This window comes from Mucilaginibacter sp. SMC90, assembly GCF_022811725.1.
Taxonomy (GTDB): Bacteria; Bacteroidota; Bacteroidia; order Sphingobacteriales; family Sphingobacteriaceae; genus Mucilaginibacter.
The window spans coordinates 1,614,802-1,672,472 of the sequence record NZ_CP094527.1; the positions used below are offsets into that span (position 1 = coordinate 1,614,802).

General features: G+C 41.3%; 53 protein-coding genes (1 of these 53 running past the window's edge). 26 read left to right on the forward strand and 27 right to left on the reverse strand.

All coding sequences use genetic code 11. The features are described 5' to 3' along the window. Positions 1-38 precede the first annotated feature (38 nt). Complete coding sequence (locus tag MTO98_RS07025; protein ID WP_243485893.1) at positions 39-2,531, reverse strand: M1 family metallopeptidase; 2,493 nt, start codon at positions 2,529-2,531, stop codon at positions 39-41. A 305-nt stretch (positions 2,532-2,836) separates the two neighbouring features. On the opposite strand from MTO98_RS07025, the gene MTO98_RS07030 reads away from it, so the two are divergent. Next, positions 2,837-7,396 carry a DUF3320 domain-containing protein gene (locus MTO98_RS07030; RefSeq protein ID WP_243485894.1) on the forward strand — a complete coding sequence of 1,520 codons (4,560 nt, stop codon included), beginning with the start codon at positions 2,837-2,839 and terminating at the stop codon, positions 7,394-7,396. Between the two features lie 276 nt (positions 7,397-7,672). Beyond that, positions 7,673-8,446 carry a hypothetical protein gene (locus MTO98_RS07035; protein ID WP_243485895.1) on the forward strand — a complete coding sequence of 258 codons (774 nt, stop codon included), beginning with the start codon at positions 7,673-7,675 and terminating at the stop codon, positions 8,444-8,446. Positions 8,447-8,596: 150 nt separating this feature from the next. Here the strand turns inward: MTO98_RS07035 and MTO98_RS07040 are convergent, their stop codons facing one another. Continuing rightward, positions 8,597-9,130: a hypothetical protein gene (locus tag MTO98_RS07040; RefSeq protein WP_243485896.1), complete on the reverse strand. Its 534-nt coding sequence runs from the start codon at positions 9,128-9,130 to the stop codon at positions 8,597-8,599. A gap of 68 nt (positions 9,131-9,198) precedes the next feature. Between MTO98_RS07040 and MTO98_RS07045 the strand changes: the two genes are divergently transcribed. From MTO98_RS07045 to MTO98_RS07055, 3 genes are read left to right on the forward strand one after another with little or no spacing between them, the layout of a single operon-like run. After that, positions 9,199-10,434: a hypothetical protein gene (locus MTO98_RS07045; RefSeq protein ID WP_243485897.1), complete on the forward strand. Its 1,236-nt coding sequence runs from the start codon at positions 9,199-9,201 to the stop codon at positions 10,432-10,434. Further along, complete coding sequence (locus tag MTO98_RS07050) at positions 10,431-11,258, forward strand: hypothetical protein (protein WP_243485898.1); 828 nt, start codon at positions 10,431-10,433, stop codon at positions 11,256-11,258. The genes MTO98_RS07045 and MTO98_RS07050 overlap by 4 nt, the downstream gene beginning before the upstream one ends. Beyond that, complete coding sequence (locus MTO98_RS07055) at positions 11,251-11,913, forward strand: hypothetical protein (RefSeq protein WP_243485899.1); 663 nt, start codon at positions 11,251-11,253, stop codon at positions 11,911-11,913. Before MTO98_RS07050 ends, MTO98_RS07055 begins: the two co-directional genes overlap by 8 nt. A 148-nt stretch (positions 11,914-12,061) precedes the next feature. Here MTO98_RS07055 and MTO98_RS07060 read toward each other — a convergent pair whose 3' ends face one another. The 18 genes from MTO98_RS07060 to MTO98_RS07145 form a co-directional block, all read right to left on the reverse strand. Next, positions 12,062-12,562 carry a hypothetical protein gene (locus MTO98_RS07060; RefSeq protein WP_243485900.1) on the reverse strand — a complete coding sequence of 167 codons (501 nt, stop codon included), beginning with the start codon at positions 12,560-12,562 and terminating at the stop codon, positions 12,062-12,064. A gap of 97 nt (positions 12,563-12,659) precedes the next feature. Further along, positions 12,660-13,043 carry a hypothetical protein gene (locus MTO98_RS07065; protein ID WP_243485901.1) on the reverse strand — a complete coding sequence of 128 codons (384 nt, stop codon included), beginning with the start codon at positions 13,041-13,043 and terminating at the stop codon, positions 12,660-12,662. Between the two features lie 404 nt (positions 13,044-13,447). After that, a protein-coding gene (locus tag MTO98_RS07070) for an IS3 family transposase (RefSeq protein WP_371825378.1) occupies positions 13,448-14,700 on the reverse strand; the annotation gives its coding sequence in 2 pieces (ribosomal slippage) (positions 13,448-14,358 and positions 14,358-14,700; 1,254 coding nt in all). 400 nt (positions 14,701-15,100) lie between these two features. Continuing rightward, the gene (locus MTO98_RS07075; protein ID WP_243485902.1) at positions 15,101-16,504 is read right to left on the reverse strand and encodes an alpha-L-fucosidase; all 1,404 of its coding nucleotides are present in this window, start codon (positions 16,502-16,504) and stop codon (positions 15,101-15,103) included. Positions 16,505-16,575: 71 nt separating this feature from the next. Next, positions 16,576-18,198, reverse strand: coding sequence for a RagB/SusD family nutrient uptake outer membrane protein (locus tag MTO98_RS07080; RefSeq protein ID WP_243485903.1), 1,623 nt, complete (start codon positions 18,196-18,198; stop codon positions 16,576-16,578). A 29-nt stretch (positions 18,199-18,227) separates the two neighbouring features. Continuing rightward, positions 18,228-21,581 carry a TonB-dependent receptor gene (locus MTO98_RS07085; protein ID WP_243485904.1) on the reverse strand — a complete coding sequence of 1,118 codons (3,354 nt, stop codon included), beginning with the start codon at positions 21,579-21,581 and terminating at the stop codon, positions 18,228-18,230. A 192-nt stretch (positions 21,582-21,773) separates the two neighbouring features. Next, on the reverse strand, positions 21,774-22,940 hold the full coding sequence (locus MTO98_RS07090; protein WP_243485905.1) for a FecR family protein: 1,167 nt from the start codon (positions 22,938-22,940) through the stop codon (positions 21,774-21,776). Between the two features lie 59 nt (positions 22,941-22,999). Beyond that, positions 23,000-23,611: an RNA polymerase sigma factor gene (locus tag MTO98_RS07095; RefSeq protein WP_243485906.1), complete on the reverse strand. Its 612-nt coding sequence runs from the start codon at positions 23,609-23,611 to the stop codon at positions 23,000-23,002. Positions 23,612-23,735: 124 nt separating this feature from the next. Next, positions 23,736-25,532 carry an alpha-L-fucosidase gene (locus MTO98_RS07100; RefSeq protein ID WP_243485907.1) on the reverse strand — a complete coding sequence of 599 codons (1,797 nt, stop codon included), beginning with the start codon at positions 25,530-25,532 and terminating at the stop codon, positions 23,736-23,738. Between the two features lie 570 nt (positions 25,533-26,102). After that, positions 26,103-26,390: a hypothetical protein gene (locus MTO98_RS07105; protein ID WP_243485908.1), complete on the reverse strand. Its 288-nt coding sequence runs from the start codon at positions 26,388-26,390 to the stop codon at positions 26,103-26,105. A 1-nt stretch (position 26,391) separates the two neighbouring features. Beyond that, entirely contained in the window at positions 26,392-26,997 is a 606-nt protein-coding gene (locus MTO98_RS07110; RefSeq protein WP_243485909.1) for a sigma-70 family RNA polymerase sigma factor, read from the reverse strand. A gap of 109 nt (positions 26,998-27,106) precedes the next feature. Then, positions 27,107-27,541, reverse strand: a complete 435-nt coding sequence (locus tag MTO98_RS07115) for a thioredoxin fold domain-containing protein (protein WP_243485910.1) — start codon at positions 27,539-27,541, stop codon at positions 27,107-27,109. 62 nt (positions 27,542-27,603) lie between these two features. Next, positions 27,604-28,062, reverse strand: a complete 459-nt coding sequence (locus MTO98_RS07120) for a DinB family protein (protein WP_243485911.1) — start codon at positions 28,060-28,062, stop codon at positions 27,604-27,606. A 71-nt stretch (positions 28,063-28,133) separates the two neighbouring features. Further along, the gene (locus tag MTO98_RS07125; protein WP_243485912.1) at positions 28,134-28,808 is read right to left on the reverse strand and encodes a peroxiredoxin-like family protein; all 675 of its coding nucleotides are present in this window, start codon (positions 28,806-28,808) and stop codon (positions 28,134-28,136) included. Positions 28,809-28,879: 71 nt separating this feature from the next. Then, positions 28,880-30,184 (reverse strand): spondin domain-containing protein, encoded by a 1,305-nt coding sequence (locus tag MTO98_RS07130; RefSeq protein WP_243485913.1) that lies wholly within the window; start codon positions 30,182-30,184, stop codon positions 28,880-28,882. Between the two features lie 393 nt (positions 30,185-30,577). Then, positions 30,578-31,171, reverse strand: a complete 594-nt coding sequence (locus MTO98_RS07135) for a Crp/Fnr family transcriptional regulator (RefSeq protein ID WP_243485914.1) — start codon at positions 31,169-31,171, stop codon at positions 30,578-30,580. Positions 31,172-31,293: 122 nt separating this feature from the next. After that, entirely contained in the window at positions 31,294-31,815 is a 522-nt protein-coding gene (locus MTO98_RS07140; RefSeq protein WP_243485915.1) for an FUSC family protein, read from the reverse strand. 45 nt (positions 31,816-31,860) lie between these two features. After that, positions 31,861-32,610 carry an MBL fold metallo-hydrolase gene (locus MTO98_RS07145; RefSeq protein WP_243485916.1) on the reverse strand — a complete coding sequence of 250 codons (750 nt, stop codon included), beginning with the start codon at positions 32,608-32,610 and terminating at the stop codon, positions 31,861-31,863. A 258-nt stretch (positions 32,611-32,868) separates the two neighbouring features. Between MTO98_RS07145 and MTO98_RS07150 the strand changes: the two genes are divergently transcribed. The 4 genes from MTO98_RS07150 to MTO98_RS07165 all read left to right on the forward strand — a co-directional run bounded on the left by MTO98_RS07150 (position 32,869) and on the right by MTO98_RS07165 (position 37,762). Beyond that, positions 32,869-33,438, forward strand: coding sequence for a Crp/Fnr family transcriptional regulator (locus MTO98_RS07150; protein WP_243485917.1), 570 nt, complete (start codon positions 32,869-32,871; stop codon positions 33,436-33,438). Between the two features lie 176 nt (positions 33,439-33,614). Next, positions 33,615-34,640: an alkene reductase gene (locus MTO98_RS07155; protein ID WP_243485918.1), complete on the forward strand. Its 1,026-nt coding sequence runs from the start codon at positions 33,615-33,617 to the stop codon at positions 34,638-34,640. A gap of 70 nt (positions 34,641-34,710) precedes the next feature. Then, positions 34,711-35,574, forward strand: a complete 864-nt coding sequence (locus tag MTO98_RS07160) for a DUF808 domain-containing protein (protein WP_243485919.1) — start codon at positions 34,711-34,713, stop codon at positions 35,572-35,574. 304 nt (positions 35,575-35,878) lie between these two features. Beyond that, positions 35,879-37,762, forward strand: a complete 1,884-nt coding sequence (locus MTO98_RS07165; RefSeq protein ID WP_243485920.1) for a PAS domain S-box protein — start codon at positions 35,879-35,881, stop codon at positions 37,760-37,762. 236 nt (positions 37,763-37,998) lie between these two features. On the opposite strand, the gene MTO98_RS34405 is transcribed toward MTO98_RS07165, so the two are convergent. Next, the gene (locus tag MTO98_RS34405; RefSeq protein WP_371825408.1) at positions 37,999-38,232 is read right to left on the reverse strand and encodes a DUF72 domain-containing protein; all 234 of its coding nucleotides are present in this window, start codon (positions 38,230-38,232) and stop codon (positions 37,999-38,001) included. 155 nt (positions 38,233-38,387) lie between these two features. Then, positions 38,388-38,966: a hypothetical protein gene (locus MTO98_RS07170; RefSeq protein WP_243485921.1), complete on the reverse strand. Its 579-nt coding sequence runs from the start codon at positions 38,964-38,966 to the stop codon at positions 38,388-38,390. Between the two features lie 322 nt (positions 38,967-39,288). On the opposite strand from MTO98_RS07170, the gene MTO98_RS07175 reads away from it, so the two are divergent. Continuing rightward, the gene (locus tag MTO98_RS07175; RefSeq protein WP_243485922.1) at positions 39,289-39,732 is read left to right on the forward strand and encodes a VOC family protein; all 444 of its coding nucleotides are present in this window, start codon (positions 39,289-39,291) and stop codon (positions 39,730-39,732) included. A gap of 162 nt (positions 39,733-39,894) precedes the next feature. Here MTO98_RS07175 and MTO98_RS34240 read toward each other — a convergent pair whose 3' ends face one another. Further along, the gene (locus MTO98_RS34240) at positions 39,895-40,029 is read right to left on the reverse strand and encodes a hypothetical protein (protein WP_256464364.1); all 135 of its coding nucleotides are present in this window, start codon (positions 40,027-40,029) and stop codon (positions 39,895-39,897) included. A 153-nt stretch (positions 40,030-40,182) separates the two neighbouring features. Here MTO98_RS34240 and MTO98_RS07180 point away from each other — a divergent pair, with 153 nt between their 5' ends. The 12 genes from MTO98_RS07180 (at position 40,183) to MTO98_RS07235 (ending at position 51,881) form a co-directional block, all read left to right on the forward strand. Then, positions 40,183-40,566 (forward strand): PleD family two-component system response regulator, encoded by a 384-nt coding sequence (locus MTO98_RS07180; RefSeq protein WP_243485923.1) that lies wholly within the window; start codon positions 40,183-40,185, stop codon positions 40,564-40,566. A gap of 191 nt (positions 40,567-40,757) precedes the next feature. Continuing rightward, the gene (locus MTO98_RS07185) at positions 40,758-41,039 is read left to right on the forward strand and encodes a hypothetical protein (RefSeq protein ID WP_243485924.1); all 282 of its coding nucleotides are present in this window, start codon (positions 40,758-40,760) and stop codon (positions 41,037-41,039) included. Positions 41,040-41,106: 67 nt separating this feature from the next. Continuing rightward, complete coding sequence (locus MTO98_RS07190; RefSeq protein WP_243485925.1) at positions 41,107-41,283, forward strand: hypothetical protein; 177 nt, start codon at positions 41,107-41,109, stop codon at positions 41,281-41,283. Positions 41,284-41,353: 70 nt separating this feature from the next. Beyond that, positions 41,354-41,836, forward strand: a complete 483-nt coding sequence (locus MTO98_RS07195) for a hypothetical protein (protein ID WP_243485926.1) — start codon at positions 41,354-41,356, stop codon at positions 41,834-41,836. Positions 41,837-42,660: 824 nt separating this feature from the next. After that, a complete protein-coding gene (locus tag MTO98_RS07200; RefSeq protein WP_243485927.1) occupies positions 42,661-42,882 on the forward strand; it encodes a hypothetical protein in 222 nt (73 codons plus the stop codon). A gap of 89 nt (positions 42,883-42,971) precedes the next feature. Beyond that, positions 42,972-44,954, forward strand: coding sequence for a prenyltransferase/squalene oxidase repeat-containing protein (locus MTO98_RS07205; protein ID WP_243485928.1), 1,983 nt, complete (start codon positions 42,972-42,974; stop codon positions 44,952-44,954). Then, positions 44,951-46,207 carry a hypothetical protein gene (locus MTO98_RS07210; protein WP_243485929.1) on the forward strand — a complete coding sequence of 419 codons (1,257 nt, stop codon included), beginning with the start codon at positions 44,951-44,953 and terminating at the stop codon, positions 46,205-46,207. The genes MTO98_RS07205 and MTO98_RS07210 overlap by 4 nt, the downstream gene beginning before the upstream one ends. Continuing rightward, the gene (locus tag MTO98_RS07215) at positions 46,204-47,610 is read left to right on the forward strand and encodes a radical SAM/SPASM domain-containing protein (RefSeq protein WP_243485930.1); all 1,407 of its coding nucleotides are present in this window, start codon (positions 46,204-46,206) and stop codon (positions 47,608-47,610) included. The genes MTO98_RS07210 and MTO98_RS07215 overlap by 4 nt, the downstream gene beginning before the upstream one ends. A 9-nt stretch (positions 47,611-47,619) precedes the next feature. Continuing rightward, entirely contained in the window at positions 47,620-48,213 is a 594-nt protein-coding gene (locus tag MTO98_RS07220; RefSeq protein WP_243485931.1) for a hypothetical protein, read from the forward strand. A gap of 1 nt (position 48,214) precedes the next feature. Further along, positions 48,215-49,075 carry a hypothetical protein gene (locus tag MTO98_RS07225; protein ID WP_243485932.1) on the forward strand — a complete coding sequence of 287 codons (861 nt, stop codon included), beginning with the start codon at positions 48,215-48,217 and terminating at the stop codon, positions 49,073-49,075. Positions 49,076-49,089: 14 nt separating this feature from the next. Next, complete coding sequence (locus tag MTO98_RS07230; protein WP_243485933.1) at positions 49,090-51,459, forward strand: ABC transporter permease; 2,370 nt, start codon at positions 49,090-49,092, stop codon at positions 51,457-51,459. A 257-nt stretch (positions 51,460-51,716) separates the two neighbouring features. Next, positions 51,717-51,881, forward strand: coding sequence for a hypothetical protein (locus MTO98_RS07235; protein ID WP_243485934.1), 165 nt, complete (start codon positions 51,717-51,719; stop codon positions 51,879-51,881). A 195-nt stretch (positions 51,882-52,076) separates the two neighbouring features. Here MTO98_RS07235 and MTO98_RS07240 read toward each other — a convergent pair whose 3' ends face one another. After that, positions 52,077-52,343 carry a hypothetical protein gene (locus tag MTO98_RS07240; RefSeq protein ID WP_243485935.1) on the reverse strand — a complete coding sequence of 89 codons (267 nt, stop codon included), beginning with the start codon at positions 52,341-52,343 and terminating at the stop codon, positions 52,077-52,079. Positions 52,344-52,808: 465 nt separating this feature from the next. Between MTO98_RS07240 and MTO98_RS07245 the strand changes: the two genes are divergently transcribed. From MTO98_RS07245 to MTO98_RS34410, 3 genes are all read left to right on the forward strand, one after another. After that, on the forward strand, positions 52,809-53,915 hold the full coding sequence (locus MTO98_RS07245) for an ATP-binding protein (protein WP_243485936.1): 1,107 nt from the start codon (positions 52,809-52,811) through the stop codon (positions 53,913-53,915). A 617-nt stretch (positions 53,916-54,532) separates the two neighbouring features. Continuing rightward, entirely contained in the window at positions 54,533-54,730 is a 198-nt protein-coding gene (locus tag MTO98_RS07250; protein WP_243485937.1) for a hypothetical protein, read from the forward strand. Next, a complete protein-coding gene (locus MTO98_RS34410) occupies positions 54,670-54,798 on the forward strand; it encodes a hypothetical protein (RefSeq protein ID WP_371825409.1) in 129 nt (42 codons plus the stop codon). Before MTO98_RS07250 ends, MTO98_RS34410 begins: the two co-directional genes overlap by 61 nt. A gap of 60 nt (positions 54,799-54,858) precedes the next feature. Here the strand turns inward: MTO98_RS34410 and MTO98_RS07255 are convergent, their stop codons facing one another. The 3 genes from MTO98_RS07255 to MTO98_RS07265 all read right to left on the reverse strand — a co-directional run bounded on the left by MTO98_RS07255 (position 54,859) and on the right by MTO98_RS07265 (position 57,504). Next, positions 54,859-55,971: an FAD-dependent monooxygenase gene (locus MTO98_RS07255; RefSeq protein ID WP_243485938.1), complete on the reverse strand. Its 1,113-nt coding sequence runs from the start codon at positions 55,969-55,971 to the stop codon at positions 54,859-54,861. Positions 55,972-56,046: 75 nt separating this feature from the next. Continuing rightward, positions 56,047-56,904: an AraC family transcriptional regulator gene (locus MTO98_RS07260; RefSeq protein WP_243485939.1), complete on the reverse strand. Its 858-nt coding sequence runs from the start codon at positions 56,902-56,904 to the stop codon at positions 56,047-56,049. A gap of 216 nt (positions 56,905-57,120) precedes the next feature. Then, positions 57,121-57,504, reverse strand: coding sequence for a helix-turn-helix domain-containing protein (locus tag MTO98_RS07265; RefSeq protein ID WP_243485940.1), 384 nt, complete (start codon positions 57,502-57,504; stop codon positions 57,121-57,123). Between the two features lie 123 nt (positions 57,505-57,627). On the opposite strand from MTO98_RS07265, the gene MTO98_RS07270 reads away from it, so the two are divergent. Next, on the forward strand, positions 57,628-57,671 hold the start of the coding sequence (locus tag MTO98_RS07270; protein WP_243485941.1) for an SDR family oxidoreductase. The gene runs 751 nt beyond the window's last position; 44 of the gene's 795 nt are visible here — the first part of the coding sequence; the start codon lies at positions 57,628-57,630; the stop codon falls past the right edge of the window.

Sequence of the window (57,671 nt, forward strand, 5' to 3'; positions counted from 1 at the left end):
GCTGCCCCGGCATATGTTATAAAGAAAAACTTTATCTTCTAAGCCTTGGCTTCGTTAATTTCTTTTATAGCATCTTCAACAGCGGTTACGGATAATGTATCGTTAAGCTTTTTCCGGTCTTCCTCAATTTGTTGTAAAGCAGTGATCAGCTTCGGGGCGATACCATATTTTTTAAAGCTGATGGCAAGTTCTTTGATGGCATTGATACCTTCCTGAACATGTTGCTTATTTTCAAGCCTGCTTATCATTTTTGTAAGCGGTCCGCGCACTAAATCAAATTTTGCCTGTACCGAACTTTTTTTGAATGCACTGATCACATAAGGCCATTCTTCGTCCGAACCACTGGTAGCATATGCCGTGATGACAGCATAACCCAGCTGCCCTTTGGCATCAGCTTCTAAACGCCTGGCGGCTTGATAGGCATCCGCTGGGGTTACCGCGTTGAGTGCAATAAGTGCTGCTCCTTTAACTGTGTATGATGGGCTGCCAAGCGACGCTTGGTAGATACTAAGGTAATCTTTCGATTTTGTTTTCCCCAAAACGCTGATAGCAGCAGCGCGCACAGGGTAGTTTGGATCATTAAGGGCCAGACCGGTTAAAATTGGCAGGGCCACTTTCGTTATTTCCGCACTGTCCATTTTAAGCGACTTGATGGCTTTCAAACGAAGGCCGTGATATTTGTCTTTCAATGCAGAAATGACGATATCCATACCTTGTTTTGACGTTTGCTGATCAATGGCGGCAGTCAAAGCTTCCAGCCTGTCAAGGTAAAGAGGGGCATGGTGGTATTGGTAATTAAATTCGCTGAGGTTTTTATGGTCAGCTTTTTTGCTAAGCAAAACTTTATCGGCATCAATATTAACCAGCTCCGGTTTGGCAGCACAGTCAAAACTTAGTGTGTCAGTTTTTTGCGTTAGCCAAACCTGTTTCCTTATAGCTTTTCCCTGAACGTACAGATCTACTGCAACCGGGACCTTGAAGATCTGCCCATCCTGCTTCTGGCTGATCATAACCTTTTGCTGATGGCTGGTTTCATCCCAACGGTAGGAGATATCAAGCACAGGGTGCCCTGCACCATAGTACCATTGATTAAAAAACCAGTTCAGGTCCTTTCCGGATACCTCTTCCATGGCCAGTCTCAAATCATGCACTTCGCCGTTTTTAAAAGCATGGTTTTTTAGGTAATTTCCTAATCCTTTAAAAAAAGCATCGTCGCCAAGGTAATTGCGCAGCATATTTAGCACTAAGCCGCCTTTGTCGTAAATATTGGCTCCGTTAATGCCGTCCTCATCTGCATAAACAAAGGCGACAAGGGGCTGTTTGTAAGCGGTACCATTATTAAGATAGGCTTGCAATTCGTCGTATCTTTTGGCATCCCCATCGTCTTTGCCATATTTTTTTTCGTTCCAGTATTTCTCGCCAAAAACGGCAAATGATTCATTTAATGTTTCGTTGCTCCAGCTTTCGCAGGTCACAAGGTCACCAAACCACTGGTGGAAAAGTTCATGTGCAATGGTTGTACCACCTGAACCGTTGGGGTCGTCAACCAGGTCCCATGGAGTTTTTTGTACGTACTCGCCATGCAGGGTGGCTGAACTGTTTTCCATGGCACCAAGCGGGTAATCCCGGACAACCACCTGTGCGTATTTTTCCCACGGAAAATCTACGCCGAGTGTTTTTGAATAAAGCTCCATCATCTCGGGCGTTTGTCCGAAGATCTGTTTGGCATACGGCGCATAGGTAGGCTCCAGGTAATACGAAACTTCTTTATTCCGCCACTTATCTTTGTAAACTTTAAAATCGCCTATTGCCATCATAAATAAATAAGGGCAATGCGGCAGCGACTGTTTCCAGGTATCGGTACGGGTGCCATCGGCGTTGTTTTTTTGGCTTACAAGTAAACCGTTTGATAGTGTGGTGTATTTGGCAGGTACCGTCATGCTTATTTGCTCGGTGGTTTTTTGATCCGGCTTATCAATGGTCGGGAACCAGCATGATGAGCTTTCTGCTTCTCCCTGCGTCCAGATTTGGGTAGGCTTGCCGTTTTCTTTACCCTGCGGATTTACAAAGTATAAGCCTTTACCGTCAAGTTTAAATCCCGGCTTATCATGTAATTCATTTGGTTTTGCGGTGTATTCAATAAACAGCGTGTAACGTTCCTTTTCGGTGTAAGTTTTATTGAGGTGGATAACTAATTGAAGGCTGTCTTCATAGTTGTATTTTAGAGGCATCACTTTTCCCTGCTCCACAATGCCAACAGTTTTAATATCCATTCCCTTGGCATCAAGGCGAACGGAGTCGGTAGGATAAAAATGAGGTTTCAGGAGAACCCATTCCTTTCCATTTAATTGTGAATGTTGATAATCAAATTTCACATCAAGCCGGGTATCTATCAAATCATTGATTTTGGGGGCAGATGCGTGATAATAAGGCTGATTGGCAGGGTGGTGATTGAGCTGCGCGTTTGCAATACCACTGAAACCGGCTACCGTCAACAAGCTACCTAATAAGGAAGTATAAAATTTATTCATTTAGTAAATCGTTTTATCAAATATAAGCTTCTTTAGCCATAGATGTTATCCGAAAATGAAAAAGTAATATATTCCTCCGGTTTTCAGGCCGGTCGAACTCTTTGGAATAGTATAACGATGCCTTTATTACTACCAATGTTGCGTGAAAGCGGACTATTGCACAAACCTATCCGGGGTAATTAATGTAGTTGTAGTTTTGAATAAACACTGATCATAAAGGTTGCTAATAGGTCTCCGTGTTAAATGGACCGTTTCTCCATTTGTTCCGGTTCAGAAATCAGCAGGGTTTTTGTTAGCTTTGGATTATGCAGGAAACTATACAGTCCCGGTTAGAGTCTTCAAGAAAAGAACTGCTGGACCTGGGGCTTAGAAACCCATTACTTAATTACAAGATAACAAAAGGTAAAGGTGTACATATTGTTGACGAAAAAGCGGAATTCATTTATGATATCCTGGTAAGGCAACAAAAGGCTATGACCTTTTTGGCGCTAAAAGAGGGTGACAGTTTCCCCGTAGGGGAAGCAAAATACCAGGATACTAAATTGCAAACAGACGAGGACGAGCAAAAACTGCAAAGCCGTTTGTTGAATACCTATTATTTTGCCCGTACCAGTATCGAGGAACAGGGGGTTAACCTCCTGTATATTGCATTGGGGATGCTGCGCTGGTACGATGCTGCAGATACCGAGACACTGCGTTCTGCACCATTGGTACTGGTACCTGTAAGTTTAGAACGTTCCAGTGCGCAGGAAAGGTTCAGGCTGAGGTATACGGGGAGTGAGATAGGTGCTAACCTGTCCCTGCAGGCAAAAATGAAGAGCGACTTTAACCTTACCATCCCGGATATGCCGGAAACGGAAGAATTTGTTTTTGGTGATTATATCAAAGATGTAAAGTCTCACATTGCCAAACAAATCAACTGGTCAATTGATACCGATGCGGTGGAACTGGGGTTCTTCTCTTTTGGGAAATTTTTGATATATAATGATTTGGATACCGACAATTGGCCGGCCGCAATAAAACCGGAAGTTCATCCAAATGTATCTGCCCTTCTGGAAAATGGTTTTCATGAAGATGTTCTGGAAGAAGAACACGATTTAGATGCAGACACGAAAGCCAACGATCTGTTTCGTGTTGTAGATGCCGACAGTTCGCAGCTTATGGCGATGCTGGCGGTACAGGATGGCGGAAACCTGGTTATACAGGGCCCGCCGGGAACGGGCAAATCGCAAACGATAACTAATATCATTGCCAATGCCGTTGGGCAGGGCAAAAAAGTTTTGTTTGTTGCCGAAAAGATGGCAGCGCTTGATGTGGTTAAACGTCGTTTAGATCATATCGACCTTGGAATGGCCTGCCTGGAACTTCACAGCCATAAAACCAATAAGCGCGACGTATTGCAGGAGATAAGACGGGTAATGGAACTGGGGAAACCCCAAACTGCAAAACTTGAACTGGAGATACAGATGCTCGAGATTTACCGGGCAGAGTTAAATGATTATTGCCGGGTGATTAATCACCAGATTGCAGGAAGCGGTTTAAGCGCACAGCAGGTGATGGGCTTTTTGATACAGATTGACGAAAAAGCCAAAAAAGGGAACCTCGTTAACCTGCCGATTGAAAATATCAGCAGCTGGAATGAGGAAAAGATGAGGCTTGCGGAAGAGTGGGCCGACCGTATCCAGGCAAGGATAAAGGACATTGGTGCACCAAGCGATCTGGTTTTTTACCATAGCAAACTAATGCTGGTATTACCACACGACAAAGGAACAATTTTACAGCGGATGGAAGCCGCACTTCGTGCCGTATCTGAATATTTGGTGTTGTTAAAAGATATTCACGAAAAAACAGGTTTTCCTTTGCCTGCAAATGCAACAGCGTTACCAGAACTGGAACGTTTGTTAAACGTGGCTATGCGGGCACCTGATCTGAGCGCGTTAAATATAGATGACCCAACCTGGCAAACAAAAGCCGAAGATATCAGAGAACTGATTGCAACCGGCGAAGAACTGGAAAGCTTATACCGAAATTATAAAGATACATTCGTAGCGGAAGCGTGGTCGCAGGATATCCTGGAGATCAGGCGCAATATTGTTACCTACGGAGATAAATGGTACCGTAACTTAAATGGAGGGTACCGCAATAGTAAGCAACAATTAGCAGCCTTGCTTAAGATAACCCTACCTGCTGAAGCCAGTGAAAAGCTGAAACTGGTAGATGCCATCTCCGAGGCACGGAGGTTGGAAAACACGCTTAAGCAGTACGATACCTTTGCACTGAATTTATTTGGCGGCCGGTGGCTAAAACAGCGGTCCGACTGGCGGTCGTTACAGGCTGCAGCAATTTATCTTGCCGAAATAAAAGATCCCGTTTTATTAAGTTATCTATTAAAACATGAAGCCACATCCGTAGCGGCCGGCTACCTGTCTGCAGTGCAAAACGAGGCGAGGATGGTAAATGAGCTGAACAGCCAGGCATTAAAAGCTTTGGAGATCGATGCTTTTCCAACTGCATATACAGAGCAGGAAAATATATGGAAACATTGGATCGGGCATTTTGCAGAATTGCAACTGGCTATTGACTGGAACCAACTGTGCGCACAGGCCGATAAAGAGGGATTTGCATTCCTGGCGCAGGCGGCCGTTTCCTGGCAGGAAGCTAAGGATCTGTTAAAGATAAGTTTGCAAAAAACATGGTATGAATACCTGGTTGGGGAGGCTTTTAGAAAAAGCCCGGAAATATCAAGGTTTGAGCGGGCAAGCCATGAGGAGGTTATCGCCAAATTTAAAAAGCTGGACCAGGTAAATTTATATTACAACCGCGCAAGGGTAGCCCTTAAACATTGGGAAGAGTTACCTAAAGGAAGCGCCGGTGGGCAGGTGAATATCCTGAAAACCGAATTTAATAAAAAAGCCAGGCATATGCCTATCCGTAAGCTGGTAGAAGAGGCTGGTAAGGCCATGCAGGCCATTAAACCGGTATGGATGATGAGCCCCATGTCGATAGCTAATTTCCTGCCACCGGGGGCTATTGATTTTGACCTGGTGATATTTGATGAGGCCAGCCAGGTACGTCCGGTGGATGCCATTGGTGCCATTGCCCGCGGGAAACAGCTGGTGGTAGTAGGGGATACCCGCCAGTTGCCGCCAACCAGCTTTTTTGATAAGCTGAACACCGATATTGAAGAAGAAGAGAATGTAACAGCAGATATGCAAAGTATTTTAGGTATGTGTGATGGGCAGGGTGCGCCCACGCGGATGCTGAAATGGCATTACCGTAGTCAGCATGAATCGCTTATTACACTATCTAATCGTGAATTTTATGAAGATAAGCTGGTGATTTTCCCCAGCCCGGGCTCAAGACAAAACTTGGGTTTGCGCTTTCATCATTTGCCCGATGCTGTTTATGACAGGGGCAAAACAAGAATGAATTTGCTGGAGGCGCAGACGGTAGCTAAGGCTGTTATTGAACATGCTGCAAAATATCCGGTACAGAGTCTTGGCGTTGTGGCTTTTAGCACAGCTCAGGCTCAGGCAATACAAGCAGCGCTGGAAATTGAGCGTAAGGCCAGTCCTGCTACAGAAAGCTTTTTTAACGGCAAGCCCGAAGAGCCTTTTTTTATCAAAAACCTGGAGAATGTTCAGGGTGACGAACGGGATGTGGTAATGATCAGCATTGGTTATGGTCGTACAGAAGACGGTAAGGTACCCATGAATTTTGGTCCGCTAAACAATGAAGGCGGAGAGCGCAGGTTGAATGTACTGATCACCCGTGCTAAAATGCGATGCGAAGTATTCACCAATATTACCTCGGAAGATATCAAAGTAAACGATTCGTCGCGTTTCGGTATAAGGGCGCTAAAAAGCTTCTTGTATTTTGCACAGTACGCCAAATTTGAAAAACCAGATACAATAGTGTCCCCGGAGATAAGGCCATTTGAGGAAGAGGTTGCAATGCAGCTCACCAAAGCCGGGCATATTGTTCGCAGTAAGGTAGGTTCGCCTGGCTTCTACCTGGATCTGGCTATTGTCGACCCTGAAAACCCCGGCCGTTATATAATTGGGCTGATATTCGATGGTAAATCCTATGACAGTGCTGCATCTGCTACTGACCGAGATCGTCTGCGTTCGCAGGTACTGGAGCTTTTTGGCTGGAAACTATATCACGTTTGGAGTGTTGATTGGTACCGAAATCCGGCCCGCGAATTGGCGCGGCTGTTAACTGCGATTGAGCAGGCAAAGCAAGTGGCCGTGACCATAGATAGAGAAAATGAAGCCTGGCAGCAAGAGGTAAGCAGGGAGCAGGTTACGGATACTGTGCCTACTCCTGAATATAGATTGGCTGATATTCATATCGAACATATTCGTGCAGAATTCCAACTATATACTTTCGAAGAGCTCGGAAATTGGATAGCTGAAGTTGTGCAAACAGAAAGTCCGGTACATTTTGATGAGGTAGCTAAACGAATTGCTGATGCAGCAGGAATAGCTAAAGTAGGTTCTCGCATCCGCTATACATTGACACAAGCTTTGGAGCGGGCTAAAAATGAACATAAAGTGATTGCCCGGGGAGAATTTTTATGGACGCCGGAAATGCAGTCAGCTATCGTGCGCGACCGAAGTAAATTGCCGGCGGCGTACCGGAAACTAACTTTAGTTTCGCCCGAAGAAATTTACGAAGCTATCAGGCAAGTGGTTGAAGATGCCATCATGATTACCGAACAGGAAGCCATCCCTTTAATTGCTAAATTATTAGGATTTTTAAGGGTAACAGATGAAATAAGGCAGCAACTTTCAGAAGCTATAGGTAAAACAATACAGGACGGGATACTAACCTTTGAGGGAATTAACTTAAAAACTGCTTAAGAAAAATTAGGTTATTTGATGGTTTACCAACCAATGCCCGTGCGTGGAAAATTATTGGGAATGAAGTATTGGTGCCATAAACAACAATGGGGTATAGCTGTTGTATAACAATTATATGCAACAACTACGCTCCTTTGAATTTAAACAGTCACCATTATTTTTGACGATGATCACATCAATTTTAATTACGATAACAAAACCATCAGCTACCTAAAAAGCGAATTAAGAGGCTTTTATAGTTTCAACCACTTCCGGGATGCGACAAGTACGGTATCCATGTGTTTTGAGTTTAACGATGGTAAAAAGATCGACCTTTCGGATTACCTGGCAACCGGTAAGTTTATCCGGGAAAAAAATGAGCAGTTAAAGCAATTTTTAACCATGGCCGAACGTGAACTCGGCTTTTCGGCTATCAGTATCAACAAAACCCGCAAGTTCGGTAAGATCGGCTCAACCTGGTTTGCCAAGGCAGTTATACTAATCCTGTTACCAGCGCTTGGCTTCGCGCAAGGTGTGCCAAAAGCTTATGAAGCATTCTCTTACAAGGGTATCTTAAATGGGCATTCCGTACAACTCAGTTTAGCTGATGGCTACATAGGTGCCAGTTATATTATATCGAAAAATATCAAATTTCAACCGGAAAGCAATTCACCCGACGAACAGCATCACCTGAAATTTATCACCAATAAAAACAATAGCTATTTCATTTTGAACAATATGCAGGAAGCCTATGGTAACAGGCCCGGCACAATTACCGGTAAATATTACATTAATAACAAAGCGGTCACGATAAAATTAAATGCTCGGAAACTGTTTAAAAATGCAAAATATTCATTGTCGGTGGTTTCAACCAATATCGGGCTAAATCCCTCTTATCGCTACATCAACAGCAATGAAGATTTCTTTTATGTAGAGACGCATAATTGTGTCTCCCTTAGGACAAGCCTCCTTGCAGGCTATTTCGCCACTGTAAATTGCATGCGGGAGACGCAATTATGCGTCTCTACATTTAAAAACAATCGTTTTTACAGCTTCTCAGAAGTTGTTTAAATTCTATTAGAAAGTTTTTTGTAGAGACGCATTACATGCGTCTCCCGGTGGACAAGCCGATTCAAAAGACTTCTAATCCCGTCGGAAATTGCACACGGGAGACGCATGTGATGCGTCTCTACATTTAAAAACAATCGTTTAAACAGCTTCTCAGAAAAAATGGAGTGTACTTAATATCCGCTTATAGTCCGCTTCATCCAATGCTATACCGCCGGTCGTGAGCACCAGGGTGATCTTTCCATTGGACAGATACAATTGCTCGCAGCCATCAACCACCGTTGTCTCCTGTGGAACCTTCTTATCCAGGCTTACTCGGCAGGAGTGTACTTCATGCAAAGCCACGAACCCGGCACCTTTAACCCGATCAACCTTTTTATCTTCGCCCATTGGCGGACTATAGAAATATTCCGCGCCGTCCTTATGAAAAATACTCGCCGCCGAATCCAGTCCCATTTCCTTAACCTCTAACAGGAATACATAATCATACCCCTCATAAGCAGCTTTAGCAGGCTTGGTGACCGGCACACAGGTATAATTGAATCCGTCGCCCGCCGCGTTGACCTTCCATTCGGGCGCGATCTCAAAAGAAAAATGCCAGCGGTTATTCCGGTAAATATTTTTCCCGGGTTGTGCCGATATGCTTAAAGCTCCGGAAAACAGTATTAACAAAAGCAAAGGTTTCATAGCTATGAAACGGTTGGAACGGCTGATTGTTCAAACTAAACTAATCCCCGAGCGTTAAAGATTGATATATGAGGAAACGCACCATTTACATTTTGGGAGGGATCATTATTCTCATTTCGGTACTGGTTTGTACACTATCTGATTTTTCAATTCAAAATGTATTACCTAAAACAGCGCTGCCTGATCAGTTTAAAAATTACCCTGAAATAGACCAAGCTGCGATTTTATTATATAGTTCTGCCAATGAGACCAGTCTGGATGATTTTCCACCCTTGTTTAATGCGAAGAACAGTACTGTTATCCTCAGTAAACAAAATAAGGATCAGTCGAAAACCTATTTAAAGCTGGATGCAGACGGAAACCTGACCGATTCGCTAACTTATACAGATGATTATCCGACAGATTGGGCTGGTTACCTGGTATCGCCTAAAAGTTATTGCAGTTGGATAATAAATGGCGATAAACAACTCAGCAAATTTGAGGATCGGAACAAGGATCTTAAAGAAGACAGTACTGCGCTCAACCGGCATTTCAAACAACTGTATCAAAGCTCGGCAGCGGTTTTCTATTTTCACTACGATAAACTTGACGACCGCCGCTTGGATAGTCTTTTAATTGATAAAGTCATCTTCCTGCAACAGGGCCGTTGGATTGCCCTGTTTGGTAAAAACCTCAGCGATAACCAAACAGCCTATCCCATTAAAGGGAACGGGGTACTGACCGAATTAAAAAACCAGGCGGGTAAATCAGTCCAGGTAACTTATTTTCATAAAGAGCATTTTGAAAAGGGGAGCGGCCCGTCACCCGGTAGTCCCACCGGGCTTTCCAGCCCGGATAAATGGACCGGCACAGGATATTTTAAGCTCGTTTTTCAAAAAGATAGCCTGCATTTTAAACAGGAGATGACTGAGTTTAACGGTAAACTGCATACGTATATGCCATTTTATTATTTCACTAATCCGCAGCTTCATTTCGCCTTGTTCACAAACAATAATAATGATCTATACCTCATTAAAAACAGGATTAATTTTAATACTTATGATCTGACGAAACGTAAGGACAGTGTTTACATATTCACCAGGATAAACGAAAAACCGTTAACACTCATTTTAACAGGAAAAAAATACGACAAACTAATAACTGATCTCAGCGACCTGAGGAAGTTAAACAGGCAGGTAGCAACGCCACTGGACAGCAGCCTCACGGTTACCGCTAAAACCACGATTTACAAAGGTAAAGCCGCTATTATTGATCCGAAAGAAATTTACATCGGCGCAGATGCTCAAATAGAAACGAAGCCATGATCAGAATAAATCTATTACTTTGCCTGCTTTTTAGTGCTGTTGTGTCCTTCGCGCAAAAGGAGACTGTTCGCGGTTTTCTTATCACCAGTACAGGTTACCAGGATACCAGCCGCACTTTATATGTTAGCAAAGGCGTAAACCAGCTTTCTGCTTACACTGTCGAAAATAATAAAGCCACCGAAGCTGCCAGTTACCGGCTTAGCAAAAGCAGCAATGACTTTGCCCTTTATTGCAAAAGTGACCAGTCATCAGATACCCTGAAACTTGCTTTTCAGGATCAAGCACATGCGGTGATAGTTAATAGTACCGACCGCTATGTCCTGTTTCCGGCATTTTATAAAAGATTTAAGCATCCTTCTATTTTGGATATTTTGGATTTGTTGTCGGACGGGGTCAAAGAATATCCAATTAATGGCGCGCTGCTTTTCCAGGCTTTTTCGCCGCAAACGGGCCGGCATATTCAAAAAGCGACCGTCGTTACGCAGCGCAGCCAGGCAGATCTGCAAGATACCTGGATCTGCAAGTATTTCTATAACAAGACTAATCAACTCGATTCTGTGAGTGCCGCTGATAGGGAAGAAGTACGCTATTATAAAAAGATCCACTATAAAGGTGCTGCCATTCAATCAGAGAAAACTTATCTGAATATTGAAAGCAGGCAGGTTAACCACAGAACAATAGTTTTTAAATACCCCTTTGTGATCAAAATGCATGAAAACGTATTGGAAATTGGGAAGAACCGGGAGACAATAAGCAATGTTACTATAACAAAAAGTACACTACCGCTTACAAAGCTGTTTAAATTGATCAATAAATATGATTAAAAACCTATCACTACTACTCATTTGCACGCTGCTACTGGCGTGTAACGAAAAACAAAGGGTTGATCTGGCTCAACTAACTTTTACGGAAAAAGCCTCCGATGTTATCAATTACGATGACAGGTATGCCGGCGGCGTCAACAATGTAGATGCACCATATTCATTTGCTTTGCAGGCATCACACTCCAGTTCATTTTCATTTAACGGCTTAAAGATTGATAGTGCAGAAATTATTTTTCAGTTGCGCTCCGACAAGATCAGGACAGATACTTCCCTGTACCAGGGAACAGCTACTGTGAACCAGGAACATGTAGCGAATGCACCGGAACTCAGGAAATTGTATGTTAAATTTCAATCCGACAGCGTAATTTATGCTTACCGTTTAGGCCTCAAAACTAAAACGCTGCAGTCGGCAGTACTTAAAGAACTGATTAAGTTATACGGCCCCGGTACCAAAAATCCCAATACAGATAACGGACTTTACTGGAATGTAAAAGCCAGGCACTTGTTTGTTTTTTACGCGCCAGATTATCACTGGCTAATAGTTGCTAACAATACGCATTTATATAAGAACTGCTTTTGGGATTCCTCTACCGGGAATATTGACTTTGGCGGCTGTGATATCAAAGCCTATCAAAAGTTTCTGACCGCTAAGTAGCAATGCAGTCATTTAATAAACGTTATGCGTTCTTAAAGCATAAAACCGCTTCACATAGCTGAGCAGGCTTTTCCCTTTTAAAAAAATAAAAGCCGGTGATCTGTCGCCAAACATCGCACCGGCTTTTTAAATAGATCCTTTAAATAAGCTACTGTATAAGATAAAAAATATCCGCATACTTAGCTACGGTACCAGAATCCTTTACAGCTTCTTCGTTGCCGATTATTAGCTTGTCTACCGCGTACTTCCCCTGGTTGAGCTGCAGGTGCAGTTCCTGCGCTTCCTTATCGCCAAGCTTTAAGTAAATAATATCAGCAGGTGTTTTTTGCAAAAAGCCCAGATTACCCAGGTTTAAAAAATTGAAATTAAATTTTTCATTGCCATAAGAAAACCCTGGTCGTATTGCAAAGTCAATTGGGATCACGTTGCTTTTCTCGTCTTTCCGGTATACGGTAATTTTGTCTTTTGCGTATGCTCCTGCCGTCTTATCGTTTAAAAGGTCGTCGCCTGTAGTGTTTTTTATAACTAAATTCAGTTCTGGCACTCTTACCGGAGAACATGCACAAAGGCCGCCTCCACCAACATTTTCTTTTTTGCAGCAAACACTTACTATAAACAACAGCAATGAGATGATAAAGAATTTTTTCATGATACCCGATTTTGGTTTAAAGGTTATCATACTGATACGCGAAAAAGAAATAGAACGATACATCACCTATTGCTAAATTGTAGCTGTTGTGCTAAACTTAGTTTTTAGGATAATGGAGTATCAGCGAGGTTCCGTTCGCTATTGTTAGATCTCCGGCATCCGCTTTCGCATTGTTATCATCGATCTGGTAATGATAAACCTCTTTAGCTCCGTTCGGACTGATTGTAATAAGCAGGTGGTCGCCCGTAGCAATTGTGGTTTTGTATGAATAGCTTGTACCTGAATTGGTAACCGATTCCAGCACCTGAGCATCCTCTGCACTTGTGCCGCTTTTTTGCAGGCTGATAACTGTTTTATAGCCATTTGCGTTTGTAGTAAAAGTTAGCGCGTGGCTGGTAACCGGATTCACTTTTTCTTTTTTCCCACAGGCCGACGCCGTTAAAATCAGCGCAATCAGTAATTTGTTGATGTTTTTCTTCATTTGATGTATGACATTTTTATACAGAAAGCAATTTGCTTTCCGGGGCGGCAAAAGTATTTAAAAAGATTTCATAAAAGGATAAATAATTAATTCCGGATAAGGATTGTTCAATAAGTGTGTAAGACATCACGGAATTTCACATAATTATCTATCCGCCGAGTTCAAATTAAGGTGTTGATTACGTTACGATTTATTAGTTATGGTACCTGTGCCGCACCAAGCCTGGGCGAGCTTTATAATTATAAAGCTATACCGGATATCAATATACCTTGATCTGTTAATAAAGTGTGCCGGAAGTATACCATTTACCAATTGTAAATAAGCAAACAAGAAAAAAAAAGCAAATTGAAGCCTATGACAAAGACAACAATTTAGTGAGTCGTCCTAAAATAGGTTGACAGAAATTAATGATTTAAAGATAGTCCTTGTTGGTCGATACCAGCAAGGATTTTTTGTTGATGTACAAATTGTGGTGTTTGATAATTTAAAGCCAAATGAGGCCTTCGACAGTTATAAAGTTTAATAGCTTCTGCAATCATTACCCTTGCCTGCTGTATATCTGCTGGTTTAACCACCAGGAACTCGTTTTTAATAATGCCGTTGATGCGTTCTGCCAAAGCATTCTGATAGCAATCATATCCATCCGTCATAGATGGGGTAATCTGATGTTTGGCCAACAACTGCTGATATTGTGCTGAGCAATATTGCAAACCTCTATCCGAATGATGTATCAATGGCGCTTTGATCTGCTCATGTCTGACAGCCATTTGCATGGCAGCAGCCACACCATCTGTGTGCAAGCTATGATGCAGATGATATCCTACGATCTTTCTTGAATAAGCATCAGTGATCAAGCTAAGATATGCGGTCTCTGCTTTAGTGTCGATATAAGTAATATCGCTTACCCATACTTCGTTAGGCCTCGTTGCCGCTTTCCTGTGTTTAAGTAAGTTAGGATACTTATGTAACCAGTGCTTGGAGTTCGTCGTTTTATGATAAGAGTGCTTTGGTTTGATCAGCATATGTTCCGAACGCAGAAAATCGAATAAAGCATCTCTGCCTATCTTTATTCCCTTGCTTCTGATCTGTTTACCTAAACGATGATAAAGCTTACGCGTACCCAACCTGGGCAAATGGATTCGTTCTTTAATCACATCCGCTTTTACCTGGCTAAGTTCTTTTAAACGCTTTTCTATGCGCTGCTGCTTTTGATAATAGCCCTGACGGCTGATCCCAAACAACCTGCAAGCCTTTGACAGGCTCACTATTCCTTTGGCTTTGAGCCTTTGGATTGCTTGGGCAAAGACTTTTTTGGCAATGCAACACCGTGCTCTTGCTGCAGGATATCGAACATGGTCTTGTAGATCAGGTTCTTGTCCTGTTCATCTTTTAATGCTGCTTCTAATTGTTTGATCCGCTGTTCCGGACTAAGTTCCCGATCGTTTTCCAAGGTGTACTGTTTGGGTAATGTCCAATCTAAGGTACCATGTTTCCTTAACCAAACCAATACCGTACTCCTTCCCTGGATCCCGTAATGTTTTTGAGCCTTTTTATAGGTCAGTTCGCCTTTTTCAACCTGCTGCACGACCTGCAACTTAAAGGCAAGGCTGTAATCGCGCTGACTGCGCCTACTTACATTCTTTGTTCGTTTTTCCATATAAGTCAACTTGAGTGTCAACTTATTTCAGGACGCGACACAGCCCACAAAAAAGCCCCTTAGATAAATCTAAGAGGCTTTACAAAACGTGATCCCATTTGGATTCGAACCAAAGACCTACAGATTAGAAATCTTTAGGTTATGTTGAAAAAATCGTCGTATCAATTTTACAGTGAGCAATTTACAAAGAAAAAAAACATTGTCAAAATTTTCTGTGCCATATTTGTACCACTCTGGGAAAACTTATAATATCATTAGATTTTTAAAGTCAATTTATCACAATTCCCTTCAATGTCTTTATAGATGGAATATGTTACCTGCATTTAGTTGAGCAGAATCATTTAGCGCTGCGAAAAAAAGACTAAAACTTTGATATAAATTCTTATTTGCTTGTTAAACATTAACGGGGTTCGTTATATATACCAAATTCGGCTATCGATGGAGGTGTATCGTAGGTTTCAATTTGCATTCGCACTTTATCTCCTTTTATTGCATCAAAGCGATGTAGTTTTACACGTTCTGGTTTTTCACCGTCAAATAGGGTATTCCATTTATTATTGGCAAAATATTCAAGCTTATATTTCTTTATGTTTGATTTGTGCTCAAAAATGGCGATCTCGTTGAAAGTTTGGGGCGATCTAAAATCAATTTCATACCAGGGATTTTTCACTTCTGGATTTGATTGCCATGAAGAACCAAAATCGTCGTCGTTTGCGAAATCCATAATATTCATATCATCGCTCCAGCTTGAATTAGCGGGCTGATGTTTTGCCAAATTAGTAGCAATAATCGGTGCGCCAGCGGCTTTAAAGTTCGCCTTGGTTCCGTCACTGTGCCAAAGTTTTCCAATTTCTTTTAATGCAGCCACCGCATTGTCGTCAAACAAGCCGTCGCGGTTTGGCGCAACATTAAGAATGAAATTACAATTAGCTTTATTAAGAGGTTCAATTGTTTCCTCAACCAATTTTGCCGGGTTTTTCACATCAGTCGACGGGAAATTTGTCTTCCAAAACCATGAAGATTGTAACGGCAGACATGCCAGCGACGGCATTTGGTTAATGTCCTTTGACATTCGCTGACCAGCGCCCATTTCATAGGTTTTGATGTCTGTATAATAAAGACCATCCTTAGGATATTTAGCGCCATTAAGGTCCATTAAGATACAGTTAGGCTGAAGGGTCTTGATCAATTTGTAAATCTGTTCAAACGGTACATCATCATAAGATATGCGTGACCAAGGGGCATCCCAACCGTCAATAATCAGCGCTTCAATCGGGCCATAATTAGTCAATAGTTCAGTCAATTGTTTTTTTACCATCTCAATATGTTTTGGCTGAATTTCGTTAGGGCGTAACTTATGATGCGTGTCAAGGATCGAGTAGTACAGCATAACTTTTAGTCCATTTGCCCGGAATGCGTTGACAAACTGACGCACCACATCTTTTTTATAAGGGCTGTGCATTACATTATAGTCCGTGGTTTTGGTATCCCAGATACAGAAACCGCTATGATGTTTCGTAGTAAGACAGCCATAGGTCATATTTGCCGATTTTGCCGCTTTCGCCCATTGGTCAGCATCTAATTTTGTAGGGTTAAACGCTGCCGGTGAAGCCTCAGGATCAGGCCAGTCCTGGTTAAAGTAAGTGGGTATGTTGAAATGGATGAACATGCCGAATTTGAGGTCGACAAACTTTTGCTGCAATTCGCCAAGTGGCAATTTGGATGTTTCCTGGGCAAAAGCTTTTATCACTAATAAGTGAAGAAGTAAAAACAGACTCGCTTTTAAAGCAGATTTAAATTTCATGTTGAGGGTAATTTATAGGACAAAGAGATAGTAAATAAAAGGGCAGCAAAGTTTGCTGCCCCTCTGATAGATTATTTCCATAAAGGATTTTGGGTCAGTATACCCTTAGATGCGTCTATGGCTAATTGAGGAATCGGCCATACATAAAACTTGGCATTATTAAAGAAGCGTTGCTCAATAACCGTTTTCGGATATTTATTGATATGGCCATTTGCAGTGCTAATGTTAGTGATACCGTCGGTGGCATCAACTGTGTAAATTGCTCCTTGCATTACCTGTTCTCCAATTTTCCATCGTAAAACATCGAAGTAACGTAAACCTTCTCCCGCAAGCTCAATTCTGCGTTCGTGACGGATAAATGTCCGCATATTAGTCTGGTTAATTGCTAATGCGTTCGTAGTAAATGTCTGTGCGATTGTTGGCATTCCAGCTCTTGAACGAATTTGGTCAAGTGCAGCGATAACGTCGGCTGTAGGGCCACCTACCTCATTTTGTGCTTCTGCATAATTCAGTAGGATCTCTGCGTAATGGAACGCTTTCCAATTATTGACGCCTGAGCGTACATAGTCATAACGGTCAACATTTTTGCACCAGGAATAACCAGAACGAGAGCCAAGGTCACCGCCAATACGGTCGCCCTGATTATTGAATGGGTCGTATTGGTTGATATTAGGAAAATATGGATACTTATAAATATCCCCAGGACATAAGATAGTTTGTCTTAAACGAGGATCGCGATTATTGTAGGGATCAGTGGCAACATATCCTGGATCTTTAGTATAGGGATAAAAGCCATTCTTGCTTTCGTAGTCATTAACTAGTTCTGATGTAGGGTCAAGAATATTCCGGCCGTTCATTAATGCCTGTGATCCTAATATATCCCGCAAACTGTTTTGATGTACAGAAAGGGTATAACCAAATGACCAGATATCCTCTGATGAATAGTCACCATCTTTCTGAAAGAAATCGAAATAGCTGGGATAGAGTTTATAAATCCCCAGATCCATAACCGATTTTGCCGCAGCCGCTGCATTAGCGTAATCTCCCGCATATAAGTAGATACGGGATTTCAAGGCAAGTGCTGCTCCCTTTGTTGCACGTCCCTGATCTGCTCCAGTATAGCTTAACGGTAAATCGGTCGCAGCTTCATCTAACCACTGCAATTCGGCCTTCATGATGTCTGCTTTGGGACTTTTGGGAATGTCAGCCTTGGTCGGATCTGTTATTAGATTAGTGACCAATGGAATGTCGCCATATAGCGTAGTCATTATAAAATACCGATAGGCCAGTACAAACTTAACTTCTGCTGTCAGACGTTTTTTTAATCCAGGGTCCATATCAGGGACTTTATCCACGTTTGTAAAAAAACTATAAGCCTGACGCATGGGTTCATAACTCCATTCTTTACTACTAATAGTGGGATCTTGTGTGCTGTTACCAAAGCGACGAGTTGTAGGGTCATTACTAATTCCATTGTCGCTCATTCCTTCATAATACACAAAATTATCCTGTGGCATGTAGGTATACATCCTTGTTGCAAACATAGTTGCGTCGGTTGCCGACTGCCAATATGTTTCGTCGGTTATCTGATTAAGAGGATGCTGATCAAGCAGCCCCTTTTTACACCCTGCTATAGCTAAAACAGCAGCGATGGCTATTACTATTGTTGATATCTTATATCTTAAATTTTTCATGATCTTATCTTCAAAAATTAAACCTATGATCAGAAAGTCACATTCAGCCCTAAACTGATATTGCGCACCTGCGGGTAATTTGAGCCATCTCCATAATTCGCAATTTCCGGGTCAAGACTTTTTGGAAAATTCTTACTGGTAATCAGCAATAAATTGTCTCCAGTGACGAAGAATCTTACCGAACTTACTCCTAAGCGTTTGGTCAGCCGGTCTGAAAATGTATACCCAATCTGTGCATTTTTGAAACGCATGTAAGCAGCTTTGAAAAGCCACCAACTGTTAAACTGTCCGTTATTAACAGATTGGTCGGTTCGCAATATCGGATAACGGGCATTCGGATTAGAAGGTGACCAATAATCAAGTTGTGATTGCAGGATATTGCCATCTCCGTTGAAGTAGAACGGTACTTGTGCCCCTCCCTGAACCCTAAGTAAATTGCTCATTACCCCCTGAAGCAATATCGAAGCATCAAATCCGCCATAACTTGCTCCAAGGCTGATTCCATAACGATAATGCGGTGTCGCCTGTCCAAGAACCACACGATCGTCTGGAGTGATTTTGCCATCACCGTTAACATCTTTGATTTTAATGTCCCCTGGAATATCACGAGGGTCTTGCGTGGCATGGTTAGCTATATCGTCTTTTGACTGGAATAGCCCTTCAGCTTGTAATCCATACCAAACCCAGCGAGATTGTCCAACTAATAAAGGGTTGTCACCAAGTTGTTCCGGAGCACCGCCCAAACTTAAAATTTTATTCCTGGCGTCAGAGAAATTAACTGCTGCGCGATAATTCAGCTTGCCGATATTGTTCTTGTAAGCTACGTTGATTTCAAACCCCTGGTTCCTTAAAATACCAACATTTTGCTGAGGCCCAGAAATACCATAAGTAGTTGGAACTGTCAAGTATTGCAATATACCAGTTGTTCTATCGCGGAACAGATCTATATTAACATCCAGATGTCTCAGTATGGTTAAGTCCAGACCAAGGTTGATCGTTGTTTTTACTTCCCAGGTTAAATTAGGGTTTGGAGAATTATTATAAAAAGTGGTCGTCGAAGCTGCCTTATTAAGTACATATTTGTCTTGTCCGATAGTATTGGCCCAAGGATATAAACCACTGGCATTTTGGTTACCAACCTGGCCTAATGAAGCACGAACTTTCAAGAAGTTTACAGTATTAGCAAGAGGCTTAAAAAAGTCTTCTTCAGACGCTACCCAACCTGCGGAAACAGATGGGAAAAACCCATATTTTTTATTTTCAAACACAGAAGTCCCATCATAACGAGCGTTGGCTTCCAACAAATATTTGCCATCATAATTGTAGTTGACACGTCCGAACCATGACCTGATCGCATATTCAGTGGCATTACCTGAAACATTGGTCAAGGTAGGGTCTGATGACCCTGCATCTATTTGGTCAAGAGAATTATTGAGGAAACCATAACGTGTAATGCTATTGTAATCATAGCGATCCTGTTCCTGTGAATATCCCGCCAATGCTTTAATGTTATGCTTACCTATTGATTTGTTATAGTTTAAAGTAATTAGGGTAGTTGGATGGATTCGGGAATAGTTTGCTTTATATGCGCTGTTCGGATCATTGTTATAAACCACAATCTGTTCATCGTCATTATATAGCGGGTATTTATTATTAAAACCTGATAAAAAACTGCTTGTATAGTTATATCCATAGGTCGCGTTTAGCAACAGATTGTCCAGTATTTTAAATTCAGCCAGAAAGTTAGTATTGATGGTGTTAAGGGTTTCGTTTTGAACGCCCGCCTTAGTCATGATATCATTAGGCTGATCACCACCCCGGTAACTGCGGTCATGCCCGCCTTTGGTATAGGGGTATTCTGTCACTGGTACAATGTAGGACCACTGCAATGCATTTCCCAATCCATAAGATGGTTGTAATTTATCTTCCTTGGTCAGAACGGTGTTGATACCCAGCTTTAACCTTTTGGAAACCTGAACGTTAACGTTAGCTCTGGTGCTGTAACGCTTGTAGTCAACATTTTTAATCAAGCCACCCTGGTTGAGGTAACCGCCGGAAACAAAATAATCGGCTGTTCCTGATCCACCTGCTACACTTAGATTCTGCTGGTTTTGCAAGGCTTGGTTATGTAATATGTACGGTAGCCAATTGGTACTTGGCAATTCACCTAATTTGTATTTTTGAACTACATCAGGGGTGAATTTTACCTGCACACCCGGATTATCATTAAGTTGGGCCTGATTGTATAAATCTACAAATTGAGGTGCATCTACAAATTTGGGAAGTCTCGCAGGTCGTTGGTAACCAAAAATAGAACTATATTGAACTATAGGTTTAGAATTCAGCTTACCTTTCTTTGTCGTAACCAGTAATACTCCTCCGGAAGCCCTGGCACCATAGATTGCAGTTGCCGATGCATCTTTTAAAATACTTACGGATTCGATATCATTAGGATTAAGGTAGTCGATGCCATTAACTGCCATCCCATCAACTATATATAGAACGGGATTATTCGAAATTGTACTGTTTCCACGTATATCTACTGATGTCGATCCGTATCCAGGATTTCCATCAGTTTGCTGAATGTTCAGACCAGCAGCTTCACCCTGCAAAATGTTCAATACAGAGGGAACTGGACGGTTTACTATTTCTTTGCTGGACACGGTCTCAACAGAACTGGTTAGCGTTGCTTTTTGCTGCGTACCGTAGCCAACAACCACCACCTCGTTGAGGCTGGCAGACAGCGTGGCCAGAGTAACTACAAGATCCTTGTTATCGCTATTGACAGTCATGTTTTTTTCGTATCTCGCAAATCCAATACTGGTTATAACAATATGGTAATCGCCTTGAGGAACCTTTTCGATTTTTGATTCGCCATTCTGATCCGTTATGGCACCTTTTTCAAAATTGTTACCCTTGATACTAATCGTAGCCCCAGGCAAAGGCTGTCCTTTATCGTCATTTACTGTTACATGGAAATCTACCGAAAGCAATATAGCTTTAATCCTGTCTATTAATGATATCTCCTTTTTTTGTACTACAACAGTATTCTTGGAGATACTATAGGTTAACGGCAGGCCGTTGAATATTTGCTGTAGCGCATCGTCCAGGCTTGCATTTCTAATATCTACCGACAACCTGATCCGGGAAACGTCATCACCCTCCCAAAAGAAACGATAACCAGTTTCCTTTTGGATTTGCTTAAACATTTCAGTTAATGGTTTATTGGTGGCATTTACGGACACAAGCTGCCCATAAGTTTTTGCAGAAACATGTAAACACGCAACAATCACCATGATGAAAATTAGTTTCATTATCATCAAAAATTTTAGCACAGCACGCCGTTGCTCATAGGAGCGCGCCATACACCAGTTTAAATTCATACTTTTGTACGTTTGGGTTAGTGTAGTTAATTTATTGCTCGATTGTTGACTGGATTTCCAGCCAGTAAAAGGACTACCCGGACGGCGCTGGGGATGGGTTCGAAGCACTCCTCAGCGTTCCTTTGTCCTTTTGAAAGGTTTGTTTTTTATCTCATCATAGGCACTAATTCATTTGGTTATTTATTGGATTTACTATTCGATTATGAGGCGTTTTTGATTACCTGCGTTAGTTGCATTTTCTATTTTGAAATGAATATTACCAAGTTCCAGTATCCTTAAAACTTCCAGCAAAGTGTAATCTCTTTGAATCTCTCCCGAAAAATTTCTCGGCTTTAGACGTTCTTTATAGATGATTTGTACATTATACCATCTGGCTAACTGACGCATAAGGTCATGTATATCTGTATGGTCAAAAACGAAAACGCCATCCTTCCAACCCGCAGCAGCATCTGTATTCACGGAGCGAATTTGAATCATCTGCTCGTCTTGTTGGGCTTGCTGTCCTGGTTTAATAATCACCATTTTGGGTAACTTATCATTCGTGGTTATTTGAACCGATCCCTCCAGCAGTGTCGTTCTTTGAATTTTTTCATCGTCATAGGCGTTCACATTAAAGTGTGTTCCGAGGACTTTAATTTCTTGCTGAGGAGTATGCACAATAAATGGCCTTTTCTTATTCTTAGCGACTTCAAAATAGGCTTCTCCTAAGAGGGTAACCAGCCGATTATTACCCAAGAATGCTGTAGGATAGCTGAACTTAGACTTAGCATTCATCCATACTTTTGTTCCATCAGACAGTACTACACGATACTGACCTCCAGAGGGAACTTCCAAACTGTTATCACCAAGACTTATGTTTCCCAGGCTTGATTTTCCCAAATGATAGGAAATTTGGCCGGTAGAATCTTTAACAATGAGCAGATTGGCTTGTCTGTATAATGGTCCTATTTTCGCTTTTTCAAGGTCAATAACAGAACCATCCGATAAAATTAAATGGGCGGTATTTTTCCCTGGATTAGCGTCAATTCGTTTGGAATAAATATTTAGCACTTCCGGAGCCTTGAATAGAAATAATATCAACAGAAGAAGTGTCGCAAGACCGATACCAATAAGCCCTAAAATTCTTCGTTTCCGAACCCCTTTTTTCTTAGGAGACTCTTTGGGTAGGCCACGATTGATTTTACCCAACATTCGATCTCGAACAGCATTACTCTGATCGGCGCTTAGTTCTTCTGTTAGTTTGCTTTCCTGATCAAAAGAGTCATACCACACATCCAGTTCAGCCAATTCCTCCCGCGTTGCTGTACCATTATTAAATTTTTCGAGAAGAAGAAGTATTCTGCTTTCGCCGTAATTCATATGACCCTTTTTATTGAAGTCACTTCAAAACGGGAAAGGTGCTATTCGAAAAGAAAAAATTATTTAAAAAATGTTAGCAGCACAACGAATGGTATCAAAAATGCACCCAAATCATCATCACGAAATTCTGTGCGCATGGCTGTTATGGCTTTAGTTAGATGCTTTTTAACCGTACTTAGGGATATACCAAGCCGATCAGCAATTTCCTGCTGGTTAAGATGTTCGAACCTGCTCATCATAAATACCTGTTGGCATTTATTGGGAAGCTTAGCGGCAGCGACTTCAATCCTATGTTTAATTTCTTTAAGAGTGACCACCTCATCAGGCCTAATGGGTGCTATTTCATTTTGAAGAATGATCTTGTTGAGATGCAGCAAATGAATTTGCTGCGACCGGTAGCTGTTAAAAACTTTGTATTTCAATGCTGTCTTCAACCATGCCTCCAAACTGGAAGTTATTTCAATTTTTTTTCTGTTTAAGAAAAGGTTTAAAAAAACTTCCTGTACTATTTCTTCAGAAGCTTCACGCGATTTGATTCGCTGGTAAGCAGTATCCAGTAAGATTTTCCAATATCTAAAATAAAGTTCTGTGAACGCCTCATAATCATCCCTTATCGCCAGGAGTGACAAAAGCTTTTTATCGGTAAAAATAGGCAGTTGATACTTACGCATTGACACTATTACTGTTACAAAGTTACTGCTATGGGACTTCTTATTAAATGATGATTAACAAATTGTTTTATTTGAAAGAAGGATTTATTATCAAACTCACATTTCGGCTATAATTCGCATACTCTTATTCTTTACTCAACCAGATCCTGTTCAACGATAATGACTGGCCAAGACTTGGATTTACGGTTAGGGTCAAATCGTAATATCCTGCCTTCGGAAATTTAAATGTGCCAATTTTATTATCTACAAACTCTTCGGTATAACTATCATGGGGTTCCACAACAACTCTTCCTGTAGGCTTTAAAACCCCTGTCAGATTTTGGTTATCAGCGTTCAGCTGAATTGATAGATCATTTTTGGAATTATTATGATACGATACATTTGCGTTATAATTACCAGGATTGGATACATAAATTCGCCAGGTAAGATTACCAGCGGTGTCCAGAACTGTATGTTTTGGTCGGACGCCATCGAACTGAATAATTTTATAGGCATGTGATTGTGCCGCAGAATTTGATCCGGTTAATGCCAATCCTCCAAAAGTTGATTCAGCAACAGCTTTTTCATTCAGTTCTACTGGCTTTGAATAGGTTAATGCAATTACAGACACAAAATGATCACCCGATACATTGGGCAATTCAATGTGTGTATAGGGTCCTGCTTGAGTGTAATTTAATCTTGTCCTGCCATTATCTGTAATCAGTTCTGCTTTCTCTGGCTTAGAAACGATACCAGTTAAGCGCAATATTTTGTCCAATGGCCAATTATAAACCTGCAAATAGACAAGCTGCTTATCCCCGGCTTTTTTGGTTGTAATGCGTCCCCAGTCATGCTGATCAGGACGAAGTTTTAAACCCGTACACCCATAAATCGACTCCCCATTTTTGCTAAGCCAGCTACCTATTTCATTTAACCTGATCACATCTTCATATGGAACGGATCCATCTGCCCGCGGTCCTATGTTTAAAGTAACCCCACCATTTAAGCTTACATTTCCAATGAGTGATTGAAGGAGCTGGCTCGTAGACTTATATTCGTTTTCAAGCGCATTGTATCCCCATGAATTGGCAATTGTTCCGGATGTTTCCCAAGGATGGTCTGTGTAAACAGCGCCAAGTTGATTGTCACCTAAAGTTTCAAAGTCAATTCCCGGATACGTTGATGGAAATCCCAGTCGAGAGTTGATTAAACAAGCTGGTTGTAAAGTATGAATTAATTTTATGACTTGATCCAACTGTGCTTTTTTGACAACAGTAGTTTTATAGTCTACCCACATATCAAACCAGATCATAGCGATATCACCGTAGTTCGTTAGCAATTCCCTAAGCTGCGGAAGAACTTTTGTTTGCCAATACCTATCGTATTGTTCATCAGATATCCGACCAGTGATCTCCTGGTTATGATCCCAACCATCCGGATGCTCCCAATCCAGCCAGTGAGAATAATAGAACCCCAATTTCATTCCGTGCTTTTTGCATGCAGCTGCCAATTCTTTCAATACATCTCTATCAGAACCGCTAAGCGCTGTCAAATTGTTGCTGCTTGCTCTGGAGTTCCAAATGGCGATGCCATCATGATGTTTTGCCGTTATCAGGATGTATTTCATTCCTGCTCTTTTTGCCAATAATACCCATTGTTCAGGATCGATTCTGTTCCAATCGAACCGTTTCGCTAACTTAATATAATCGTCCTGGGAAATCCGATTTCGATAACGGATCCATTCAGCGTAATTATTACCATTTCTAAGGCGTTCGCCTTCCCATATACCCTCGGCACCGCTATACAGTCCCCAATGAATGAACATACCGAACCGGGCATCAGTAAACCATTTAACTTTTTCCGGCGCGTTTGAAACCGATTGAGCACGAACAACACATACTGAAAAACATAAAATTGCAATAACGAGAAATCGTTTCATCATCTTACGAAATGGTTAAAACAGGTCTTTAAAATTGGTCGATAAAAATACCTATTGAATCCCGCTAATTATCTTTTGAAATTGTCATTATATTAAAGAAGTTTAGCATTTGAGTTAATAACCCGCCACGCAAAAATTAAGTTTTACGGAAAAAGTACAATAATGTATCAAGGGATGGAGCGATATTAATGGCGTCCATCCCTTACACATTGAAAAACTAACTTAACATTACGGATTATATCCGTTTAAATATTATCTCTGCTGGAGTGCAAGCTTTTCTAGAATCCGACTTGCAATAGCACCGGGAAATCATCCTATGCCAGTCAGGCATATTAGCCTGAGGGAGCGTTGCTAAAGCTTATGATCCCTGCCTTTTTTTGATTTTTCAATAACATTTTAACCAGTAAAGGCAAGCGCAAAGGCTTATCATACTGAATTACCATTGTTACACAAAATAGCCCATAGGCAAGAACACAGTTTGGACGTATTGCGCCATATATCTAACCCAACCGGGTAACCTTTCTCTAATCAAACGTTTTAACAAAGTACAATTTACTCAAATTCAAATTCCTTTTAATTATTCCTCATTTTATCGTGAATTTTCTGCTTCAACTGCTCTTTAAAGGAGGTATCGAGTTTTATTTCATCACCATGCATGGTAAATGCCTTTTTCATCATGCTATTGATCATAATGCTCTGTTTCTCATAAACCTGACAGATATAGCAACCTGCCAGATGTAGCTGCAATTCCATTTTTTCCCTCGCTGTGAGCTCAATAGTTTGCTTTTTTTCAATGAGCAGTGTAGCCTTCCTGCAATTATAGGCTATCTGTTCCTTTTCTGTTTTTAGCGCTTTTTTCATATCAGATCCAGTTTTTTTGTAGACAAGAGCGCAGGTTTACCTTTGCCCGGTGTACAATAACCCAAAAGTTAGATGTGGTGATCCTTAAGTCTTTGCATATGCTGTCGGTATGCTCATCATCCAGATGTTTGAGCTTGAAAACAGACATCCAGAGCGGTGGCAGTTTACTCATACATCGCTGCAGAATACTCATAAACTCTTTATTGTGAAGTGGATCATTTTCTTCCACTCCAAAAAGTGCAGGCCAATGTTCTTTTTTCCAATTATTCAGGTCTGGATCAAAAAAATCAGGCTCATTAACCGGCGTTCCGAATTTATCCTTCGCCTTGAATCCGTTTGCTTTCCTTCGGTAGGTATCAATGATCTTATATTTCAGAATGGCTGTAAGCCAGGTTCGCTCCGTGCTGTCTCCTCTGAAGTTGGTCTTTTTTTCTAATGCCGATAAAAAGGTATCCTGTACCAGATCGCGTGCAAGTTCTTCGTTATCCACCCTGCTAAATGCGAAGCTAAACAAGTAATCGGCATGTAAGTCAACCCAGTTCTCAGGGGCAATATGATGTTTTGCAACCGGCTCAGCAATCGAGTCGATGTTTGGTTCGCTACGCATTTGTATCGTTTTATTAAAAGTGTAATTCCTGTTAGTCGGAACGAGGCATAAAACCTTACAAAAAAGTTCATCTTTTTTGTAAGGTTAAAAAACACTTATGATCAGATGTCTATTTAATATTCTTCGCCAAGGTCAGAATCGAGGTTACGTCTATAAATCCTTCGGCTTTCTTGATTAAATTTCCATTTTCATCTATAAAAAGCAGTGTGGGATAACTACTGACGTCAAATAACTCAGCAAATTTTTCTCCTTCGCCCTTTTCAACGTCAATGGAAATGTTTATAAAGTTGTTATTAAAATATGATGCTACCTGACTATTCTTAAAGGTTTTAAGTTTAAGGTCTTTACATGGTACGCACCATACCGCGTAGGCATCCACGAAGACAACTTTGTGCTGCCCTTTTGCAGATGTCAACGCTTGAGAAAAACTCCTGTCAAGAAAATTTATTTCGTTTTTTCTATGAGTCTGCTGAGCGGAGGTGGTGACGCACAACAGCAGAAATAATCCATAAGTTAGTCCAACAGTATGACAATTGAATTTCATTTTCTTTTTAATTAAGCGCCCATAAAACCTTCGATTTTTGAGTCACATTTACTCGCTGGTGATTATGCGACCAACCTTTTAATAGCCAGTATATAGCCCAAATGAAACCCCTCGTGGAACTGCAGAAAATCAATTGCCTCCTCAATGGTGTTCAGTTGAACGCCATACCGTGTAACTACCGAATTATATTCAACGAAAACACTTTTTTCATAGTCATCCTGAAGCTTCTCAATATTTGAGATCAGCAAAGTTTTAATTTGTTCGATTTCGTCTCGGCTAACAATAGTTTCCGGTCGTGTACCGGATTTGAATTGATCGACAAATAGATTATCCAACACAATGGCTTGATTAGATCGTAAATAGCAAACTGTTTGCGTCGTTGCAATCACATGTCCAAGATTCCAAGCGATGTTATTGTTGAAACCGTCGGGTATTTCGTTCAATTGTTTGTCGGTTAGTCCTTCTGTAACCTGGAGTATTGAAGTTCGCAGGTCTAAGAGATTCTTGAAGATTTTTCCCATCTGATGTTGATTATATTAATTAGATTTAAATGATCAATTGGGGATTATCCTAATTATTTAAGGTCAAGATATTATTTGCTATTCTCGTTTTTCAATGCCACTGCTACTCCTTGCAGCAATGAGGGACTGATGCGTTGTCTGAAGTCCGGATTGATGTATTCAAATTGAATTAGACCTGTTTTATCCAGTATAAAGACAGATGGTACGGGTAGTAACTTATCGACGTTTTTACCCGCTGAACCTTCCTCCAATGTTTTGCCATAAGCTGGAGGAGCTTTAAATGCGATACCAAATTGTTTGGAAACGGCCAGATCTGCATCTGATAGTAAAGTGTAGCTTAACTGATGTTTATCGATACTCTTGCTTAAATTCTCTGGGCTGTCTGTACTGATGGCGATGATCTGATATCCAAGTTTAAGCAAATCAGCTTGTATGTTTTGAATACCGGCCAATTCCTTGTTACAAAACGGACACCATCCACCACGGTAAAAAATTAATATGGTAGACTTTTCAGCGATATGGGTATTTAAATCGTATGGTTTGCCGTTTGCAGCCGGAATGTTTACAGCAGGTATCTTTTCACCGATCAGTAATGGGCTGATATCTGTTGGTTTTGCAGGATAATTCTGGCCAATGGTGTCAATTCCTGAAAATTGAGTTATTTGGCTTTCAGCGAATCCAACAGAGCTGGTGATCAAGCTTAAAATAGCAAAAAGAGTATATATCTTAGCAATAGAAAGTTTCATTGGGATCAGTTAAAAATGATTTAAAAAGCAGTAAAAGTCAAGGCCGCCCAATTGGGCAGCCTGTATTTTAATTATTTAAGCGTTACTTTAATAATGCTGGTAATGCCTGGCAAAGTTGTAAAGGAATTTGGATTAGGAACGGCAGTAATCGGCTGGCTTTCCTTTAAAGGTGTACCTGCAAGATTGAACTGGGTTAAGCCGGCTCCAGGAAATTGATTTACCGCGGTACCATCGTCGTAAAGTTTGATAGTGCTTGATATATCGCCTGTTTGCGTAGGATCTACACCATTGTCTGCCGAAGCAAAAAACCAATCGTTGGAAAAGCCATACATCGTGGCGATGGCTAAACGGTCACCGGAATTTACGTTCAGTTGCTGCGATACTACACCGCCTTGTTTACCCGCAATTTGAGGCAATAAAACTTTTGTAGTTGGTGCAGGTAAAACATACACCGCTTTTACCCCTTTTAAAGTTTTCAAATAAGCTGCAAGTATGTCAGCGTTCCCCTGTTGTGCCAGAGGAGTAAGACCATTACCCGCATCTACTTGACCAGTGTTATAAATTGGATTATTTATACCATTGTAAACCACGACCAAAATCGGTGACAATGGAGTGAAAATGCCTGTGATTGATTTAATGTAAGTGCTTAACGCGCTGTTATCACCTGCTTCAGCAATGTTGGTCAGGCCGTTCAAAGTCGGCTGACCGGCTGTGTAAAGTGGGTTTGGAGCCTGAAGTGTGCCGCCAACAATGTAAGAAACACTCCATACACCAGGGCTAAGCGGGGTTTCGTTTGCAGTTCCTCCTGAAGTGTTTTGCAATGTCAGGGTAAAGGTAGAATTACCATTATATTTTAACGTGGCTTTAACCAGTTTAGAGGCAGTCAGGTAAGTATTACCCTGTGCATCTGTGCCACTAACCTCAGTAATGTTTTTAGTTTCTGCGACACCCGGATGCACAACGCCTGCCCCCGGTTTCTGGTTTACACGGGTACCATTGTCCCAAAGTTTTACCTGTGCTGAAACGTCACCTTCAATAGGATTTCCATTGGCGTCATAAACCTGGATGCCAGGGTTTGACGGCGCAAAGAAAAGATCATTTGAGGCACCATACATAGTAGCAAAAGAAAGAGCTTCGCCTTTTGCCGCAGAAAAGGAAATGCTCGTTGATTGTCCCGGTAGAATAAGTGCAGGAGTTCCTGTTCCCTGAAATGTTCCGGACTCTACCAATGGTTGTGATTGGAGCACATTTTCCACGGTTATGGTGTGTTGCTGAGGCGTGCCGACGCCATTATTTTTGTCCTTTTTGCAAGCAGTTAAGGCAATTGGTGCCAATGCCACCAATGAAATTGATTTTAAATTTCTAAGTAGATTCATTTTGTATGATTTTTCCTCCTTTGTCGCAGAACTTGAAATTTTCTTACAAGAAGATCTTGAAAAGCAAAAACGCTGACATTGTAATGACTCGTCCTGAAATCACTTAAAAAGAGGCCAATGCAGTAGCATTAGCCTCTTTTATTATGTTAGGCCTGATATAGAGGGTAATCTGTATAGCCAACGGCATCTGGACTATAAAATGCGTTTGTTAAGTGGAAAGAAGTGGAAGCCTATGAACTTTATGCTGCCATGAAAAATGCTGGACACTGGCCAGAGAATAAAGCTCAAGTAGGAAATTATAGGCCATCAGTGAAAATTTCGTTCCAGATGTGTTCATGATGGGCTAACTGATACCTACAATAAGATAGACTGAATTTATGCGGATATAATAATTCAGTCGGTTAATTTATTTTTAAGCCTCTTTTTAATTCTACTTAGGGAGACCGGCGTGATACCCAGCATGGTCGAAAGATATTTGTCAGGTACCCGATTGGCAATGTAAGGCCGCTGCGTGATCAATCGGATATACCTTTCCTGAGGCTTTAGCAGCATAAAATCTTCCAAGCGGTCTGTGGTTTGCAATAATAACCCTAATAAAACCTGATGTCGCAAGGCGAACAACCGGTTGTTACTTTCAATAAATGACATTGCCCGTTGATAATCGAGCTCGATCAGGATCACATGTTCAATAGCCTCATAGTAAAAACGAGAAGGTTTATTGAGCAAAATAGAATCGATGGAGGCGACGATCTGATTTTCACAGCGTAACATGATGGTTATTTCATCCCCACTTGGTTCCAATAAATAGGCCCGTAAAATCCCGTTAGAAATCAGGGCTATTCTTTGTTGGGATGATCCGGCCGCGATATATACCTCACCCGGCCTCAGTCTTCTTACTTTCGTAAATTTCTTGAGTTTAGTATAATCGTGCTCAGTAAGCTTTTTTGAAAGGTCTAAAAATGGGCTAATGTCATCTACTTCTATCATTTAGAATTTTCCAATTAGATTAATTAATTTGTTTGATCATCATCGAGACATTTATCAACACACGAACAAAAATATGCCATTCAAAAAGAAAATGGATCTGTGAAATGCAGCATGCAAAGTTTTTAACCCTCCTCCATCAAATTAATTTCCTGATTCTTACCGTTAATATCTGAACTTCCACGGTATATTGCCTTTACCAAGGCATGCATCGTCACAGTAAGTATTAATGCAATCATACAACCTAGTCCAACACCGATGGCACGTGCCGCCGCAACTTCGTAAAAAGTTTTTCCAACAGGTGCAAGCGAAATCAAAATGACGCCTACTGTAGCAGACCTTATGGCTGATTTTATACTTAGCAATTCGCAAAACGTTGCAGCTAAAACGACTCCGAATGCCATCATGAATACATTGAATGGATGTATTAGCGCGAGTAGTAGTCCCACAACTGCGCCAATCAGATTTGCTTTTATCCTGTTAAAAGCAAATTTGATTGCTTCGTCTTTGTCAGGGGCAAGAACCATTATAGTTGAAACCAAGACCCAGGCACCCGCCTCCGCATTTTTTTGGAAACAATAAAATCCGATGCTTACTCCGATTATGCATTGAATCAGATATATAATAAATAATATTCTTTTGTTCATGATTGAAAGTCAGTAAAGAATTACGCTGCCCATAATATTAAAGGCTCAAAGAGAATTGACTATTCCCGGTTTCAAGACGACGAGTCTTTCAGAGATTCCTACGGCGTCGAAAGATTTCCTCAAATCATCGTCAGATTCCGTATAATGTGACCATCCTTCATAGTGTAAGGGAATAATTGTAGCGTCAGGAAATACGTTGGCTGTATCCAGAACATCATTCGCATTCATCGTCAGATTAAAAGGGCCCCTCGGTTTTGCCGCACCCGCAAAAACGAACACATATTGGGGATTAAATTTTTCAGCAACATCTCTAATACCATCATAATAAACTGTGTCGCCAGTGAGATAAATTTGAACATCTTTTGTTTCTACAATAAAGCCGATAACCTCACCTGTGATATGTAAGGTTCCGGCCGGTCCGTGACGGGCAGGCGTCGCGGTGATAGAAACATGTTCGTTCAAAATAACTTGTTCATAAGGTTTTAGACCTTTTGTGTTTCTTCCCAGGCGGTTTGCACCATCGATGGTTGTAAAGGTATTGTTTACTTCTTCCAGCAATTTTCGGCCCGCTTTGTCCAGGTTATCTTTATGCTGATCATGACTGAGTAAAACAACATCGATACCACCGACATTTAAAGAAGCAGGCCCAGCCGTTTTCCAATAACCTGGTTTATCCCCTACCGTGAATATCTCCCCTTTAGGGTCTAAAGTGGGATCGGTAATTATACGAAGCCCACCAATTTCAATTATCATGGTTGGGCCTCCAAGGTAAATCACATTAAAATTCGTTTTCATTACTGAATAATCTAATTTTTATTTTGACGCCTATTTCATCGCATTATTATCTGCGGCAATAATACAATAGTGGCTACCCTCAAGAAATTAACAAAGGATAAGTCGCATAAAAAAAGTGTGAAAAGTTTGTGATTTCATCTACCAACGAAGTGGGTGGTAAATGATTGTTCAGTAATCCCGGCGCTCAAGCTGTGACTACAGTGTTTTAAAGCCGATGAATAAATCTTTAATTACTAATTTAGCGCAACGTCCAAGCTTATGTTTGAAGTTTTTAAAGAATATTTATTGCAGCACATCGAGCTGAACGAGCATGACTTTGCGCTGCTGGAGACCTATGCGCATCCTAAGAAACTTCGGAAACGGCAATACTTATTACAAGAAGGGGATGTGTGCCGTTATAACTGTTTTATAACTCATGGATTAATGCGTATGTATGCTGTAGACCAAAAAGGCGAAGAGCATGTTATCCGTTTTGCCTCGGAAAACTGGTGGATCAGTGATCGTGAAAGTATTATATCGGGCCTGCCGAGCAGGTTTAACATTGATGCGATAGAGGATACCGAGGTACTGCTGTTTGATAAAGCATCCATAGATCTGCTAATGCATCAAATCCCATCTTTTGGAAAATTGATCACCGATATGCTTAATAAAAGTTTCGTAACTTTTCAAAACCGGGTACACGAGTCTATCAGCTATAATGCGGAAGAAAAATATACAAAATTCGTCGAGCGTTACCCTGCATTCGCATTGCGTGTACCGCAAGCTATGATCGCTTCCTATCTTGGCATTAAGCCTGAAACACTAAGCAGGCTGCGAAGCAAACGCTAATTTTCTTTGGATTGACTTTTGTCATTTTTTTTCTTAGCAAATGTCAACCTTGTAAACCTCTTTCCTGATTCAACTTTGCAGTGAATAAAATTGAATCAGCAATGAATAGTAAAAACTTGTTTTCGCCAATCTTACTTGGCGATATAGAATTGAAGAACAGAATTTTTATGTCGCCCATGACACGTAATCGTGTCGATCAAAACGATGTCATAATGAACATCGCAGCTACTTACTATAGCCAAAGGGCGGATGCCGGTTTGATTATATCTGAGGCTACCTACGTGACGCCGGGTGGCAAAGTGCGTACTTCGCAACCCGGTATTTTCAATAACGAACAAATAAAAGCCTGGAAAAATGTGACCGATGCTGTGCATGAAAAAGGAGGCGTTATGTTCGCCCAGCTAAGTCATAGCGGAAGAAGTGCAATTCCTGAATACAATGGTGGTCTGCATCCTGTAGCACCGTCCTCCATCGCCTTTAATAGCGGCTCGCACGGTTCGATATCCGAAAAATCAGGTGCACCAGTCATTCCAACGGCTTTATCTGTACCGGAAATTAGAGGCTTGATCAACGCTTACCGGCAGGCGGCGGAAAACGCCAAAGCAGCAGGATTTGACGGCGTTGAATTGCACGCGGGAAATGCGGGGCTGGTTGAACAATTTTTGCACGCGGTGTCGAATATCCGAACTGACGAGTATGGAGGTTCACTCGAAAGACGAGCAAAATTCCTGCTCGACGTAATTGACGAACTGATTGCAGTTTTTGGAAAATCAAGGGTCGGTTTAAGGTTATCACCACACGATCGGTTATCAGATCAGTATGATGCTGATCCTATATATACCACCACTTTCATTGCCAGGGAAATGGATAATCGGGGGATAGCCTATATCAATGTATTAGAACCCTATAATAAGTTCGATGATTACATTCCATATCCGAAGGATGATCCCGAGACATTAGCGAATATCCGTGCGCATTTTAACGGTGTTTTGATTGCCAATGGCGGTTATCATCTATCATCCGGAAATATCGCTATAGAAGATCACCTGGTAGATGCTATCGCATTTGCGAGACTGTTCCTTGCCAATCCGGATCTTCCGTACAGATTTAAACATGCCCTTCCATTAAATCAGCCTGATCCAAGAACATTTTATGGAAATGGTGCAGAAGGATATCTTGACTATCCCTACTTGGCCGACTGAAGGAACATCATCATGCGCCGGAGACCTCCTATAAATATCTTAGAGCTATATTTACAATAAATTATAATCTATGGCTTCAGGTATTTTTGCGATTCTGGATGATATAGCAGCGCTTATGGATGATGTTGCTGTCACAACGAAAGTAGCCGCAGGTAAAACTGCGGGCATTCTCGGGGATGACCTGGCTGTGAATGCCGAAAAAGCGACTGGGTTTTTATCCTCCCGCGAGTTGCCGGTATTATGGAGTATTACCAAAGGTTCATTACTGAACAAGTTAGTTATAGTTCCGGTAGCTTTATTACTTAGTGCATTTTTGCCTGTTGCGATTACATTTTTACTGATTTTAGGGGGTATCTATCTGGCCTATGAAGGTGTCGAGAAAATCATAGAATATTTTTTTCATCGTGATAAAGATGCTCATCAACAGGTAGAGAATGTAGAGATAGACGCAGCTGCCAACGAAAAGGCGAAAATAAAAGGCGCGATAATGACCGATTTTATCTTATCCATAGAAATTGTAATTATCGCCTTGGGCGCTGTGGAAGATCAAAGTCTTCCTATAAGGATCGTGTCGGTTTCACTGGTAGCAGTGCTGGCTACTATCGGTGTTTACGGAATCGTTGCGCTGATTGTCCGTATGGATGATGCTGGCTTTAGGCTAATTAAGTATCCCGGTCCCAAAATTTTATTGTCATATCTCGGAACCTTCTTAGTGAAGTCACTGCCAGTGGTTGTAAAGCTGCTCTCCATAGTAGGTACTATAGCTTTAATATTAGTCTCAGGTGGGATATTTTCGCATCACATCAGTTGGTTTCATGAATTATTCCCCGGGTTAATAGGTATCATAAAAGAGTTCATATTGGGTTTGGTATTCGGTTTAATAACCGTAGCACTGGTCAAGGGAGGAAAGATAGTTTTATCACTATTTAGGTAATCATCATTGATCTTTTGATTAACTCCAAATTTTCGCTGTTAAAGAAATTTAGGATATTTTTATTTTTTTGACAGCTCTATGTAAATACTTTAATAGGTAGTTGAACCTTCAGCTGAAACTGTCTAAAAACCTTATCTTTAGTGCTTCATTTTCACTATCTATAATGAAAAATAAATTTGACCATAACCTTAAACTGGGTTATGGATTTTCTATATTCATCCTATTGGTTGTTGGGTTGGTAAGTTGGCTAACTTATAATACGCTCTTGAATAGTAACTAGGCTGTCTCACATAGCGGTGTAGTTATGCAAAAGCTGGAAAAGCTGCTTTCTGTTATGAAAGACGCTGAAACCGGTCAACGCGGTTACCTACTCTCGGGACAAACCAAATTTCTTGAACCCTATAACGGCGCGTATACGGAAGCTTATGATTTGGGGGCAGAATTACAAAAACTTACCATCGACAACCGTAGGCAGCAAATCAATATTCTTCGGATTCAAAATATTCTTCATCAAAGATTGGATATTTTGCAAGAGCTGATTCATAAAAAACAACAAGGTATTCCCATCAGTAGTTATGATTTGGATGCCGGAAAATCCGCAATGGATAGCTTCAGGACTGCTATTGCTAAAGCTGAAAAGGATGAACAAATATTGCTACGCGAAAGGACTGCCAAATGGAACAGATATACGGGCTTGGTTCCTACATTTATCCTGATAGCCATTATTCTGGCGGTTGGTACCACGATTTATTCCTATCAGAAAGTTACACAGGATGTTCGTGAAAAGGATCGATTACGCCGCGAACTTGAAGTCAGTGAAGAAGAAACGCAGGTTTTAAATGAAGAACTTAGCGCTGCTAATGAGGAAATCACTGCTGCCAACGAAGAACTAACAGCTATTAACGAAGAAGTGCTGGATGCGCGGGATAAGCTTACAGAAGCCAATGATTCATTAGAACAGAGGGTAACCGAACGTACGCAAGCATTAAAGTTGAGTGAGGAGGAAACTCAGGCACTGAACGAAGAGTTAACAGCCATTAACGAAGAGATGATGGCCACCAATGAGGAATTAATGGCCACCAATGAAGAACTTTCCGAAAGTCAGCACCAACTACAACTGGTGATTGATGAACTGCGCCAGGCGGATGAGCGTAGTGCTAAGTTGGTGGCTATCGTAGAATCGTCAGATGACGCGATAATCGGAAAGGACCTGGAAGGAACTGTTACAGCCTGGAATCGCGGCGCTCAGCAAATCTTTGGGTATCAGGAAGAAGAAATCGTTGGTCAATCCATATTAAAATTGGTACCTGAAGATCGTCAACATGAGGAACCCAACATATTGAGCAGGATGCGTAATGGTGAAAAAATCGATCATTACGAAACAGTACGCCGTACGAGCGGTGGCACCCTGATTGATGTCTCGTTAACGATTTCTCCGATTTTTAATAAAGAAGGTAAGGTTATAGGGGTATCAAAAATAGCACGTGATATTACTGAGCAAAAAAGGGATGAGCAGCGAAAAAATGATTTTATAGGAATGGCAAGCCATGAATTGAAAACTCCACTTACCTCACTTAATGCGCTTGTTCAGGCTTTGCAAATGAAACTAAAAAACAGTGCTGATCCATTTGTGCCCAATGCGCTAAATAAAGCAAACCAACAAACCAAAAAGATGACCAGCCTGATCAATGGATTCCTGAATGTGTCAAGGTTAGAATCCGGCAAGTTGGAAATGGATAAGCAGCCTTTTGACCTGGTCAAATTGGTGGAGGAACTGCTTGATGAAACTCGTTTAACATCAAGTATTCATGAATTTGAATTAGATGCCGTTGAAGGAATTTTGGTGTATGGAGATCGCGGTAAAATTGATTCTGTAGTTTCAAATTTGCTGTCCAATGCAGTCAAATATTCGCCCAAAGGGAAAATTGTAAGCATTTGTTGTACAGTCGAAGATAATGTTGCCGTTTTAAGCGTAAAAGATGAAGGGATGGGGATCGATAAAGAGGACCTGCCTAAAATTTTTAATAGGTATTATCGGGTAGGTACTGAACATACCAAGCATATTGCAGGATTCGGGGTTGGACTATATCTTTGTGCAGAAATTATTGAGCGTCACGATGGCCGTATATGGGCTGAGAGTAAAAAGGGTGTTGGTTCAACATTTTATTTTACACTTCCGCTAGCCTGATGAAATTCCCGAAAGGTTATTTTTCCTCAAGGCAACGCTTTAAAAAGCTGAGATTTTGTAGTGCGCCACCTGCAATGTTGTTAAAATAACAAAAAACCGTTTTCTTTTATTCCTGTCGTTCACGGATATAAGATGCGTATTCCGAAAGGGATATATCCGCGTAACTTTCTTTATAATTTCCGCTTGGGCCACGAAAGCGAAGTAGACCAAATCGTCAGCAGTAAGTTCCATTGGTGTTAATGATTTTGGCATATCCTGAATAACCATTGCGATCTATTTGTGTTAAGCAAATTATAGACTGTATTATTATACCAGGACATATACTGAAACTCGACCGCAATCCGCCAGTCGTAATCTAACAACAAATGGATTAATTTAGCTAATTGACGCAATACATTCACCTGTAAACTTGATGGAAACTGTTTTAGAAGGCAGCCTTTATTGATCTCCGGATATTCAATCTCCCGCATAAATTGTTGGAGATTTTCTGCATTGAACTAAAGGCTTTTTGGATGGGTAATCTCCTTCCACAATTTAAAAGTAAACCGGAACCCAGCCGGTATCTTCCAATCACACCAGATAAAATATCACCTGATTTAAAAAACGCTAATAGTCTTTGGGGTACTTATATCGTTATCCCATTTTTCAAATGGTATGGTAATAGCGGGATGCTCACTTCCTCGCCGTTATAAATATCCTGCCTGATATCAGGTTTATAAAAGGGTATGCGGAAGGTATAAATAAAGTTCTCGGATATAAAGCAAAACTGTGCTTCGGTACGGGAGCACCGGTTAAGCGTTTCTCGAACAGAGATGCTAAGGAGTAAGAAATCTGCGATCGGGAAACATTTGGTATTGGTAAATTTTCGCAAGATCCGAAAACTCCTTTTCGAAATTGCCCGCCGTAAATGGTCTATTGATACATTATAATTTTTGACATCGTCACCGCCCAGCAGCGAGATCTCGATTTTTAAAAGAACTTTATAAATATGCAATGTCTTATAGAAGTTCTTGGTATAAATGATTGAATTTTGCCCAGATTCTTTATTGCCCAGGAAATTTGGAACGCTTGTATCCTTACGTTTGATTTCTGTGCTTTCAAAACCATAGAAATCTTTATTGATTTTTGCGATGATCAAGTCGTTTGATGATTCAAAATCCGGGACCTTGTTCTTGCCTTTTGTTTTGTAAATAGTTCGGCTCATCCCGAGTGAATAAGCAATGTGATTTTCAAATTTTCCGAAAAAGAGGTTGCATTCATCGCACTAAAAATCCGAAGTCAAACGATGATTGCCTAACAGATGAGGGATTAAATGGGATTTATTCTGAAATTTGGATGCATCATTTTTCACGCTTCAAAAACGGCAAACTCTTTCGCCATGGGTTTAAGTGGTGAAGGTATTTTATCCAGGGCTGTGCTGATAAACCGATTATTCTTTTTGATTTAATAACAAAGTTTATAAACTGAAATTTTTTGAAAGACGCATTTCTCGGAATGTGCTAAGTTTGTAGTAAATCAATAAAACGATGGAAGACAGCAAGTTGATTAGGATGGACAATATGGGCATTGTCGTCGAATCGCTGGATGAGGCGATTGCTTTTTTTACCGAAATCGGTCTGAGATTGGAAGGCCGGGCGATGATCGGTGGCGACTGGTCCGGCCGGGTAACAGGCCTTGGAGATCAGAAGGTGGAGATGGCAATGTTGGTAACGCCGGACGGGAATAGCCGATTGGAATTGTCGCGGTTTATTCGTCCTGCGCTAATCGCGGATCACCGTGCGGCACCGGTAAATGCGCTGGGGTATTTACGGGTGATGTTTACCGTATCGAATATAGATGAGTTGGTGGACAGATTGTTGAAGCGGGGCTCGACTTTGGTCGGTGAGATTGTGCAGTATGAAAATGCGTATAAACTATGCTATATCCGGGGATTAGGTGGTTTGCTGGTGGGATTGGCGGAACCACTTTAGTTTTCGGCCTTCGGCCATCTGAATGAAGCTCATCATATTATTGGCCCTTAGATTCAGCTTGTTTTCAAGGCCTCTGAAATAGAAACTATCTGGTCCCATATCGCCCGTTGCGTATTTGTGCTTGTGTCTGTGCAAAGGTGTTGCAGCCATTTCTGTCCTGACTTAAGTTGTTTTACCTGTTTTCTTTTCCCAAACCAGCACTTCCCCGTTTTGTAAAACAATCCCCGGTGATTTCTCTGTATCTTCGCCGGCGAGCCCGGCAAATTCGTATAGGAATTGATCAGTGGATTCTCCCATTACTATGGTAATATTTACGCGCTTTAAATCTATATTCTAATTTGAATTTTAATTTATATATTTTATCTTTAAGCAATAATTGCTAATTATATTCTTATAAGAAGTAACCAATTTGAATCTAAAACCAATTTAAACGTCTTAATTCGAAAGCACATGAAAAAGAGAGTTATTGTAGTCGACAACGATGATGATATCTTGCAAATCATCCGCTTTATACTTGAGGAACAAGGCTATTTGGTTGAAGCAGTCAACGATATACTTTCATTTAATAAGTTGGGTAACGTTAAACCTGACCTGATCCTGCTTGATGACTGGCTTAGCGATGGATATGGCCATCTACTTTGCAGAGCACTAAAGCAGAACCGTCAGACCAAAACAATTCCGGTGCTACTGATCTCTGCAAAAAATGACATCGAATCCATTGCTGCAAAAAGCCATGCAGATGATTACATTGCCAAACCGTTTGATCTCGACTTTTTTATGAATAAAGTTAAATCTTGGATGTCACCGCATAAAAACCCGCTCAGACCGGATTAAACGCAATGACTAATAAAATGATAAATAAAGCAATACGGAAATTTTGTTCTCACTTGTTAGCCGTCACAAGCCACTCTTGATTAGCCATTAGCGAGTTTTAATTGGAATTCTTTTTTGCAATTCCATGGCGATTTGTTTAATTACTAATAAAGGTAGCCAAAGTATTGTACGCCTCAATTTGTACATTGGTCGTGATCCTCGACTACAATTATTTCTGCAACCAGAACATTGTCGATATCAGCTATAGTAAGGGCGTGATCGTTTTTGCCTTTGTCTGTGGGTTTTACGGCAGTAGGGTGATCGCCCTCATGGACCGCCTCAAGGAGGTTTTGTTACCAAACTGCGGTACAAGTTCATTACCCGGGACTTCGCCGTCAACCGGTGCTAATATATTGATCGCTGCGCTAAACGTAAAGGTCGTGGCGGATGCCACTTTACTTACTCCGGCGGAAATTGCTGCAGTAAGCACATAATGGCTCAACAATGTGGTTGTTACCTTGAAATCTAAAGTGACAGGGACTTGTATTGACCGGGAGCCGGATGGCAATCGACCCAGCAGGCAATTTCACATTTCAAAATGTTACTCCGGGAAATTATACCATAACAGCTGATTTTCAGCATCCGGCAGGAGGGGCACCCCTTCACCTCGAAGGAACGCTAACCGGTCAGATCAGTAGCGGGAAAGCAGCGGTAGATGTAGGGCTCGAAAGGTTATAGACTATCCCAACTTCCTGATCACCAGTTTTCATTGCAGGGAAAAAACGAATGAAGTATTTTTACCGGCAGTATGAAAAATTTAATGCAGATCCTGCCTGTCTCTTTTGATGGACAAAGCGGGAAATATCGGATGATCATACCATCATTGATTTGTGATAACCTTTTGTTATCCTATACGGGTAGCGAGGGGTTATTGCTTTGCAACAAGGACAGGCAGTTGCTTGAAAGGCTTAAAACCGAAATCCTGTCTGAAAATCAAATGGCGCTTGATCGGTACGAGAAGTTTCAATCGAACCGATGGTACAAATTAAGCCTCGGTTTTGCCGCTGTATTAGCGGTTGGTACATCGATTGTCTTTGAAAAAGATATGATATCCGATGAGGCCTACAAGTGGCCATTTAATATCGCTGCAAGCCTGCTCATGGTGAGCTTGCTGTACTATATTTTTATAAATTATACGATGGTCGGGCGAACGCGTCGCGCCGAATCGCTACGCGACAGCCTTAGCCTCGTTCGTTTACACCAGGAGATAAAGGTAAATTTTCAATGCTGACCTTTTGCACCTGAACTGAGATCACCCAGGCAGACAAACTTATTGTAATTATTATTTATTAATGAGTTAGTCGCAGATATCATTAAAAGTGAATATTGAAAATTCAAAGTTTTTTTATAAAAAATACTTTGATAATAAAATATTTATATAACTTAGGGCACAAGACCTGAAACCTTATGCCTATGAATGCACAGCATCCAAACACCCTGAATTTACCTGAATCTTTCATTCCCTATTCGCCACGAACGGTAATGCCGGATCTGTTCAAAATACATCAGAATATTTTATTTAATGCCTTCGACGATCTGTCGGATACATCAAGTTCTTCCATTAGATGCTCAAATAAGCATTTGACGGACCTCAAATTCGAATCTCAACATGGATTTCCTGAAAAACAATGTCACTAATACACAATAAATTTTCTGGTATTCATCCAAGATCAATATATAAGTTTTCATCGGGAAGCAAAAATCTACTGTCATCAAAGATGTATGAAAGCTTTTAAGCTGCCTATCTGAACACCGGCTGGCAGCGTTCAGAAATGATATTAAATAAAAGACGATAATATGTATTTAACCATTATCAGTGGAAACCTTAATATGATTTATACATGTTGCCGGTATAAACGCCTTTCCGAAATAACATGGTGAAAACGGGGCTGTTTATCGGGCAGTAAAGATTTAATTATGCACAACTCGGTCGAGCCTTGTTGCCTATGTCGATTCTGTTTGCTAAAAATAAAAAGGGGTAAGCCGAAAACCTTTGAACGAGTAGGCAACGAGTATGCCGAAAATCGTATAGAGTAGGCACTTAAGTTTTTTTGTATGAACAAAAACCTAAACAACCCGCTTCAGGATCTCAGCAAGCTGACTGAGGCTGAAAAACTTGATTTATTTCAGGTAGAAGAATTGGAGTCCAGACTGGAAATGACAGTGGTGAGCATGGCGACAGCGCCGTCAGGCAACCAGGGATGCGAGCCGAGTGGTGGTGGCGGTGGCGGATCAACTCCCCCTCCTGCAGACAGTTCCTGCTCCTGGACCGATTAATCTCGAAGGATTTATTTTGAAGGTACAATCTTTGGGAACATTCCCAAAGATTGTTTACAGCCAAATCGCAAGAAAAGACAGATAAACCAATGGATATTTTAACAAAACGAAAAAAGTCGATCCTTAGGCTCCTTCCTGAGCTTGGCATGGATGAACTCGTGCATTTCGTTTCTGGCGGAGATCTTTATCTTAATTACCCTGATCTTTTTTACGAGCCGCTGACAGGTCGGAAAGACCATTTCAGCAATCGCAAGCTTGCTTTGTTATGTCTCGCAGGCGTTCTATACTATCGTTTTTTATTGAAACTTGACCGTAAGATAGATACAAATCAAAGTGCGTTCAATCCTGAAACTGACCTGGAGTTCATAACTACGGTTGAATCAAGTGTCAGGATACTATCCCTCTTATTCAAACCCGCTTCTCCGTTTTGGGCACGTTGGGGAACGCGACGGGGAGAATTTATTGAGGGTATGCAGATCGATTTTGCGTTTAAGCAATATATGAAAGACACAAATCCTTTTCACGTACACAGAAAAGAAGTGACCATGGAGCTTTACACCAAACTGGCAAGAGGAAAATGCGCTTTTGGAAAATCGGCTGTCGACGGCATTTCCATTTTATATCAAACTAACCACCAGGTCAGCGGGACAATCATGCAAATACATGATAATTTTATGGTTGCCTGGTCGATCATCGATGATCTGGAGGATTTTCGAAAGGATATTGAAAACCCGCAGATTAATTACTGCATTTGGAAGTTGTCAAATTATTATCACGATAATTTGATTGATTATCAGTTTTTTACAACGACGGAACATGTTAAATATCTTTTTCTTTCTGGTGTGGGTTATACCTGCTATGAAGATGCTGTTCATGTTCTGGAAGGGATTTTGACATCCCTCAAAGACATTCCTAATGCCCATTTTTTATCAGGTATTATCCAGTTAAAGAAAAGAGAATACAAGCTAAAACAGCTCGCAATTTTGGGCTATCTGGATAAGTTTAATGCTACCTTTACCAATCACGGCAATAAAAAGTTACAACAATACCTTAACAAACAGTCTTTACAATACGGTAAAGAACGGGCTGTCAATTATATTTCCAGCAGGCAAAATGAAAATGGAAGTTGGCACGATTATGAACTGCCCTTTGCCGGCACGAGTAACGTCTGGATAACCTCCTATGTCTTGACCCAAACGAATACAGCGCTGAAAAGCGCGGGTCAGGTAGAACGAGCAATAAACTTTCTAAAAGACAACAAATCAGGCTCACTATGGGGTTATAACAAGCTATGGTTATCGGATGCTGATTCTACTACCTGCTCACTTTTGGCGTTTCACCTGAATAACGAAAGTGTTGAAAACGAATTATCCGGCTGGCTTACCTTTCAGGCAACAGATGGGGGCTTCAAGACATACGACAGTCATGAGAGCTTAGTTGCCGCGTTAAACTTAAGGCAGCGCACCAGGGACATCACGGCGGGATGGACCGGGAGTCATCTTTGTGTGAGTGCCCTTGCCTATTATTTTTTATATCATAAAGGATTGAGCAATACGAAAGCTTTCAAAAAGCTGAATGATTATATACTTAAAAACCGAAACGACCGGCAATTGTGGGATGCCTACTGGTGGACCTCGCCTGTCTATTCTACAAGTTATGTGCTTCAGACAATGATCCGTTATAACTTTAAGAAATACCGAGACATTATTGAAAGCTCAATTGCCGCTTTGCTTGCTATGCGCAACCGCGATTTCAGTTATGCTGACGAACGGGGAGAAGTTAGCTGTTTTTACACCGCACTGGTGATGAAAGTTTTAATTGAATATAATAAGGTTGTTCCTGTTTACGGGAATGAGATAAAGCAGATCAGTAGCTGGCTTTTACACCAGCAGTTGTCGGATGGCTCTTTCCCTTCCAGCTATTGTCTCAAGACCCCGGCGCCAAATGTGATTGGGTATGTCAATTCAAAAGATTGGAAGGCAGCAAATAAAACAAACGCGAACGCCGTACGCGACGACTTTCACCGGGTTTTCACTACTGCTTCATGTATTAATGCGATGATCGATCTATGACTACGACTAATTTTCAATTGATACCACACAAAGCAGCAGGAATCCAGATTGAGCCATTTGCGTCAAGTAGCAGCTTTTTACTAATCAGGGAAGATCTTGATAACAAACAATACCTGAACATCAACATAATGACGGCTGAGGTGCTCAGGCTGATTGACGGAAAAACTACCGTAGAACAGATCGCCGGCTGTTTTAATCAAAAATATAACAGCGATATACCCTGTGACAGTTTTTATAATCTCCTTTTCGACGGTGAGCTGGCAAGGCTGAACATTGTAAGCCCTGAACAGTTCAGCGATGAACCCGCATCGGCTGTCAATATTTCTCCCTTTAAGAGGAAGGATAAGTATTTAATATTAAAGATTAAACTTCTCAATAAAGATTGGGTACACCGGCTCAGCCAGCCGTTTAAATTCCTTTTTCAAAAAGCATCATTTTATCAGCTTATGTTAGGAATGCTGGTTTTTTTAAGCTTTTTCTTCTTAACCAGCAACCTGGGCTTTGATCAGATCCGTTTCTACCTGAGCAGCCATTATTCCTTTGGCTTTTTAGTGATCTATCTGGTAAGTCTGCTTTTGCATGAACTTGGACATTCGGCAGCAAGTATTAAATTTGGTGCGGATCACAGTGAAATAGGATTTGGATTTTATTTAATCACTCCTGTTCTTTACGCCAATGTAACCGATGTCTGGCGGCTGAAGAAGCCGCAAAGGCTGATTATTGATCTGGCAGGAGTTTTTATGCAATTCCTGGTTAGCTGTACGGGAGTTGTCCTGTATTTCTTTTTTGAGATCGAGATTATCAAATACTTTGCGCTTTTTGTATTCCTGACCAGCCTGGTAAACCTAAACCCGTTCCTCAGGTTCGATGGTTACTGGTTCCTGACAGATGTTACAGGAACTTTTAACTTGCGGTATCACTCAGATAAATTATTCTTTAAATTTCTGCGATGGCTTACCGGGCGGACAGCGTGGCCGCTCACCAGCAGGGAAAATGTCTGGCTCTTTTTGTATTCATGCGCCAGCTGGACATTTCGCATCGGGTTTATATTTAGCGTAGCCTGGTATGGACGCCATATACTGACGTTCCCGATTTACCTTCCCCAAAAGATCATTAATGCATTTGAACATATAAGAGATTTTGGTTATTTAACCGATATAATAATGAGCTGTATGCTGCCGGGGTTTTTCTATTTCATGATATACAAGACCATAAGGGATTTCTATAAACACCTCAAACCTGAAACAAGATGAAATATAAAGTATCAAACTTCAACATTTTTAGTTGTGCCATCAATGAATCCGGGAAGAGGGTGCTAATGAATACCTATTCGGGTCAGACACTGGTGGTCAGTAAATATTGCCATGAGTTTCTGCTGGATGGCCGATTATCTGAAATTCCCGAACTCATTACCCGAAAACTGATCGATGTTGGCGCCGTTGTCGAGGCAGAGAAAGATGAGTTAAAAACCGTCATTGACGAAAATGATGAAGGGGGCACCACCGGTCAAAATCTCTACCAGGTGATCATGCCTTCCGCGTTTTGCCAGCTTGGCTGTCACTATTGTGGGCAACAACATGCAAAAAACAGCCTGGCACCTGCGCTGTTTACAGCGCTGATAGACAGGATCAGGAAAAAACTGGAAAGTAAGCGTTACAAAAGCTTGACTATTGCCTGGTTTGGCGGAGAGCCCTTACTCGCTCTGAATACGATACGGTCTCTGACGAAACTGTTGCTGGAGCTATGTGAAGAATTTGAAATTGCATATTCCGCCAGGATCGTTACAAATGGTATGAGCCTGAAAGAAACAGTTTTCCGAGAACTTACGACAGATCTTCATATCAGGAGCATTGAGGTTACCCTGGACGGCACCCGGGAATTTCACGATCAAAACAGATTTACCAAAGAGGGAACGCCTTCTTTTGATATTATATTTAACAACTTGATGACGTTGTTCCAATTGCCCCAATATGATGTCAAAAAATGTGAAGTCACTATTCGTTGTAACGTTAACCAACAAAATGCGGATTCCGTTGCGGCATTAATTGAATTATTTCATAAGCATGAGTTTCAAAAAAAAATCGCTTATTTCTATGCTGTTGGCATTTATTCCTGGGGGAACGATGCACATGAACAATCATTGACGAAAGAAGAATTCGCCGGGCGGGAATTAGTTTGGAATACGCAGTTGCGAAAGCTTGGATTTAAGATATTTGTTAAGCCCGCCAGAAAAAAGGTCGTTTGTATGACGGTAGACAAGAACGCTGATGTTTACGATGCATACGGGAATATATTCAATTGCACAGAGACGCCGTATGTTAATGTTTATAAGGGGACAGACCATCAATTCGGTCATCTGATGTTCTCCGGGGAATCACAAGGCAGCAGAAACGTGCTTTCGGATTGGCATAATACTTTACGAAAAGGTACCTTTCAATGTTCCGGTTGCCCCGTTTTACCTGTTTGCGGGGGGAGCTGCCCGAAGTCATGGCATGAGGACATGCGTGCCTGTCCAACTTTTAAATTCAATAATCCCGAGAAACTTCTCATGTACTATCTGGAAAACAAAAGGCAGGAGTTAACTGGTGTTGAAAAAGAGGGATTGGCAATTTTTCATCAGGACAAAAAGTGGGTCGCAGATTACCTTGATGCTTAAGTTAAAGAAATGAGCATAAAGTTGTCTAAATATCTGATCATTGTTCCAGAGGAAACCGCCTTATCGTGTCCGGGTGATAAATTACTTTTGTTTTCTTTGCGTACCGCTAAGCTTATCAAAATGTCGGTATTTGCTTACAGGTTGCTGAAAAGTGATCGTTTTGATGGGCTGCCCGACACCTTGTTTATGAAATTAGTTGAGAACGAGATTCTCATTTCCGCGAAGGAATTTGAATTTGAATCTATTATTCAAAAACATATCGCTATTGCGGCGGATCTTCAGCAGGCTTTAAAGCGCTCTTTCTTTCCCGCCCCCCCTGTAAAAAGCAAACATTCTGAAGCGAATTCGAAAGCGCATTCTATCAAAGACCGGAAATGGCCCCTTGAGCTCCGGTATCAATTTGATGCAGCAGGTGAAAAGAAATATTTTCCTGCCGGGATGGCAGATTTGCTTATGGCACAAGCGCCTATATGCTGTGATTGTATCTGCTTTCCGGTCTGCGGAGCTAAAATTCCCAAACTGCCAGGAACTGTTGACGACTGTCCTATTAGAATCGAGGAAATAAGGGCCTTAATAACCGATACCGTTTCATTTATGCCTTGATATGGAAGCAATATTTAGGAGTGTTCTTCCGGAGTTAAAAGTTTACGATCAGCTTATGATGCAGACGTTGAACAGGTGTTTATCAGCCTCAGAAAAACAGATGTTTTTTTACTTATCAGAGCGTTATACGAAAGGCATTACCGCCGCCCGGGCAAACAGGCTCATTGAATCAAGCTTTTATTTTCGCGAGAACGGCTCATTGAATCTCCTTTACGGTTTTAGCGACATGCTTAATTTATTAACTGAAAAGGTATATCTATCCGCCAAGTCCTACCAGCTTTTTAAGTTGCGGAAAAAAGACGAGGCAATGGCTATGGTGGACGAAGTGTTAAAAAAAAGCGGCCTACTGCAAAGTCTGGGTTTTAGTTTCCTGCTTTTTAACGATATTCAACAATATCATAATTTAGGAAGGATACATATTGCTTATGAAGACCATGATATGGCTTTTTTGATCGCACAAAATTTGTTGATTTTTTTGATGACTTGCAAAGGCTGTGATTTCAAGTTGGGATTTATGCCCGATATTGACACATCTGTTGACGGGTACCAACAGCTAAGAAACCTGATGACTATCCAAGTCCTCACCTGGTTATTGTCGGAAATACAAAAAGTATCGCTGAAATACGATATAACAGCACAAATCAGCATGTTATTTCGTGTAATTAGAAAAGAACTGAAATCATTTGTTTGTAATAATGAGGCTGACCTTAATATGTTCACATATTTGTCAGTGTTGTTATCTTTCACGAAGGGGGCCTCGGATTTTAAGCAAAAATCAACACTGTATATATCATCCCATGATGAGCTCTTTTTCGGAAGTAATCAACATCTGGAAGCGTTAATTGAATTGTCCCAGAAATAAAACTATAGCGAATTATGCTAAAACACTATCTCAAAATGACATTCCGCGATATCTGGCGGAATAAGAAATTTTCAGCCATCAATATTTTGGGACTTGCAATCGGTATGGCTGCCTTTATATTGATCTTTCTCTGGCTACTCAATATGCTGACATTCGATCGTTTCCATAAGAACGCTGATCAGATCATGGTCATTTGCAGCCGCGATAAATATATTGACGGTGTGTACGCGTGGAGAAAGACACCTAAAATTCTGGGCGGCACTTTAAAACATGACTATCGTCAGGTGGAGGAGATGACACGGTTTGCTAATAATCAATATCTGCTGACGTTTGGGGATAAAAAATTGACGGCTAATGGCAGCTTCGTAGATCCGGGGTTTTTACAAATGTTCGATTTTCCATTGCTGAAAGGGGATCCCAAACAGGCTTTAAGTCAAAAAGACCGCATCGTTATTACGGAAAAATTTGCAAAGTCGTTATTCGGTGATGAAGATGCAATGGGGAAGGTTATCAAAGTTGACACGTCAACCTACGTCACCGTCAGCGGGGTTATGAAAGACCTGCCTGCAAACACCATGTTCGATTTTAACTATTTGCTTTCCTGGGAATATTTAAAGAAAGACCGCCTTGCAGACGAAAACTGGTCCAACAGTTCTGTGTACACTTTCGTGCAACTCAGGAATGGCTACAGCAATATCGATTTTGACAGGGAAATCGAAAATATTTCGGCAGATCATACAAAGGACAGCGCTAACCCTTTAACGGTTCGTTTATTCACACAGCCACTGAAGCGCTTTTATCTTTATAGCGATAGCCAGAACGGGCAGTTTACCACGGGACGAATTGTGCTGGTGCAGCTGTTTGCCATTGTTGCGATCTTTATACTGGTTATTGCTGCGATCAATTTCATGAACCTAAGCACAGCAAGAAGCGAGAAGAGGGCGCGTGAAGTAGGTTTAAAAAAAGCCATTGGGACCAGTCGGTATATTTTGATCATTCAATTCCTGGTCGAAAGCCTCCTGATGTCCTTTATAGCTTTTTTTGTGGCTATATCGATCACTTTAGTCGTCTTGCCATTTTATTCGGACCTGGTACATGTCCAGCTGTCTATACCTTTTAACAGCAGTTATTTTTGGATCGCTGTTGTCGTTTTTATTTTACTCACCGGCTTACTGGCAGGAAGTTATCCAGCCTTTTATCTTTCGTCATTCAAACCCATCGCAGTGCTCAGCGGATCTTTTAAGCCGCCGCGATCCAGGCTTAGCCTTCGCTCGGTGCTTGTGGTGCTTCAATTCACGTTTACAACCGTCCTGATCATATCCACTATCATCGTTGAAAGGGAAATAAATTACGCGCAGGGAAGAAGTGCAGGCTATGATCAGAACAGTTTGGTTTTTACACATTTCACCGGGAAAACGGAAAAAAACTACCAGTTGATAAAAGATCAGCTCTTAAACACGGGTGCAGTGTTGTCGGTTACAAAAAGCTTATCCCCGGTTACTGAAAGTTCCGGTAATATCTGGGGCGTCTCCTGGCCGGGAAGCAGCAGGATCGATTTGAAGACAATTTTTGCGCGTTATAGCACTGATGCCGATTTTGTAAAAACGATGAAAGTTCGCTTACTGGAAGGCCGGGATATCGACAGCTATTCTTTTCCGCTCGATAGCTCCGCTATTTTATTGAATGAAAGTGCTAAAAAGGCTATCGGAATTAAGAATGTCATAGGCCTCAAAGTAAATGAAGGCGGCAGGGATTGGCATGTCGTGGGTGTAATCAGTGATTTTGTCATTGGTTCTCCCTATGAAAAGATTGCCCCGATGATCATCGAGGGGCCCTTTTCATCGTTTAATGCTATTCATTATCGATTAAACCCTGTCAGGTCGGTTGCCGAAAACCTGGATAAGATTGGCAGCGTATTCAAAAAGCTGAATCCGGATTTTCCCTTTGAATATCAGTTTGCAGATGAGTCTTTCAACCTGAAATTCCGGGGTATGCAGGGAATGGAAAAATTGGCATTTGTTTTCGCGGGCCTTTCCATATTTATCTCTTGTCTCGGATTGCTCGGGCTCATTACTTTTGTTGGTGAGGTCAGACTCAAGGAAATAAGTATCCACAAAGTATTGGGTGCCACCACTGTTAAAGTCTTTTACCTGCTGACCTTTGATCTCTTTAAGTTGATCCTGGTCTCCTTTATATTCGCTATACCGTTTGCGTTGTATATTAAACACATCATATTACAAAAATTTACTTATAGCATCGGTTTTTCGTTTTGGTGGTTTCTGTTTGCTGTGGTATTGTCGTTATTGCTGGCTTTACTGACCATATGCTATCAAACGTTGAAGACAGCAAGAACAAATCCGGTTAAGGCATTAAAAGCTGAATAAATATGGTGGCGGATAAGTGTTTCGGCTTAATAACGATGAACAAAATCGGATTGATCAAAAAGTCGAAATGAGCCGAACGGGGCAATGAGTCGTCTATCCTGGATGATTATTCAGCCCCGAAATACTGTTGCCGCTGATCAGGCCTTTTATGGTTAATGTTATTAGGAAGGTATTGGGAAAGACTACCCGGCATTTTCGGGAATGGGCAGCAGAAGTAAACAAAACATTGAAGTTAACAACAATGCAGCATTGACGACATGAAAAACGAAAGCGTGACAGTTTTCCTGCTGGTTGCAATGGCTGACGGTGCGATCATGCGGCAAAGAGTGGTGGATATTGCCCAAACTAAAAGCAACGCAACCTCAAATATGGCCACATCAAAACTTACAAGTAATACCGGCAGATGTATCGATCATAGATAGTATAACATCCGGAGGCACTGAAAAGAAGAACCTGATACTGCTGCAACCCCCAGTATCCATAAATAAAACTAAATGTGGATGCAAAGCATATAAAGTAACCGACATCTGGCCTGCATTGGAGAAGTGATGGGCATGAGCCGTTTCTTGTAGGTGCATATGCTTATCTAAAGAAAATTGGCATTGTCACTTTCTGCCCTAACTCGCAGCGCGTGGCAATGGAAAAGGATTCTGATCCCTGTACCAATGAATCGCTTGGGTGATTTCGTTTTCCTGCACCTGTTCCTTGCTAACCATTTTAAACACTAATTTTCTCCCACTTATGGTAGCTGTTACCAGGACTTCGTTCTCCCCGAGGTTAATCTCATCTTCCAGGGGATCTAAAACGTATACCCTCGAATCAAGTTCAGGGATAATGATCACGTCAATACCGTAACTCGAAATCAAATAGTAGGTTTTCTCCATATGCTTACCCTTGCAAATTTTATACCAATCTGGCCTTAAAAAGGAGAATCAGTCCAATAATTCAGCGCTACTCCGATGCTTATCATTAATTTTATTATTATTTAATTTTTTTATATTCATGTTTATATTTTATTAGTTGTTTAAACAAGTATAAATGAGGTTTGATGGCGATATTTAATGCTAACAATATGCGCTGTGTTATCTTTTTAAGAAGTTTACAGCAACAGATAACTAAACCTAATTTGCAAGTTTTGCTTGGTAATTCAAGTTTTGTTTTTTTTTATGCGTTTATTTTTCAACTATTTATTATTTATTGCCAGGTACAGCCTAAGCTGAAAAACTGTATTTGCAAATATCTAAGCCGAAATGCTTGGGGTAGTAAGAGCCCGGAAACACAATATTGTTTTTCGTGTGTTAACCATCCAAAAAGCTACGGATTTCGTTAATGCTTTATAATTTCATCTTATGAATTTAAATTTCCATAACGGATTAATAAATGCCGGTATGCTTTCTGCGGATAACATCAATCAGCCCCGGCTGGCACATTGGGAGCATGATGTTATTAGCAATGGTGATAAATGGTCTGATGCAATATTTGATATCCTGGAACTTCCGGTCGATACCGAACCGGACCATAACATTATCTTTAATGCTCACCGGGAACCGTACCTGGGGATGATGAAAGCAGCTGTAGCGAAGGCTTACGAATCGGGAACTCCGTGGGACCTGGAGCTGGAACTGCTTACTGTAAACAGGCATGCTATTTGGGTGCGTTCTTACGGCAGCGCAGTTATTGAAAACAATGTGCTTGTTAAAGTGAAGGGATACTTAATGGATATCGACGCTTACAGAAGTGATTCAGCGTCGCATACGTTGCTAAAACAACAGCATAAACAACTGAGCAGCTTCACCCATATCCTTACGCACAATTTAAGAAATTATGCTTACAATATCTCCATGCTTACGGAATTAGTTGAAAGGGATCAGCTTGACGCTTATAATTCCAGTATATTGGATAAAATAGTTTCGGTTTCCGGTAGTTTGACGGAAACGATCGAACAGATGTCCGAAATTATCAAAGCGAAGGAGGATGTAATAGAGTCAGAGATGTTGAACTTTGATGAGGAGACCCAACGCGTGCTTGACGCGCTCGTTGCGGAGATTGAATTGCACAATGCCTCGATAGAAACAGATTTTGTTGTGCCGGACATCCTTTTCCCAAAGCTCTATCTCAAAAGTATCCTCATGAACCTGATCAGTAACTCTATAAAGTACAGAAAAGAAAACGAACGCCCCGAGATACTGATCAGTACCTATTTTGATGATGATAAAAGCTGCCTGATTTTGGAATACCAGGACAATGGGATTGGCATCGACCTGGAGCGGCACGGCGACAAAATATTCGGGCTCTTTAAAACATTCACAAGTAGGCCAGGTTCGAACGGGGTAGGTTTATTTCTTGTAAAAACGCAGGTTGAATCACAGGGCGGTTACATTGTGGTAGAGAGTAAACCCGACATCGGCACAATTTTTAGAATTTTTTTTAAGCCAGGCATGAACGGAAGTGAATAGTCATCGAAATTCCTAAGTTGATATTTTACCTCGCGCTCACTTTCCTCACCAGCTTGATCTTGTTCTTAAATCTGCTTTTACGCAGTTTGATAAAATCTGGAGTGTTATTTATTATGGATAGCTTTTTTATCCTACCTTAATAATAAGTTTATCTTGCTAATAAGTTATAAGCTGTATTTGTTCTGGCAGAATAAGTTATACAATTGCGCGACGCAACAAAAAAATGTAATAAATCCATGTCTTTTTAACAGATCGCTCGATGGTCGAAAATCCCATTAATTTAAAACTCATTAAATAGCCCGGTGTTCGGCAGCGTGTTCAGTGGCTTCCTGTTGGTCGGCGTATGTTCTTCATAACTGATCGGTAACAACTGTTGTTGATGTAAGTACAATAGAATGGTCAAACTTTCCAAATTATTTCATGATTACACCAGAGTTGTGGCCTTGCCGGTGCAATGTGATGATTCAGCTTTCGGTAATCATGCCAGCCTTAAAAAAGCTTAAACCCAGAGCTGTTATTACTTCATTAACATGGGCAACGGCATCTGGTGGCTAGTGGGCGTCACTCCGAACTATATTGTTTCTACGCGACTCGTAGGGTTTCTTATGATCAGGCTGATGAAGAAGGAATTGGACATCAAATTCTATTCAGCAATTCATCATTCGGAGAACCCCGTAAATTCAGGCAGCAAAAAAGAAAGCCATATCCGCGTGTCGGTTACCAGCTCGATCAATTTTTCAGTGAGGGCAGTAACATGCGGACTGATAGATATGGCGAAAGCATCAGCAACAGGGCGAAATTGCAGCTGGAAGTAGTTGATGCCTGCATACCGGTTTTTAGTGCAGGTTGTATCGGTATACCCGTCACAAATTATTTTTGTTAATGTAATGTAGGTATACCGGGGATTAAACCGAATCATCCCGGGATACCTGCATTTCACCGATCAGAAATTAAAGCCTTGTGTGTTTCTTTTGGCGACAGCTTCCTCGGTTTTTGGAATAAGCATGTCCAGGCCGAAATCAACCACCTCTGATTGAACCTGTTCTACAAAGGGTCGAAAACTGCGATCATATTCAATAAAGGCTTTTTCAAAATTGCCGTTACATTTGCCGAAGGCATCAGCCAGCGCAGCTGCACCGTCAATGGCAATAGAGCCGCCGCGACCAGCAGCCGGAGAGGGACAATAACCGGCATCCCCAACAAGTGCTACACGGCCCTGGGTCCAGGAGGGCATTTTCACCTGGCAAAGTTTATCAAAATAAAATGATGCTGACCCGGCAGTTTCGGCCAGTAGTTCCTTTGCACGCCAGCCCGCATCTTTGAATTGTTCAAAGATCATTTTGCGCATTTGTGCTTCATTTCGATAGTCATAGGGAATATCGTTTTCAGAAAAATAGGCAAAGCAAATATCCGTTTTACCGTTATAGGCATTAAGCATGATCGTTTTACCGACTTCGCTGTACATCTGCGTAGTATTTTCAGGGATCAGCAGGTGGTCAACTATAGTGATGGAAAAGTAGGCATTGAGAAATTGGGTAAACTCTTTTTCTTCGCCAAACCAAAGCCTCCGTACGGCGGAATGGACGCCGTCACATCCGAATACCAGATCGAATGGCCGTGACTCCATGTTCCTGAAAGTTACCTGCATCTGATCGTTTTCTTCGGTCAATCTGGTAATGGTCTCGCCGAAAACAAATTCCACCTTATCGCTGACCAGGTCATATAGCATATGCAGTAACAAGTCCCGTTCGATCTCATATTCTTCCTGTTCCCGATGCTGGTGATGATCCTGACGAAGTGTTATATCGTCGCCATCTTTGAATTCCATATTTTCCATCGTCAGCCGGTTATGAAAGATCTCGTCGAATATGCCCATCCGCTGTACGATATCGATCGTTCTTCCCAGTATGTTTACGGGCGTGCCGCCTTTTTTGAGACCGGGCGCAATTTCCACGACGGTAACCTTGTATCCGAATCGGTTCATCCAGTATGCAGTTGATAAACCGGCGAAACTTGCGCCGGAGATCAATACTGATCTTTGATTTTTAGTAGTCATTTCTTTTACATTTTATGATGCAAAGAAAGAGTGAATACTGATCCGGAAATAGGTCAAACCCGTGAAAGACTTGGACTAACCGAGGTTTTTAGGCCTGAATGATGCCGGTGATGTTCCCACGATCTTGGTAAATAGCCGTGAAAAATAAGGGTATTCATCATAACCCAGCATTGCGGCTATTTCTTTCAATGACAGATCAGAATGATATAATTGTCTTTTGGCTTCCAGGATGAGCCGCTGCTGTATGTGCCAGGATACCGGCTGTCCTGTAGCATGCTTAACGCATTCGTTCAGGTAAGGAACAGAGATGTTTAATAATTCTGCGTAATCCGAGGGTCGTTTTTTGGTTGTGTAATTTATTCCCAGCTGCTGCCTGAATGATCTGGTGATCTGTTCCTGCCGGGTCAGGGCATCAGGTTCTCCAATATTTTCCTGGTAAAGGGAGATAGAAAGGCCGACCAATGCGTTGCCCTGCTCTTTAAGCAGCGAGTAAAATAAAGGGACATTTTTTCTTTGCCAGAATTTCATCAGTAGATCAGCGGTCTCAGATAGGATATTAAATTGCTCAATGTTCAGTTTCAATGGTGAAGCCGGACTGATCTCTTCCAGCAGCTTGACAAAATCAGTATTGAGGTGGGCATTGTCCAAAGCCCAGGCATAAACGGTAACATGATCAAATCCAATAATCCGATGGACCTGATCAGGATGCAGGTATATAAAGGAAGGCGATTCAATATCGTACTGATGAAAATCGATCTCCATAGTTACGGATCCGCTTTCCAGCAGAAAAAAAGAGTGGCGGTCATGACGCTCCGGTTGTTGCCAGTCTCCTAATGGAGGTAACGTATCAAATGAAACCCGGTCGATTGTAATCCCTTCATCGGACTCATTGCCAAAGGTATTTACAGGAATGGTACCAGATCTTTTAGCCATATAAAATTTTACCAGTCACAAATATAGATTTTCAAACGTGTTAGATTTTAGGCTATGTGACTGATCTTAATTTAAAAAGATGGACATATATCACCGCATTATGATAAATCATTTAAGTCAGATAACGTTGTTTGACAAGAAAAATTGATCCTTTGGATACAAAATTGGGATATTTGGATACATAATGCTGCCTGGCATCCTGCAACTTTGCTATAATTAAGACCGCAAACAAACCGGAACATTGTCCGGGAATTGTTTCATGATAACATCCCTGAGCTGACTCTCATGCTCGTCACCCCAAACCCCTATAGCCTGGATCACTGGAATCAGCGTTTTTCCAAAGTCGGTCAAATCATACTCCACTTTTGGCGGCATAACCGGGTAGATCTTACGGCTGACCAATTCATGTGTTTCCAGTTCTTTTAATTGGATATTGAGTACCCGCCTGGATACATCCGGTATTTTACGCTGCAATTCACTCGGGCGTTTATGCCCCTGATGGATGAACCAGAGTATTCGGATCTTCCATTTGCCATACAGTACTTCGCCTACCAGATCAAGCCCACAATTCAGGTGCGGTAAGATCTTTCTTTCATACATACCACAAATATAAGCGGATGACCGGCAGTGGACAATAGGGATAAATTTCTCCCTATCTGAATCGTAAGCCCGTACTTGCCAATAGCTTAGGTACCGCCGAGATTTGCCCAAAACAAATACGATATGGAACAACAATTCAATTACTGTAATGAACTTACCGGTAAGAC

Excerpts from the sequence above, each read along its gene's own strand:
- MTO98_RS07025 (WP_243485893.1), bottom strand. The coding sequence starts at position 2,531 with ATGAATAAATTTTATACTTCCTTATTAGGTAGCTTGTTGACGGTAGCC.
- MTO98_RS07030 (WP_243485894.1), top strand. The coding sequence starts at position 2,837 with ATGCAGGAAACTATACAGTCCCGGTTAGAGTCTTCAAGAAAAGAACTG.
- MTO98_RS07035 (WP_243485895.1), top strand. The coding sequence starts at position 7,673 with ATGTGTTTTGAGTTTAACGATGGTAAAAAGATCGACCTTTCGGATTAC.
- MTO98_RS07040 (WP_243485896.1), bottom strand. The coding sequence starts at position 9,130 with ATGAAACCTTTGCTTTTGTTAATACTGTTTTCCGGAGCTTTAAGCATA.
- MTO98_RS07045 (WP_243485897.1), top strand. The coding sequence starts at position 9,199 with ATGAGGAAACGCACCATTTACATTTTGGGAGGGATCATTATTCTCATT.
- MTO98_RS07050 (WP_243485898.1), top strand. The coding sequence starts at position 10,431 with ATGATCAGAATAAATCTATTACTTTGCCTGCTTTTTAGTGCTGTTGTG.
- MTO98_RS07055 (WP_243485899.1), top strand. The coding sequence starts at position 11,251 with ATGATTAAAAACCTATCACTACTACTCATTTGCACGCTGCTACTGGCG.
- MTO98_RS07060 (WP_243485900.1), bottom strand. The coding sequence starts at position 12,562 with ATGAAAAAATTCTTTATCATCTCATTGCTGTTGTTTATAGTAAGTGTT.
- MTO98_RS07065 (WP_243485901.1), bottom strand. The coding sequence starts at position 13,043 with ATGAAGAAAAACATCAACAAATTACTGATTGCGCTGATTTTAACGGCG.
- MTO98_RS07075 (WP_243485902.1), bottom strand. The coding sequence starts at position 16,504 with ATGAAATTTAAATCTGCTTTAAAAGCGAGTCTGTTTTTACTTCTTCAC.
- MTO98_RS07080 (WP_243485903.1), bottom strand. The coding sequence starts at position 18,198 with ATGAAAAATTTAAGATATAAGATATCAACAATAGTAATAGCCATCGCT.
- MTO98_RS07085 (WP_243485904.1), bottom strand. The coding sequence starts at position 21,581 with ATGAATTTAAACTGGTGTATGGCGCGCTCCTATGAGCAACGGCGTGCT.
- MTO98_RS07090 (WP_243485905.1), bottom strand. The coding sequence starts at position 22,940 with ATGAATTACGGCGAAAGCAGAATACTTCTTCTTCTCGAAAAATTTAAT.
- MTO98_RS07095 (WP_243485906.1), bottom strand. The coding sequence starts at position 23,611 with ATGCGTAAGTATCAACTGCCTATTTTTACCGATAAAAAGCTTTTGTCA.
- MTO98_RS07100 (WP_243485907.1), bottom strand. The coding sequence starts at position 25,532 with ATGATGAAACGATTTCTCGTTATTGCAATTTTATGTTTTTCAGTATGT.
- MTO98_RS07105 (WP_243485908.1), bottom strand. The coding sequence starts at position 26,390 with ATGAAAAAAGCGCTAAAAACAGAAAAGGAACAGATAGCCTATAATTGC.
- MTO98_RS07110 (WP_243485909.1), bottom strand. The coding sequence starts at position 26,997 with ATGCGTAGCGAACCAAACATCGACTCGATTGCTGAGCCGGTTGCAAAA.
- MTO98_RS07115 (WP_243485910.1), bottom strand. The coding sequence starts at position 27,541 with ATGAAATTCAATTGTCATACTGTTGGACTAACTTATGGATTATTTCTG.
- MTO98_RS07120 (WP_243485911.1), bottom strand. The coding sequence starts at position 28,062 with ATGGGAAAAATCTTCAAGAATCTCTTAGACCTGCGAACTTCAATACTC.
- MTO98_RS07125 (WP_243485912.1), bottom strand. The coding sequence starts at position 28,808 with ATGAAACTTTCTATTGCTAAGATATATACTCTTTTTGCTATTTTAAGC.
- MTO98_RS07130 (WP_243485913.1), bottom strand. The coding sequence starts at position 30,184 with ATGAATCTACTTAGAAATTTAAAATCAATTTCATTGGTGGCATTGGCA.
- MTO98_RS07135 (WP_243485914.1), bottom strand. The coding sequence starts at position 31,171 with ATGATAGAAGTAGATGACATTAGCCCATTTTTAGACCTTTCAAAAAAG.
- MTO98_RS07140 (WP_243485915.1), bottom strand. The coding sequence starts at position 31,815 with ATGAACAAAAGAATATTATTTATTATATATCTGATTCAATGCATAATC.
- MTO98_RS07145 (WP_243485916.1), bottom strand. The coding sequence starts at position 32,610 with ATGAAAACGAATTTTAATGTGATTTACCTTGGAGGCCCAACCATGATA.
- MTO98_RS07150 (WP_243485917.1), top strand. The coding sequence starts at position 32,869 with ATGTTTGAAGTTTTTAAAGAATATTTATTGCAGCACATCGAGCTGAAC.
- MTO98_RS07155 (WP_243485918.1), top strand. The coding sequence starts at position 33,615 with ATGACACGTAATCGTGTCGATCAAAACGATGTCATAATGAACATCGCA.
- MTO98_RS07160 (WP_243485919.1), top strand. The coding sequence starts at position 34,711 with ATGGCTTCAGGTATTTTTGCGATTCTGGATGATATAGCAGCGCTTATG.
- MTO98_RS07165 (WP_243485920.1), top strand. The coding sequence starts at position 35,879 with ATGCAAAAGCTGGAAAAGCTGCTTTCTGTTATGAAAGACGCTGAAACC.
- MTO98_RS34405 (WP_371825408.1), bottom strand. The coding sequence starts at position 38,232 with ATGCGGGAGATTGAATATCCGGAGATCAATAAAGGCTGCCTTCTAAAA.
- MTO98_RS07170 (WP_243485921.1), bottom strand. The coding sequence starts at position 38,966 with ATGAGCCGAACTATTTACAAAACAAAAGGCAAGAACAAGGTCCCGGAT.
- MTO98_RS07175 (WP_243485922.1), top strand. The coding sequence starts at position 39,289 with ATGGAAGACAGCAAGTTGATTAGGATGGACAATATGGGCATTGTCGTC.
- MTO98_RS34240 (WP_256464364.1), bottom strand. The coding sequence starts at position 40,029 with ATGGGAGAATCCACTGATCAATTCCTATACGAATTTGCCGGGCTCGCC.
- MTO98_RS07180 (WP_243485923.1), top strand. The coding sequence starts at position 40,183 with ATGAAAAAGAGAGTTATTGTAGTCGACAACGATGATGATATCTTGCAA.
- MTO98_RS07190 (WP_243485925.1), top strand. The coding sequence starts at position 41,107 with ATGGCAATCGACCCAGCAGGCAATTTCACATTTCAAAATGTTACTCCG.
- MTO98_RS07195 (WP_243485926.1), top strand. The coding sequence starts at position 41,354 with ATGAAAAATTTAATGCAGATCCTGCCTGTCTCTTTTGATGGACAAAGC.
- MTO98_RS07200 (WP_243485927.1), top strand. The coding sequence starts at position 42,661 with ATGAACAAAAACCTAAACAACCCGCTTCAGGATCTCAGCAAGCTGACT.
- MTO98_RS07205 (WP_243485928.1), top strand. The coding sequence starts at position 42,972 with ATGGATATTTTAACAAAACGAAAAAAGTCGATCCTTAGGCTCCTTCCT.
- MTO98_RS07210 (WP_243485929.1), top strand. The coding sequence starts at position 44,951 with ATGACTACGACTAATTTTCAATTGATACCACACAAAGCAGCAGGAATC.
- MTO98_RS07215 (WP_243485930.1), top strand. The coding sequence starts at position 46,204 with ATGAAATATAAAGTATCAAACTTCAACATTTTTAGTTGTGCCATCAAT.
- MTO98_RS07220 (WP_243485931.1), top strand. The coding sequence starts at position 47,620 with ATGAGCATAAAGTTGTCTAAATATCTGATCATTGTTCCAGAGGAAACC.
- MTO98_RS07225 (WP_243485932.1), top strand. The coding sequence starts at position 48,215 with ATGGAAGCAATATTTAGGAGTGTTCTTCCGGAGTTAAAAGTTTACGAT.
- MTO98_RS07230 (WP_243485933.1), top strand. The coding sequence starts at position 49,090 with ATGCTAAAACACTATCTCAAAATGACATTCCGCGATATCTGGCGGAAT.
- MTO98_RS07235 (WP_243485934.1), top strand. The coding sequence starts at position 51,717 with ATGAAAAACGAAAGCGTGACAGTTTTCCTGCTGGTTGCAATGGCTGAC.
- MTO98_RS07240 (WP_243485935.1), bottom strand. The coding sequence starts at position 52,343 with ATGGAGAAAACCTACTATTTGATTTCGAGTTACGGTATTGACGTGATC.
- MTO98_RS07245 (WP_243485936.1), top strand. The coding sequence starts at position 52,809 with ATGAATTTAAATTTCCATAACGGATTAATAAATGCCGGTATGCTTTCT.
- MTO98_RS07250 (WP_243485937.1), top strand. The coding sequence starts at position 54,533 with ATGAAGAAGGAATTGGACATCAAATTCTATTCAGCAATTCATCATTCG.
- MTO98_RS34410 (WP_371825409.1), top strand. The coding sequence starts at position 54,670 with ATGCGGACTGATAGATATGGCGAAAGCATCAGCAACAGGGCGAAATTG.
- MTO98_RS07255 (WP_243485938.1), bottom strand. The coding sequence starts at position 55,971 with ATGACTACTAAAAATCAAAGATCAGTATTGATCTCCGGCGCAAGTTTC.
- MTO98_RS07260 (WP_243485939.1), bottom strand. The coding sequence starts at position 56,904 with ATGGCTAAAAGATCTGGTACCATTCCTGTAAATACCTTTGGCAATGAG.
- MTO98_RS07265 (WP_243485940.1), bottom strand. The coding sequence starts at position 57,504 with ATGTATGAAAGAAAGATCTTACCGCACCTGAATTGTGGGCTTGATCTG.